At 29.7% G+C, this 57,671-nt stretch carries 55 protein-coding genes and 2 pseudogenes (1 of these 57 running past the window's edge); 37 read left to right on the top strand and 20 right to left on the bottom strand.

The window, feature by feature from the left end:
* The 3 genes in view from thiD to CQA69_RS01520 are tightly spaced (each overlapping or abutting the next) and all read left to right on the top strand, a layout consistent with a single transcriptional unit that may run on beyond the window.
* On the top strand, positions 1–235 hold the final stretch of the coding sequence (thiD, locus tag CQA69_RS01530; RefSeq protein WP_137620086.1) for a bifunctional hydroxymethylpyrimidine kinase/phosphomethylpyrimidine kinase. It extends 578 nt beyond the left edge of the window; only the last 235 of its 813 coding nucleotides appear in the window; its start codon lies beyond the left edge, outside the window; its stop codon occupies positions 233–235.
* Positions 225–857 (top strand): thiamine phosphate synthase, encoded by a 633-nt coding sequence (gene thiE / locus CQA69_RS01525; protein ID WP_137620085.1) that lies wholly within the window; start codon positions 225–227, stop codon positions 855–857. Before thiD ends, thiE begins: the two co-directional genes overlap by 11 nt.
* Positions 835–1,479, top strand: coding sequence for a uroporphyrinogen-III synthase (locus CQA69_RS01520; RefSeq protein WP_137620084.1), 645 nt, complete (start codon positions 835–837; stop codon positions 1,477–1,479). The genes thiE and CQA69_RS01520 overlap by 23 nt, the downstream gene beginning before the upstream one ends.
* Here the strand turns inward: CQA69_RS01520 and CQA69_RS01515 are convergent.
* From CQA69_RS01515 to fliW, 5 genes are all read right to left on the bottom strand, one after another.
* Complete coding sequence (locus CQA69_RS01515) at positions 1,456–2,757, bottom strand: MATE family efflux transporter (RefSeq protein ID WP_137620083.1); 1,302 nt, start codon at positions 2,755–2,757, stop codon at positions 1,456–1,458. The two genes, CQA69_RS01520 and CQA69_RS01515, sit on opposite strands and share 24 nt — an antisense overlap.
* Positions 2,758–2,946: 189 nt before the next feature.
* Positions 2,947–3,396 (bottom strand): hypothetical protein, encoded by a 450-nt coding sequence (locus CQA69_RS01510; protein ID WP_137620082.1) that lies wholly within the window; start codon positions 3,394–3,396, stop codon positions 2,947–2,949.
* The gene (locus tag CQA69_RS01505; RefSeq protein ID WP_137620081.1) at positions 3,393–4,061 is read right to left on the bottom strand and encodes a hypothetical protein; all 669 of its coding nucleotides are present in this window, start codon (positions 4,059–4,061) and stop codon (positions 3,393–3,395) included. Before CQA69_RS01505 ends, CQA69_RS01510 begins: the two co-directional genes overlap by 4 nt.
* A complete protein-coding gene (locus CQA69_RS01500; protein WP_137620080.1) occupies positions 4,045–4,356 on the bottom strand; it encodes a prepilin-type N-terminal cleavage/methylation domain-containing protein in 312 nt (103 codons plus the stop codon). Before CQA69_RS01500 ends, CQA69_RS01505 begins: the two co-directional genes overlap by 17 nt.
* Before the next feature lie 117 nt (positions 4,357–4,473).
* Positions 4,474–4,872, bottom strand: coding sequence for a flagellar assembly protein FliW (gene fliW / locus CQA69_RS01495; protein WP_137620079.1), 399 nt, complete (start codon positions 4,870–4,872; stop codon positions 4,474–4,476).
* A 150-nt stretch (positions 4,873–5,022) separates the two neighbouring features.
* Here fliW and bamD point away from each other — a divergent pair, with 150 nt between their 5' ends.
* Positions 5,023–5,670: an outer membrane protein assembly factor BamD gene (bamD, locus tag CQA69_RS01490; RefSeq protein WP_137620078.1), complete on the top strand. Its 648-nt coding sequence runs from the start codon at positions 5,023–5,025 to the stop codon at positions 5,668–5,670.
* 15 nt (positions 5,671–5,685) lie between these two features.
* Positions 5,686–8,064: an endopeptidase La gene (gene lon, locus CQA69_RS01485; protein ID WP_137620077.1), complete on the top strand. Its 2,379-nt coding sequence runs from the start codon at positions 5,686–5,688 to the stop codon at positions 8,062–8,064.
* Between the two features lie 39 nt (positions 8,065–8,103).
* Here the strand turns inward: lon and rpsR are convergent, their stop codons facing one another.
* The 3 genes from rpsR to rpsF are packed head-to-tail and all read right to left on the bottom strand — an operon-like array spanning position 8,104 to position 9,268.
* The gene (gene rpsR, locus CQA69_RS01480) at positions 8,104–8,364 is read right to left on the bottom strand and encodes a 30S ribosomal protein S18 (protein WP_002853032.1); all 261 of its coding nucleotides are present in this window, start codon (positions 8,362–8,364) and stop codon (positions 8,104–8,106) included.
* An 11-nt stretch (positions 8,365–8,375) separates the two neighbouring features.
* Entirely contained in the window at positions 8,376–8,882 is a 507-nt protein-coding gene (locus CQA69_RS01475; RefSeq protein ID WP_137620076.1) for a single-stranded DNA-binding protein, read from the bottom strand.
* 8 nt (positions 8,883–8,890) lie between these two features.
* The gene (rpsF, locus tag CQA69_RS01470; RefSeq protein ID WP_137620075.1) at positions 8,891–9,268 is read right to left on the bottom strand and encodes a 30S ribosomal protein S6; all 378 of its coding nucleotides are present in this window, start codon (positions 9,266–9,268) and stop codon (positions 8,891–8,893) included.
* Positions 9,269–9,525: 257 nt separating this feature from the next.
* On the opposite strand from rpsF, the gene CQA69_RS01465 reads away from it, so the two are divergent.
* Entirely contained in the window at positions 9,526–10,788 is a 1,263-nt protein-coding gene (locus CQA69_RS01465) for an MFS transporter (RefSeq protein ID WP_171000287.1), read from the top strand.
* An 8-nt stretch (positions 10,789–10,796) separates the two neighbouring features.
* The gene (locus CQA69_RS01460; protein WP_137620073.1) at positions 10,797–11,798 is read left to right on the top strand and encodes a sugar phosphate isomerase/epimerase family protein; all 1,002 of its coding nucleotides are present in this window, start codon (positions 10,797–10,799) and stop codon (positions 11,796–11,798) included.
* On the opposite strand, the gene CQA69_RS01455 is transcribed toward CQA69_RS01460, so the two are convergent.
* The 6 genes from CQA69_RS01455 to CQA69_RS01430 form a co-directional block, all read right to left on the bottom strand.
* On the bottom strand, positions 11,781–12,659 hold the full coding sequence (locus tag CQA69_RS01455) for a VirK family antimicrobial peptide resistance protein (protein ID WP_137620072.1): 879 nt from the start codon (positions 12,657–12,659) through the stop codon (positions 11,781–11,783). The two genes, CQA69_RS01460 and CQA69_RS01455, sit on opposite strands and share 18 nt — an antisense overlap.
* Positions 12,656–13,759, bottom strand: a complete 1,104-nt coding sequence (gene rseP / locus CQA69_RS01450) for an RIP metalloprotease RseP (RefSeq protein ID WP_137620071.1) — start codon at positions 13,757–13,759, stop codon at positions 12,656–12,658. The genes CQA69_RS01455 and rseP overlap by 4 nt, the downstream gene beginning before the upstream one ends.
* Entirely contained in the window at positions 13,756–14,292 is a 537-nt protein-coding gene (gene pgsA, locus CQA69_RS01445) for a CDP-diacylglycerol--glycerol-3-phosphate 3-phosphatidyltransferase (RefSeq protein WP_137620070.1), read from the bottom strand. The genes rseP and pgsA overlap by 4 nt, the downstream gene beginning before the upstream one ends.
* A gap of 125 nt (positions 14,293–14,417) precedes the next feature.
* Positions 14,418–15,026, bottom strand: a complete 609-nt coding sequence (locus tag CQA69_RS01440) for an NAD(P)H-dependent oxidoreductase (RefSeq protein ID WP_137620069.1) — start codon at positions 15,024–15,026, stop codon at positions 14,418–14,420.
* Positions 15,023–15,643, bottom strand: coding sequence for an NAD(P)H-dependent oxidoreductase (locus tag CQA69_RS01435; protein ID WP_137620068.1), 621 nt, complete (start codon positions 15,641–15,643; stop codon positions 15,023–15,025). Before CQA69_RS01435 ends, CQA69_RS01440 begins: the two co-directional genes overlap by 4 nt.
* Positions 15,644–15,712: 69 nt before the next feature.
* Positions 15,713–16,801 carry a CinA family protein gene (locus CQA69_RS01430; RefSeq protein ID WP_137620067.1) on the bottom strand — a complete coding sequence of 363 codons (1,089 nt, stop codon included), beginning with the start codon at positions 16,799–16,801 and terminating at the stop codon, positions 15,713–15,715.
* A gap of 85 nt (positions 16,802–16,886) precedes the next feature.
* Between CQA69_RS01430 and ileS the strand changes: the two genes are divergently transcribed.
* The 22 genes and pseudogenes from ileS to CQA69_RS01325 all read left to right on the top strand — a co-directional run bounded on the left by ileS (position 16,887) and on the right by CQA69_RS01325 (position 41,142).
* Positions 16,887–19,643, top strand: coding sequence for an isoleucine--tRNA ligase (gene ileS / locus CQA69_RS01425; protein ID WP_137620066.1), 2,757 nt, complete (start codon positions 16,887–16,889; stop codon positions 19,641–19,643).
* The gene (locus tag CQA69_RS09250; RefSeq protein WP_281275555.1) at positions 19,636–19,758 is read left to right on the top strand and encodes a hypothetical protein; all 123 of its coding nucleotides are present in this window, start codon (positions 19,636–19,638) and stop codon (positions 19,756–19,758) included. The genes ileS and CQA69_RS09250 overlap by 8 nt, the downstream gene beginning before the upstream one ends.
* A complete protein-coding gene (gatA, locus tag CQA69_RS01420) occupies positions 19,755–21,125 on the top strand; it encodes an Asp-tRNA(Asn)/Glu-tRNA(Gln) amidotransferase subunit GatA (protein WP_137620065.1) in 1,371 nt (456 codons plus the stop codon). The genes CQA69_RS09250 and gatA overlap by 4 nt, the downstream gene beginning before the upstream one ends.
* Complete coding sequence (gene guaB, locus CQA69_RS01415; RefSeq protein WP_137620064.1) at positions 21,122–22,576, top strand: IMP dehydrogenase; 1,455 nt, start codon at positions 21,122–21,124, stop codon at positions 22,574–22,576. Before gatA ends, guaB begins: the two co-directional genes overlap by 4 nt.
* A complete protein-coding gene (gene xseB / locus CQA69_RS01410; protein WP_137620063.1) occupies positions 22,573–22,746 on the top strand; it encodes an exodeoxyribonuclease VII small subunit in 174 nt (57 codons plus the stop codon). Before guaB ends, xseB begins: the two co-directional genes overlap by 4 nt.
* On the top strand, positions 22,739–23,521 hold the full coding sequence (locus CQA69_RS01405; protein WP_137620062.1) for a carbon-nitrogen hydrolase family protein: 783 nt from the start codon (positions 22,739–22,741) through the stop codon (positions 23,519–23,521). The genes xseB and CQA69_RS01405 overlap by 8 nt, the downstream gene beginning before the upstream one ends.
* Before the next feature lie 121 nt (positions 23,522–23,642).
* Positions 23,643–25,615, top strand: a pseudogene (locus tag CQA69_RS01400) (LTA synthase family protein).
* 66 nt (positions 25,616–25,681) lie between these two features.
* Positions 25,682–26,977 carry a UDP-N-acetylmuramate--L-alanine ligase gene (murC, locus tag CQA69_RS01395; RefSeq protein ID WP_137620061.1) on the top strand — a complete coding sequence of 432 codons (1,296 nt, stop codon included), beginning with the start codon at positions 25,682–25,684 and terminating at the stop codon, positions 26,975–26,977.
* On the top strand, positions 26,970–27,320 hold the full coding sequence (locus CQA69_RS01390) for a hypothetical protein (protein ID WP_137620060.1): 351 nt from the start codon (positions 26,970–26,972) through the stop codon (positions 27,318–27,320). Before murC ends, CQA69_RS01390 begins: the two co-directional genes overlap by 8 nt.
* Entirely contained in the window at positions 27,313–29,520 is a 2,208-nt protein-coding gene (locus tag CQA69_RS01385; RefSeq protein WP_137620059.1) for an endonuclease MutS2, read from the top strand. The genes CQA69_RS01390 and CQA69_RS01385 overlap by 8 nt, the downstream gene beginning before the upstream one ends.
* A 100-nt stretch (positions 29,521–29,620) precedes the next feature.
* Positions 29,621–30,313, top strand: coding sequence for an SIR2 family NAD-dependent protein deacylase (locus CQA69_RS01380; RefSeq protein WP_137620058.1), 693 nt, complete (start codon positions 29,621–29,623; stop codon positions 30,311–30,313).
* Complete coding sequence (locus tag CQA69_RS01375) at positions 30,313–30,912, top strand: LysE family translocator (RefSeq protein WP_137620057.1); 600 nt, start codon at positions 30,313–30,315, stop codon at positions 30,910–30,912. The genes CQA69_RS01380 and CQA69_RS01375 overlap by 1 nt, the downstream gene beginning before the upstream one ends.
* A 3-nt stretch (positions 30,913–30,915) precedes the next feature.
* On the top strand, positions 30,916–32,013 hold the full coding sequence (gene dapE, locus CQA69_RS01370; protein ID WP_137620056.1) for a succinyl-diaminopimelate desuccinylase: 1,098 nt from the start codon (positions 30,916–30,918) through the stop codon (positions 32,011–32,013).
* A 9-nt stretch (positions 32,014–32,022) separates the two neighbouring features.
* Entirely contained in the window at positions 32,023–34,080 is a 2,058-nt protein-coding gene (locus tag CQA69_RS01365) for an N-6 DNA methylase (protein ID WP_137620055.1), read from the top strand.
* A gap of 115 nt (positions 34,081–34,195) precedes the next feature.
* Positions 34,196–34,960, top strand: coding sequence for a CAAX protease (locus CQA69_RS01360; protein WP_137620054.1), 765 nt, complete (start codon positions 34,196–34,198; stop codon positions 34,958–34,960).
* Positions 34,957–36,399: a restriction endonuclease subunit S gene (locus CQA69_RS01355; RefSeq protein WP_137620053.1), complete on the top strand. Its 1,443-nt coding sequence runs from the start codon at positions 34,957–34,959 to the stop codon at positions 36,397–36,399. Before CQA69_RS01360 ends, CQA69_RS01355 begins: the two co-directional genes overlap by 4 nt.
* Positions 36,400–36,591: a sulfur carrier protein ThiS gene (gene thiS / locus CQA69_RS01350; protein WP_137620052.1), complete on the top strand. Its 192-nt coding sequence runs from the start codon at positions 36,400–36,402 to the stop codon at positions 36,589–36,591.
* Positions 36,588–37,391, top strand: a complete 804-nt coding sequence (thiF, locus tag CQA69_RS01345; protein ID WP_137620051.1) for a thiamine biosynthesis protein ThiF — start codon at positions 36,588–36,590, stop codon at positions 37,389–37,391. The genes thiS and thiF overlap by 4 nt, the downstream gene beginning before the upstream one ends.
* A gap of 3 nt (positions 37,392–37,394) precedes the next feature.
* Positions 37,395–38,156 (top strand): thiazole synthase, encoded by a 762-nt coding sequence (locus tag CQA69_RS01340; RefSeq protein ID WP_137620050.1) that lies wholly within the window; start codon positions 37,395–37,397, stop codon positions 38,154–38,156.
* A gap of 2 nt (positions 38,157–38,158) precedes the next feature.
* Entirely contained in the window at positions 38,159–39,304 is a 1,146-nt protein-coding gene (gene thiH / locus CQA69_RS01335; RefSeq protein ID WP_137620049.1) for a 2-iminoacetate synthase ThiH, read from the top strand.
* Positions 39,294–39,899 carry a thiamine phosphate synthase gene (locus CQA69_RS01330; RefSeq protein ID WP_137620180.1) on the top strand — a complete coding sequence of 202 codons (606 nt, stop codon included), beginning with the start codon at positions 39,294–39,296 and terminating at the stop codon, positions 39,897–39,899. Before thiH ends, CQA69_RS01330 begins: the two co-directional genes overlap by 11 nt.
* A 79-nt stretch (positions 39,900–39,978) precedes the next feature.
* Complete coding sequence (locus CQA69_RS01325; protein WP_137620048.1) at positions 39,979–41,142, top strand: MFS transporter; 1,164 nt, start codon at positions 39,979–39,981, stop codon at positions 41,140–41,142.
* Here the strand turns inward: CQA69_RS01325 and murG are convergent.
* A pseudogene (gene murG, locus CQA69_RS01320) lies at positions 41,113–42,148 on the bottom strand (undecaprenyldiphospho-muramoylpentapeptide beta-N-acetylglucosaminyltransferase). The gene CQA69_RS01325 and the pseudogene murG overlap by 30 nt on opposite strands.
* A complete protein-coding gene (ftsW, locus tag CQA69_RS01315) occupies positions 42,142–43,305 on the bottom strand; it encodes a putative lipid II flippase FtsW (protein ID WP_137620046.1) in 1,164 nt (387 codons plus the stop codon). Before ftsW ends, murG begins: the two are co-directional and overlap by 7 nt.
* A 128-nt stretch (positions 43,306–43,433) precedes the next feature.
* Here ftsW and CQA69_RS01310 point away from each other — a divergent pair, with 128 nt between their 5' ends.
* Genes CQA69_RS01310 through CQA69_RS01295 form a run of 4 tightly spaced genes read left to right on the top strand, consistent with a single transcriptional unit; the run spans position 43,434 to position 46,645 of the window.
* Entirely contained in the window at positions 43,434–44,873 is a 1,440-nt protein-coding gene (locus CQA69_RS01310; RefSeq protein ID WP_137620045.1) for an acetyl-CoA carboxylase subunit A, read from the top strand.
* Positions 44,873–45,118, top strand: a complete 246-nt coding sequence (locus tag CQA69_RS01305) for a hypothetical protein (RefSeq protein WP_137620044.1) — start codon at positions 44,873–44,875, stop codon at positions 45,116–45,118. The genes CQA69_RS01310 and CQA69_RS01305 overlap by 1 nt, the downstream gene beginning before the upstream one ends.
* Positions 45,118–45,876, top strand: coding sequence for an arginyltransferase (locus CQA69_RS01300; protein ID WP_137620043.1), 759 nt, complete (start codon positions 45,118–45,120; stop codon positions 45,874–45,876). Before CQA69_RS01305 ends, CQA69_RS01300 begins: the two co-directional genes overlap by 1 nt.
* Positions 45,839–46,645 (top strand): adenylosuccinate lyase, encoded by an 807-nt coding sequence (locus CQA69_RS01295; RefSeq protein ID WP_137620042.1) that lies wholly within the window; start codon positions 45,839–45,841, stop codon positions 46,643–46,645. The genes CQA69_RS01300 and CQA69_RS01295 overlap by 38 nt, the downstream gene beginning before the upstream one ends.
* A gap of 20 nt (positions 46,646–46,665) precedes the next feature.
* Here CQA69_RS01295 and CQA69_RS01290 read toward each other — a convergent pair whose 3' ends face one another.
* The 4 genes from CQA69_RS01290 to CQA69_RS01275 are packed head-to-tail and all read right to left on the bottom strand — an operon-like array spanning position 46,666 to position 53,778.
* On the bottom strand, positions 46,666–49,683 hold the full coding sequence (locus CQA69_RS01290; protein WP_137620041.1) for an efflux RND transporter permease subunit: 3,018 nt from the start codon (positions 49,681–49,683) through the stop codon (positions 46,666–46,668).
* 3 nt (positions 49,684–49,686) lie between these two features.
* Positions 49,687–50,427: an efflux RND transporter periplasmic adaptor subunit gene (locus tag CQA69_RS01285; protein WP_137620040.1), complete on the bottom strand. Its 741-nt coding sequence runs from the start codon at positions 50,425–50,427 to the stop codon at positions 49,687–49,689.
* Positions 50,424–51,686: a TolC family protein gene (locus CQA69_RS01280; RefSeq protein WP_137620039.1), complete on the bottom strand. Its 1,263-nt coding sequence runs from the start codon at positions 51,684–51,686 to the stop codon at positions 50,424–50,426. The genes CQA69_RS01285 and CQA69_RS01280 overlap by 4 nt, the downstream gene beginning before the upstream one ends.
* A 46-nt stretch (positions 51,687–51,732) precedes the next feature.
* On the bottom strand, positions 51,733–53,778 hold the full coding sequence (locus CQA69_RS01275; protein WP_137620038.1) for a TonB-dependent siderophore receptor: 2,046 nt from the start codon (positions 53,776–53,778) through the stop codon (positions 51,733–51,735).
* Between the two features lie 180 nt (positions 53,779–53,958).
* On the opposite strand from CQA69_RS01275, the gene CQA69_RS01270 reads away from it, so the two are divergent.
* The 4 genes from CQA69_RS01270 to CQA69_RS09060 all read left to right on the top strand — a co-directional run.
* Positions 53,959–54,723, top strand: a complete 765-nt coding sequence (locus CQA69_RS01270; protein WP_137620037.1) for an ABC transporter ATP-binding protein — start codon at positions 53,959–53,961, stop codon at positions 54,721–54,723.
* Between the two features lies 1 nt (position 54,724).
* Positions 54,725–55,549, top strand: a complete 825-nt coding sequence (locus CQA69_RS01265) for an ABC transporter substrate-binding protein (RefSeq protein ID WP_137620036.1) — start codon at positions 54,725–54,727, stop codon at positions 55,547–55,549.
* Positions 55,546–57,453 carry an iron ABC transporter permease gene (locus CQA69_RS01260; RefSeq protein WP_137620035.1) on the top strand — a complete coding sequence of 636 codons (1,908 nt, stop codon included), beginning with the start codon at positions 55,546–55,548 and terminating at the stop codon, positions 57,451–57,453. The genes CQA69_RS01265 and CQA69_RS01260 overlap by 4 nt, the downstream gene beginning before the upstream one ends.
* 74 nt (positions 57,454–57,527) lie before the next feature.
* Positions 57,528–57,671 (top strand): long-chain fatty acid--CoA ligase (locus CQA69_RS09060; RefSeq protein ID WP_137620034.1); only part of this gene is annotated, 144 nt, incomplete at its 3' end.

Here is a 57,671-nt window from a genome sequence, read left to right as displayed (position 1 = left end):
TGATGGTAAAGAAATTCATATTTTAAAAGGTGAGCGTATAGAAACTAAAAATACTCACGGAACGGGTTGCACACTTTCTTCAGCTATTGCAAGTAATTTGGCTAAAGGATATGATTTAGTAAAAGCTGTAAGTGAAGCTAAAGAATATGTTAAAAATGCAATCTATTATTCTTTAAATTTAGGCAAAGGTTGTGGACCAACCAATCATTTTTATAGGTTTTTAAATGAGAAATGATCTTGATTTAAAATTATATCTTGTTGCGAGTAGGGGAAAAAGAAGTGATGAGATATTTTTAAATATACTTGAAGAAGCTATTAAAGGCGGAGTTAGTATAATTCAATTGCGTGAAAAAGAACTAAATTCTCGTGAGTTTTATGAGTTGGGTAAAAAAGTGCAAAAACTTTGTAAAATTTATAAAATACCTTTTTTAATTAATGATAGAATCGATATAGCTTTAGCTTTAGATGCAGATGGTGTGCATTTGGGACAAGAAGACTTAGAAATCAGTATAGCAAGAAGGCTTTTGGGAGAAAAAAAAATCATAGGTTTAAGTTTAAAAACTTTAGAACAACTTGATTTTATAGAAAGTGCTGATTATTTAGGTTGTGGTGCGATTAAGACAACTCCAACCAAAGAAAGCTCTCTTATAAATTTAAAAACCTTGGATCAAATTTGCAAAAAAAGCCCTATACCTGTAGTGGCTATAGGCGGGATTGATAAAGAAGTGATATTTGAGTTAAAATCCATTGATTTGGCCGGAGTTGCTGTTGTTAGAGCGATTATGGATGCTAATAATCCTTATTTAGTCGCAAAAGAACTTAAGGAAGCTTTTTGTGCAAATTTATCTTCTAAATAAAACTCCTTTTGAAGGAGTAAAAAATCTTATTTTGAACGAGATTGTTTTTTTTGATATTGACATTAATTTGCATCAATATAATGCTTTAATTTGCACTTCTAAAAATGCTTTATTGGCTTTAGAAAAAAGTAAAGTTCCTTTAAATTTAGATATAGAAATTTATACTATAGGCGAGAGTGCAGCTTGTTTGGCTAAAAAGCTAGGATTTAAGAATATTAAAATCGCTAAAAAATCTTATGCAAACGAATTTTTTAAAGAATTTAAAGAAGAATTGAAAAACAAAAAATGTCTTTATTTAAGGGCAAAAACTATAGCTTCAACTTTAAATTTGGACTTAAAAAATAGCGGTATTGATTTAGATGAGCTGATCGTTTATGAAAATGTTTTTAAATCAAGCAATGAAAAATTAATTCATCCTTCTATATTTATTTTTACTTCGGCTTTAAGTGTGGAAAATTTTTTAAAAAATTATACTTTGTATGAAGATGATATTGCTATTAGTATTGGAAAAAGCACAGCAAAAAAACTTTTAAATTTTAAAAATCTTTTTGTGTGTGAAAAGCAAAGTATCAAAGAATGTGTTATTTTGGCTAAAAAATTATCTCTTAAAGCAAATTTTTAAAAATTTATAAGCTATAAAAATGCTTAAAAATTCAGCTACTGCAAAACTTACAAAAATCCCATTAAAGCCAAATAACAATGCAAAAATCAATAAACAAAGCATAGGAAATAAAAGACCTTGTATAAGAGTAAAAATTAAAGATCGTTTGACTTGATTTATAGCTGTAAGATAAGTTGCAACTAAAGAATTAAACCAAGCAAAGAGATAATTAAAACTATAAAGCATTAAAGCAAAATAAGCAAGTTGTAAAAATTGTTTTTCTTGATTGAACATTTGCATTAATTCTTTGGCAAAAACTATATTAACTACAAAGATAATCAAACTAAATATGCAGCCATAAAAAGCCATTGTTTTTAGTAAAGCTTTGTTTTTATTTATATTTTTACTTCCAACGTTAAAGCTCAATAAAGGCATAACGCCATCATACATAGCATTTACCAAAGCCATAATGATACTATCAAGATATAAAATTGCTGAAAAAATAGCTACTGCAATTTCTCCTCCGTTTAATAATAAAATATAATTAATAAAAATTCCAAGTATGCTTAAAGATATATTCATAAGACTTTCGGAACTTCCATTCAATAAAATATTTTTAAAAAGTTTAAAATTCATTTTTGGTTTAGTAAAATAAAGGGGTAATTGTTTGCTTAAAAAGGGCAAAATTCCTATAAAACTTCCTAGACTAAAACTTATGCTTGTAGCGAGTGCTGCACCTGTGATACCAAGATCGAAATAAGCTATAAATAGATAATCTAAAATAATATTAACAAGAACTGAACCAATGCCCATATACATAGAATACGCATTTTTTCCACAAGCTCTTAGGTAATTATCCATAGCAAAAGATAAACATAGTAGCGGGGCAAAGAGCATAAAAATTTTTATATATTGACTTGATAAATTAATTAGTTCAATATCATCACTAAAAAAAGAGACGATAAAAGGAGATAAAAAATAACCAAATATACCTATAATAATATATGCTAATAATATAAATATGATACAAAAAGAAAAAAATCCTCTAGCTAAATTTTGTTTTTTTGATCCAAGTTTTAAAGAAATTTGTACAGATGAGCCTATGGCTATTAAATCACTCAAAGTAAAAAGCACAAAGATAAAAGGCATTGCTATACCCATTGCCGCTAAGGATTTTGCACCTAAAAATTGACCTACAAAAATACCATTTATGATAATATAAAGTGAAAAGAATCCAGAACTTATCATATTAGGTAAAGCGTATTTAAAAAATAATTTTGTGATTTTTGATTTAAACATAAATATCCTTATAAAAATTAATTAAGTATTTTTTGAAAATAAATTAAGAAAATTACGTTAAATCAAATGAGTGCAATTTGCATAAAGGGTATATGCCAAGTGAGAAAATTTTGACTAATAGCTTTAAAAGACATTTCTCACTCCTTATATTTTTTATAATTTAAAAAATTTTATCAAACGATGGTAAATTTATTTTTTAAGCCAAAAACTTTCTTTTGCTTGCAGAATAAAAGTTTTGTTGATTAAAATTTCATCATTAACTCCTTTTTGTGAATTTAAAGCTACACTAATATGTACAATAATTACACCATCTTTACTTAAGTTTGCATCTTGATTGATAGATACGAGTTTGAAATTTTGACACTGAGCAATAGGGTAATAATAATCTATTTTTATTTTATCATTTGGATTTGGATAATTTAAAGTGATAGAATTTAAACATTCTTTATTTTCTAATTTAGCTTTGTATAATAAATATTTAGCGAGTTTTTCATCGATGAGTATTTGTGCTTGCAAATAATAATAGCTATCCCTAATAAAACGTGGCGTATAACTTGAAATCGTGGTATTTAAGCTCAACCAAAATCCTAAAAAAGATATTAAAAATACAAGTGTTATTAAAATATAAGCTTTTTTCATAAAAATAGCTTTTTTTCAAGACAATATTCTTGATTTTTTTCTTTGATACATATTTTTAATTTGGAATTTTGCATTTTGAAAAAACTTATATTTTCAGCTAAAATAGCATTTTGTTTTAACTCATCACTAAATCTTGGTTTTATTTCATAATAAAGTTGGTTATTTTTAAATATAAGATTTAATTGAGCGCTTACAGGTATAAAACTTCCTTTAAAAGAACTAGATAAATTATTTTCTGACAAAACAAAAATTTTTTGAATTTGATTATTAACTAAAGCATAAAGAATATTTTTTTCATCTTTATAAAGTGCTTTTCTGTTTTGTAATTGAGCTTGTATATCGCTTTTTGGAGAATACAAAGTATCATTATTTTCCAAAATTAAAGTAGAATTAAGCAAATGTGCTTTTCTGTCATCAAGAGTTAGTAAATCATCTTTTAGAAAACAATTTATTGAGTGGCTTTTTAAATTTATGCTTGTGCAAGATTGAAGCAATTTTTCTATTCTTAAAAGTGTTAAATGAGTTTTAAGTATAAGTTTATTTGTTGTTAAATACTGATGATTAAAATGGTAAAATTCCCATAAAGGTTTAGAAAGTATGGCAAGTATCATTCCAGATAAAATAAGCACAATAATAAATTCAAAAAGACTAAAAGCTTTGTTCATAAAAATATATATTATAACTTTGATCTTGAATATAAAGCTTTTTAAACTCAAATAATCCGTCGCTCACATAAACTTCTTTTATATTTATAGGTTTTAGGAGTTGAGTATAAAGGATTATATCTTTTTCTTTAGGGTGAATGTAGAGTTCATTTTGCAATTGATATAATTGCTTAAAAAGATCGAGATTGTTGTAATTTTTGTAAAAATATAAAAATAGTTTTGAAATACCTATGAAAATAATACCTAAAATGATCATAGAGATAACCAATTCTAAAAGTGAAAAAGCATTTTTCATTGAATATTTACCTTTTAAATTTTTTAGCTTCTTAGTTTTTAGCAAATTCTTTCGATCTAAAATACTACAGAAGCTAATCAGTCTTTCTTAAAGACAAATAAACAATATATTTTTTATTTAATTTCCATTCTTTTTGATATAGTTTGAAATTTGATCAGCTTGAAAAAAATCAGGATAATTTACCGTATCAAGAATAACTTGTACCATAGTATTGTTATCAAGGTTGATTACTACAGGGGCTAAAAAATTAACAGTAGATTCTTCTATACTTTTGGCAATGGCTACTATATTATAAATTTTCATATTAGAATCCGGTGTTAAAGAAAGTAATTCTTGATAATAAGTAGGTATATCAAATTCGTAATCAGGTCTTATAAGATATGGATTAATAAGAACAAAAGAAAAATCTTTTCCATCAAGACTTTTTAATCTTACAAACACTTCATCTATAGTTGAAAATTCCATATTTTTGGTTTCTTCAAAACCTAAAATTGGGCATTTAACAGCTAGGGTCATTTTCTCTCCTCTTAAAATTCTACTATTATTGTATCATAAAATAAGCAATATTAGTTCCAAGTTTTAAATTTATTTATCTAAATTTATTATAATTTATAAAAAATAATCATTTAAGATTAGGATATTAAGTCAAATTAAAGGTAAAAATCTATGAAAAAAAATCTTTTTTTTCTTATTTTATTGGGAATTTTATTAAGCTCTTGTAGTACAAAAAACAACGAGGGATTATATAATCTAACTGCGAGTGAGTGGTATCGACAAATCATTAAAGATTTACAAGATAAAGATTTAGAAAAGGCTGATGAACATTATAATGGTATGGCAAGCGAACATATATCCGATCCTCTTTTAGAGACCACTTTAATTATTTTGGCACAAGCACACATTGATGAAGAAGAATATCAATTGGCTGAATTTTATTTAGATGAGTATAATAAAAAATTTGGCAGCTCTCGCAATGTTGATTATATTCGTTATTTAAAAATTAAGGCCAAATTTGATGCTTTTGGTGTTCCAAATCGTAATCAAGCTTTAATGCTTGAAAGCCAAAAAGAGATCGGTTCATTTTTGCAAGATTATCCTGATACAGAGTATAATCCTTTAGTGCAAACTATGCTGACTAAATTTAACTTAGCGGTTTTTTATCTTAATGATACAATACAAGATTTATATAAGCGAACCGGACGTATGCAGAGTGCAGAAATTTATCAACAAAGATTGCAAGAAAACGAATTTTACAAACAAAGTATTATTAAACCAGAGCTCCCTTGGTATAGAAGTATATTTGAAAAATTTTAATTTTAAAGGAAAATAATGCAAATAGAAGACATACAAAAATATCCAGCTGATTTGCCTGTTTTGGTAGAAGATGAATTATTTTTATATCCTTTTATGATCACGCCTATTTTTATCAATGATTCTGAAAATATGAAAGCCTTAGATCTTGCAATTAAAAAAGACTCTATGCTTTTTGTTGCTCCTTCTAAGTTTGAAAACGGAAGGACTTTTGATGAAATTTATGATTGTGGGGTTGTGGGTACTATTATGAGAAAAGTGCCCTTGCCCGATGGAAGAGTTAAGATATTGTTTCAAGGTTATGCTAAAGCTAGGATTATAAAACCAATTTCAAATAAACCTCTAGAGGCAACTGTAAATTTAATCGAAGAAGAACCTTTGGATAATACTAAAAAAGAAGCCTTGCTTGATGTTTTAAAAGAAAAAATTAAAGTTTTGGCTAATATAAGTCATTATTTTTCTCCTGATTTACTTAGAACTATAGATGAAGGAATGGATGCTTCTAGAATTTGTGATTTGGTTTTAAATATTATACGCATAAAAAAACAAGATGCTTATAATTTTTTTATTTTAACTAGTTTAGAAGAAAAACTTTTAAAATTAATTGATTTGATAGCTCAAGAAATTGAAGCAAATAAAATTCAAAAAGAAATTAAAAATAAAGTTCATTCTCGTATTGATAAAGTTAATAAAGAGTATTTTTTAAAAGAACAACTTAGACAAATTCAAAAAGAATTAGGAAGTGATACTCAAAAAGAAGATGAAATTAAAGATTATTATAAGAAGCTAGAAAGTAAGAAGAAATTTATGCACGAAGATGCTTACAAGGAAATTAAAAAACAAATTGAAAAATTCGATCGTATTCATCAGGATAATTCTGAAGCTTCTATGATACAAACTTATATTGAAACGGCTTTAGATGTTCCATTTGAGAAGGTAGCAAAAAAGAAGCTTGACATTAAAGAAGTTTCTAAATATTTAAATAATGATCATTATGCTTTAAATAAGCCAAAAGAACGCATAGAAGAATATTTTGCAGTGAGAGAACTTTTAGAAAAACGTGCCATCGCAGATAAAGATGGTGCCAAAGTTATACTTTGTCTTTATGGACCTCCAGGAGTAGGAAAAACCTCTTTAGCTAATTCAGTGGCTAAAGCTTTAAAAAGAGAGCTTATACGTATAGCTTTGGGTGGACTTGAAGATGTAAATGAACTTCGTGGCCATCGCCGAACTTATATAGGAGCTATGCCAGGACGTATTACTCAAGGACTTATAGAAGCAAAGCAGATTAATCCTGTAATTGTATTAGATGAAATTGATAAATTAAACAGAAGCTTTAGAGGGGATCCAAGTGCTGTTCTTTTAGAAATTCTTGATCCAGAACAAAATTCTAAATTTAGAGATTATTATCTTAATTTTAATCTTGATCTAAGTAAAATTATTTTCATAGCAACAGCTAATGATATAAGCAATATTCCCGCACCTTTAAGAGATAGGATGGAATTTATAGAGCTTAGTTCTTATACTCCTAATGAAAAATTTCATATTGCTAAAAAATATCTCATTCCAGATGAACTTAAAAAACACGGATTAAAAGCTAGCGAATTAAATATAAATGATGAAACCATAGAGCTTATTATTAGTGAATATACAAGAGAGTCAGGTGTTAGAAATTTAAGAAGAAAAGTTGCTGAAATTTGTCGAAAAAGTGCAAAAAAACTACTTTTAGAAAATATAAAAAAAGTTAATATTAATACCAAAAATTTAGGAGAATTTTTAGATAAAAAAGTTTTTGAGATTGAAAAAAATGATGGAGAAAACCGTATAGGTCAGGTTAATGGCTTAGCTTGGACAAGTGTAGGTGGTGATGTATTAAAAGTTGAAGCAATTAAGATTAAAGGCAAGGGAAATTTAACCCTTACAGGAAGCTTAGGGGATGTAATGAAAGAGTCAGCGAAGATTGCTTTTAGTGTGATTAAAGTCTTAATTGATCAAGGAAAAATAAAAATTCCTAAAAAATTTATTTTAGATCCTAAGGTAAATGTTTATGATAGCTATGATTTACACATTCACGTTCCAGATGGAGCTACACCTAAAGATGGACCAAGTGCAGGTATCACTATAAGCACCGCAATTGCTTCGGTATTTAGTGATAAAAAAGTCTGCGCTGATGTGGCTATGACCGGAGAGATTGATTTGGCTGGAAATGTATTGCCTATAGGTGGGCTAAAGGAAAAGCTTATCGCTGCGTATAAAGCAGATATAAAAATTGCTTTAATTCCAAAGAAAAACTACAAAAGAGATTTAAAAGATATTCCCGATGAAGTGAAAGATAATATGAAAATTATTCCTGTAGAAAGTTTTGATGAAGTTTTAAAATACGCTTTGGTAAAATAAATAATCAAGCAAAGGTTAAGAACAACCTTTGCTTTTTTCTTATAATCCTTCGAAAGGATTATTGATTACTTCTTTTCTATCAACTATATAAGGGATAAGTGCAACGTGTCTAGCACGTTTGATTGCTACCTCTACCATTTCTTGATATTTTTTACTTGTACCTGTTAAACGGCGAGGCATAATTTTAAATCTTTCGGATAAAGCGTGTTTTAACATAGCTGTATCTTTGTAGTCAATGAATTCAACTTTTGCCTCAGTATATTTGCAATATTTGCGTGAGTATTTTCTTTTTTCTGCCATAATTAATCCTTTTAAAATGGTAAATCAGTATCGTCGCTATCATAAGCATCGACATCGATTTCTTTAATTTTTTCTTGATTTTGGTTAGAATTTTGCATTCTTTGTGGAGTTTTTTCGAAATTATTTTGATTTGCATAAGGATCATAACTTTGATTTTCATAATTTGAATTGCCAAAATTTCCACCTTGCGTAGGATTATTCCCTCCTAGCATTTCCATATTTTCAACTTGAACGCTATGTTTAGAACGATTTTGACCATTTTGATCACTCCATTGTTCAAACCTTAAACGTCCTTCTATGAGAACTTTTGATCCTTTTGTAAGATATTGATTAGCAACTTCTGCAGTTCGGCCGTAAAAGCTGATATCAATAAAGCAAGTCTCTTCTCTTTTTTCTCCATTTGTTGTAAAACGTCTCGTTACGGCAATGGCTGAAGCACCTATAGCATTACCATTTTGTCCGTAACGCATTTCTATGTTGCGTGTAAGATTACCAACCAAAACAACTTTGTTAAACATTTTATTCCTTATTGAATTTCAGGGGTATCTAAAGGTTTAATTTCTTTTTTAGATTGCTTGATACCGTGGCTTAGCTTTTCCCAAGCCGCAATTTCTTTTTTATTTTCATATTTTACAATTAAGAATCTAATGACTTCTTCTGTAATTCTTAAAATCCTTTCTAATTCAGCAATGAGTTTAGGAGGAGCTTTAAAATAGATTACAAAATAAGTCCCGCGCTCATATTTTTTGATTTTATAAGCGAGTTTTCTAGTGCCCATTGGAACAACTGTTTCAATTTCTGCACCATTTTTTGTAAGGATTTCTTTTACGAATTCCAACTTAGCATTGACTTCTTCCTCTGTAAGAGTCGGCTTTAAGATAAATAAAACCTCATAATGTTTCATACATTCTCCTTGTGGATATTAAGCCCATTTTACGATGAGCAAGGATTTTGCAAATTTTTATTATTGCAAACTTTAAATTATAGCAAAATATACTTAATTTATACTTGACTTTGTAATTTTATTACCAAAAGTAACATAATATTATTAAATATTTACAAAAGTATTAATTAATGATAAATTTAAATAAAACAAAATATTTTTTATGTTAGGATTACTGCTAAATTTAAAATTTTTAAATAACACAAGAAGGGGTAAAAATTATGGAGAAAAAGCCTATTCGTTGGTTTACTTTCATTATTTTGGTTATAGGAGGGGGGACTGTCTTTAAACTTTCTGGTTTAAAAGATGCTTTTTACGTTCCTATGCAAGATTTTATGGGTCTTAGTAACACCCAAATAGGTCTTGCGCTTTCAGTTTACGGTATCGTTCAAACAATCGGAAATTTCGCTTCAATTTATATAGCAGATAGGTTTTCTAAAAGAATTCTTATCCCACTTTCTTTAATATGTATTGGCTTGATTGGATTTTATATTTCAACTTTTCCATCGTTTTATGGTATTTTAATCGCTTGGGGATTGTTAGCTTTATTTGGTGAGGTAATTTATTGGCCTGTTCTTTTAAAAGCTATTCGTTTGCTTGGAGATTCTACTCAACAAGGAAGACTTTTTGGTTTTTTAGAAGCAGGAAGAGGAGTTGTAGATACTATTGTTGCTTTTAGTGCTTTAGGAATTTTTTTACTTTTAGGATCAGGAGCAGGTGGTTTAAAAGCAGCCATACTTTTTTATAGCATTTGTGTGATAGTAGCAGGTGTTTTGGCTTATTTTTTTCTCGAAGATGACAAAATAAATACAATCAACGAACAAGGAATTGAAATCAGCAAAAATCAAGCAGCTTGGAATGGAGTTATAAGAGCTATAAAAACTCCTGAAATTTGGGTAGTTTCTTTAACTATTTTTACTATTTATTCTATATATTGCGGTTTAACTTCATTTATCCCCTTTTTAAAAGATATTTATGGTATGCCAGCGGCTTTGGTGGGTGCGTATGGAATTATCAATCAATACACTTTAAAATTAGTCGGCGGTCCTATAGGTGGATATTTGGCAGACAAAAAATTCCAATCATCAACTAGATATTTGAGGTTTGCTTTAATTTTAGCAGCTTTTGCTATTTTAATTTTTATTTTTATGCCTCATGAAAAGCTTAATATTTATTTTGGAATGTGTTTAACTTTAGGTTTTGGAGCCATAGTATTTACTATGCGTGCGACATTTTTTGCTCCTGTGGACGAGATAGAAATTCCTAGAGAGATTAGTGGAGCAGCTATGAGTATTGCTTGTATCTTTGGGTATTCCCCTCAGCTTTTTTGTTTCGCACTTTATGGGTTTATTATCGATTATTTTCATCAGAGTTTAACAGGTTATAGAATTGTTTTTGCATTGATGGGATTTTTTGCAATTTGTGGAGTTATAGTAACGACTATTTTATTAAAAATGATAGCTAAGAAAAAAAATAATTAGGAGAAGAAATGAAAATTGGTTTAGAAACAGAAAGTATGCATTTATGGTTTCAAAATGGCAGAATGGATATATTTTCTTATATAGATTTTGCAAAAGAACTAGGCTGTGATGGAGTGATGATTAATATCATTAAAGATTTTGGTTTGGATGAAGAATGGGGATGTTTAGGAAGCAATGACGAGCATCATCTTAAAAAAATTAAAGCAAAACTTGATGAATATAATATGTATTGTGAAATTGATGCTAAGGGTTTTGATAAAAATAAATTTGAAAAAATTGCTAAAGTGGCACAAACCTTAAATGCCAAAATCATAAGATCTTATGTTCCTTTAACCGATAAAAATAAAAAAGTTAAAAATGCGAGTGATGGCAGTTTTGATGATTCTAAAATAACAGCAGTCTTTAATAAAGAAGATTTTTTAAATTCACATAATGAAATTAAGGCTTTAATCGAGATTTTAGAAAAATATGATTTAAAACTTGCTATAGAAAATCATGAATATCAAACTTCAGGCGATTTGCTTGAATTATTAGCTCTAATCAATCATCCTAGAATAGGATTTTTGTATGATTTTGGAAATTCGATGATGGCTTATGAAGATCCTATTAAAGCTTGTAAAGATATGGCGAAATATACTTTTAGCACTCATTGTAAAGATCATATTATTTTTAATGAAGATGGAGTAGATTATGTTTGCGGTGTGCCTTTGGGAGAAGGAAATATTGATATTAAAGCTTGTGTAGAAATTTTAAAAAATGAAGGTTTGGATCGTATCAATATAGAGCAATGTTTTCCTTATTGTGCAACTTTTAAAAGAGAAAAAGGAACTGGTGGGGTTAGTGAGCTTGGAGAAGGAGCATTTAAGTTAGAAAAACCTTTGTTTGAAGGCTTAAAAGCTATGCAGTATTATTATCCTCAAGAAGTTTCCAATGAGCTATTAGAAAAGCTTTTGCAACTTCAGAAAGAGGGTTGCGAAAAGAGCGTTAGGTATCTAAGAAGCATTATTTAGAAAAATTTGATTTAAGTTTGTTTCAATTTCATTAAGTATTGCAAAACGCTTTTTATACATAGAGCGTTTTTGGCTTGGAATTTCTTCCATTTTTTTTCGAGAGTGTGAGAGTTTATAATATTTGTATTTACTAATTTTTATAAGTTTTCCGCCATTTTCGAGCCAAATTTTTTGATAATTTACATAATAACCTTTACTTTGTCCTTTTTTAGATCGAATTTGATTTTTTTCATAAACACCAAGTGTGGCATTGCAATTTAAAACTTTAGTTAAAATTTTAATGCATTCTATGATTAAATCTGCAGGTCTTAGTCCAAAAAATTTTTTGGTGCAAATTTTATTGATTTTTAAAGAGTCTAAATTTTCATGTTTATAACCTTGTATACAAGCAATTAAAATGTTATTTTCAAGAGTAAAGCAAAAACTTGCTTGTAAGATGACTTGAGTGTTAAATTTAAGCTTGATAGCCCAAAAACCTTCCTCGCAAACATGATGATTTTGATCAAGAACAATTTCAAAAGTATTTTCTTCATCTTTAAGCGTAAAAATATTTTTCTTTTCTGGAAAAAAAGTAAATGTTTTCAATCCTTTATCGACATCATAAAGCAAAGTTTTAACCCTATCATTGGCGCTAAAACTTTTATCGCAAAATCTCCTGATAACATTATAACAAGCATAAGATCTTTCTTGAAAAAAGTATTTTAAATGATTATTTTTTTCTTCATTGAGTGTTTTAATGAAAAAATTTATTTGAGAAAAATACAAGAGTTTTCTAGCCCAAAAACGTGAATAACGCCAAAAAGTAACACTCTTTTTTGAATCTGAAAAATTGGGTAAAGGATAGGTGAAATTTTGACTCATTGTAAAGCTCTTAAGATATCATTAAAAGTAGCAAAAAGCATTAAGCTTAAAAGTATAGCCATTCCTCCATAGCTTAGATATTCAAAAGCTTTTTGTGGAACTTTACGTCTGAAAATAATTTCATAAATATTAAACAATATATGTCCTCCATCAAGCATAGGAATAGGCAAGAGATTTAAAATTCCTAGATTGATAGAAATTAAAGCGGCAATAAGTAAAAGAAGTGTAAAACTCGTTTGTGCCGCTTTTGAGGTGATATTAGCCATAGTAATAATACCACCTAAATTTTTAGCTTCTACTTCTCCATTTGCAAGTTTTACTATACCTTTAATGATAAGCGTCGAGGCTTTGATACTTTCATGTAAGGCATAATTTAAACTTTGCAAACCACTATGAAAAACCAATACACTAGTGCCTTTCGGACTTACTCCAAGTTGTGCTTTTGGAATCAATTGACCAAAATCATTATAACCTTGTCCTATTTTTGGAGTAAGATTAAGTTCTAACTTTTCTCCATTTCTATCTATAAGAAGTTTTAAAGGTTTCAATTTTAAATGTTCAGAAATTTCATCAAAACTTTTAATTTTAACTCCATCGATAGCTAAAATTGTATCATCAGGCTTTATACCTGCTATTTGTGCAGCTGAATTTGGCATAATAGAACCTATTTGCGTTGATAATTTTTGTATTCCCAAATTTCCTATAATTATATAAAGTATAAAAGCTAAAAGAAGATTAAAAAAAGGTCCTGCAAAAAGAATATAAATTTTTTTAAAAGGATTTAAAACACTATAACTATCTGGATCAAAATTTTCAAAACCTGGACGCATATCGTCTTGTCCTTTAAGTTTAACATAGCCACCAAAAGGTAAAGCGCTTAAACGATAAATGGTGTTTTTAAATTTATATTCTAAAAGACTTTTTCCAAAACCTATACTAAAAACTTCGACTTTCACTCCTAAAGATTTTGCTGCTAAAAAATGTCCCAATTCATGGAAAAAAATCAAAAAAGAAATGACTAAAATTGTTGCTAAAAATTCTATAGAATAAAATTTAAATCCAAGTATGAGTATTAAAATTAAAAAAAATAAAGATTTCATTGAAGTTTTCCTTTATTTTGTTTTATATAGCTTAAAACGTATTCTAAGCCAGAATAAAGAGTTAAAAAGAAGGCGATATAAAGCAGAATTTCTCCTCCTATCCACTCCATTGTTAAAAATCCTATAGCTATCATTTGAAAAGTCGTTTTAAGCTTTCCTGTAAATGAGGCATTGACATTTAAATTTTCGCTAACCATTACAACGCGAAATCCAGTGATAAAAAATTCACGAACGAGTATAAGATAAACAATCCATTCATTTGCTCTTCCTATCATCAATAAGCCTAAAAAAGCTGCTAAAATAAGCATTTTATCAGCTAAAGGATCTAAAATCCCTCCTAACTTTGTTGTTTGATTCCAAGTTCTTGCAATATAACCATCAAAAAAATCGCTGATTGCTGCTAAAGAAAAAGTTAAAGCTGCAAAATAATTGATCCAGCTTTGATGTATTTCTTTAAAAGAGTGTGTTAATAAAAAAAACAATAAAGGCGCTAAAATAATCCTTAAAAACGCCAAAATATTTGGAAAATTCATTTATAGCCTTATAAAAATTATAAAGTTTTGGAAATTATATAAAATTGTAGTAAAGTCTTGGTAAAGATCAATCCTTACCAAGTAAATATTTTTATTTATAAAAATTCAGTTTATTTTAGAAAAAACTATAAAAATTGAACCACTTCATCAAACTTAAAACGATTTTTTTGAGGAATTTTTTCATCATTGGAATAGCCTAAAGCTACTACTAAAGTAGTTCCTTCAATTTCAGCATTAAGAGATAAGTAAGAGTCAAGCCTTTCTTTGTTAAAGCCACCTATAGGACAACTCGCTATATTTAAAGCATTGGCACTATAAAGTATACCTGCAAGCGCTATGTGAGCTTGTTCTCTCGCATAGGCAATTTTTTGTTCATTATTAAGAGATTTTAAAAAGGGCATATAAGTGTTTAAACGTTTTTGAATTTCTTCTTCGCTCATATCTCTTTTTCTAAGTTTTTCTTCAAAATAATTTAAAAAATCAAATCTTGAAACAATGATAATTAAAGTAGAGCAATCTTTAACATGATTTTGATGATTGCAAATTTCTACTAATTCTTCTTTTTTATTTTGATCTTGTACTACTAAAAATCTCCAAGGTTCTAAGCCTAAAGAACTAGGACTAAGACGGGCAATTTCTAATATAGTTTGTAAAGTTTGTAGATCTAATTTTTCATTTTTTTTAAAATTCCTACAAGAATATCTATTGTAAAAAATTTCAAGTTCTTTCATTATTTTTCCTTGTAAAATTCAACTACTTCATCAAAATTTAGACGTTTGGTTGTATGTTTTGGTTCTTGTGCTCTATATCCAAGCGATAAGACAACAGCTGTTTCAAAAGGGTGGTTTAATTTTAAAAAATGATCTATTTTATCTTTGTCAAATCCGCCTATCATGCAAGAATCTATCCCTAAACTAATTGCTGCTAAAGACATTTGCATCATCGCAAGATAGCATTGAAGTTGGGCATAATGATAAAGTTCTCTATCATTCATAGTATCGGTTTTTTGGGTATAAATTTGTAGAATTTTTTGGAATTTTTCTTCATTGCAATCAGAGAATCGACGCACTTGCTTTTGAATAAAAGCATCTTTGCTTTGCAAATCTTTTCTAGCTAAAATAACGATATTATGACTTGCACTTGCGACATTTTGTTGATTAAAACACAATTTAGAAAGTTCTAAATTATCTTCTTGCTTTTCAAAAACAATGAATTTCCAAGGTTCAAGGCCGTAAGAACTTGGAGTTAAAATTCCGCTTTCTAGGATAAAATTTAAGTCATTTTCATTGATCTTTTTATCACTAAATAATTTACAAGCATGGCGTTTTAAAATAAGATCTTTAAAATTCATAAATTAACTCCTTTAATGTAATTTAAGCTAAATTAATTATAGGCTATAGAAGTTTAATCATTTATAAAATTAAAATTCAAAAATTTCTGGCTTGAGTTTTAATAATAAACAAAAAGTTGCCATCGCAGCTTGTTTTTGCATGAATTCCCTATCTCCATCTAAATGAAGAATTTCTTGTACAAATGTTCCATCTTTAAACATCGCTCCTATATAAACAGTACCTGATTTTATCGCGCCTTCATCATTTTCTCCGGTTACTCCACTGATAGCTAAGGCAAAATCAGGTTTTGCTGTTTTAAAAATTCCTTTCAACATAAAGTACACACAACGTTCACTATATTCTCTTTTGTTTTGCAAATTTTCTTCCGCAATACCTAGCCATTCATGTTTTAAGCGATTAGAATAGCTTACAATCGATCCTTCAAAAATTTGACTCACCCCATTAAATTTAGTAAGCATGCTAGCACAAAGCCCACCTGTGCAGCTTTCAGCAAAGGAAATTTTTAAGTTTTTTTCTAGAAGTTTTGAAATAATAAAATCCAAAGGATTTTTTCCTAAAAATACTTTTTGCCCAAAAAGATTTTTAATACTGATTAGAAATCCATCTAATTTTCCAAAATTAGGACAAGTGGCTTTAATAAGTGTGAGATTATCTAGTATTTTACTTGTTTTGATTTTAACTTCATAAGATTTTGTTAAGGCATCTAGAAGTACTACAGCACTTTCATCATCTATACCAAAAAGGCAAAAATAGGTAAAATTTGGTTTTATGTCTCCAAGAATTTCAGGAAGTTTTTGTCCTATAGTAGCTTTTATAACATTGATTTTTGAATGGATAAAATCACATACAAAGCTATCTTTAGAAAAATAAGCTTTATCAGGAACTAAATTATTCTCTTTTAAAACCAAAGCATCTTCATTGAGTGTTGCAAGAATTTTAGCTATGGTTGCATAATGATTAGATGTGGTAAAAAGGGTTATAAAATCATATTCTGTTAAAAGTTTTTCTAGTAAAAAAGGTAATTCTTTATCGGTTTTATTTTGAAAACGAATTTCGCAAATTTCTTTAAATTTTTTTTTATAGCAACGGTAGATATAATCTCTAAAATCATCATTCATTTCTAGTTCATCGCCAATAAGAAAAAGTAAATGTTTCATAAAATTTCCCTTTTTTGTGTAATTATAGCTAAATTTTAAACTAATTTTAGTAAAATTTGGGATTATAAAAAATTTAGGTGGAAAAATGGATTACAAAGATACCTTACTTTTGCCCAATACTACTTTTTCTATGCGTGCAAATTTGGCCGAGTTTGAACCTCAAAGATTTGAAAAATGGTTTAATCAAAATTATGCTTATGAGAAAATGAAACAAAAGCGTAAAGATACTTGCGATACCTTTACTCTACACGATGGTCCTCCTTATGCAAATGGCCATATTCATATCGGTCATGCTTTAAATAAAATTTTAAAAGAAACGATTATCAAATTGCATTATTTTAATGGAGAAAAAATTCGTTTTACCCCAGGTTGGGATTGTCACGGCTTGCCTATAGAGCAGCAAGTTGAAATTAAGCTTGGTGAGAAGAAAAAAAACCTAAGCAAAAAAGAAATCCGAGAATTTTGTAGAAAACATGCTAGTGAATTTGTTGATGTCCAAAGAGAAGAATTTAAAAAACTTGGCATTATAGCAGATTGGGACAAGCCTTATCTTACAATGAAATTTGAATTTGAGGCGGCTATTTATAGAACTTTGTGTGAGATTACTAAAAAAGGGTTATTATGCGAACGTTCCAAACCTGTTTTTTGGAGCTGGGCAGCAAAATCAGCTTTGGCTGAAGCTGAAGTAGAATACGAAGATAAAGAAGATTATTCTATCTTTGTAGCCTTTGATTTAGATGAAAATGCTTGTAAAAAAATAGGAGTTTTAAAAGCTAGTGCGGTTATTTGGACAACTACACCTTGGACTTTAGTAGCAAATCAAGCCATTGCTTTAAACCCTAATGAAAATTATGTGATCACCAAAGAAGGCTTTATTTTTGCAAGTGCTTTGCTTAAAAGTATGGTAGAAAAAGGTTTAACAAAAGGAGAGGTGCAAAAAGAGCTTAATGCAAAAGAATTTGAAAGATTAGAAGCGATTAATCCTTTAAATTTTAGAAAATCCACTTTGATTATGGGTGATCATGTTTTGATGGATGGTGGAAGCGGACTCGTGCATACTGCTCCAGGTCATGGTGAGGATGATTATTATGCTTGTTTGAAATATAATATTGAAGTTTTAATGCCTGTGGATGATGGAGGGTGTTATGATGAAACTTTAAGGACTAAAAAACTTTTGCCAGAAAATTTGCTAAATGAATTTATAGGACTTCATATTTTTAAGGCTAATGAAAGAATTTTAGAACTTTTGGGTGATTCTTTATTGCATTCTTCCAAATTTATACACTCTTATCCGTTTTGCTGGAGAACTCATAAACCTGTCATTTATAGGGCAACTAAACAATGGTTTATTTTAATGGATGAAGCACTTTTAGAAAGTAAAACTTTAAGAGAATGCGCAAAAGAACAAATTCTAAAAACAAAATTCTATCCGCAAAGCGGCATAAAAAGAATTGGATCTATGGTTGAAAATCGTCCTGATTGGTGTATTTCACGCCAAAGAGATTGGGGAACACCTATAGCCTTTTTTAGAGATAAAAATACTAAAGAAGTGATTTTAGATTCTGAACTTTTTGATTTTGTGGCCAATATTTTTGAAAAACATGGAGCTGATGCGTGGTGGGAATTTGAAATTAAAGATTTAATTCCTAAAAATTCAAAATATAATCCAGAAAATTTAGAAAAAGTTTATGATATTTTAGATGTTTGGTTTGATAGCGGAAGCACTTGGAATGCGGTTTTAAATAGTGGAATTTATGACGCTGGAGAAAAAAGAGCGAATATGTATTTAGAAGGAAGCGATCAGCATAGAGGTTGGTTTCAAAGTTCTTTGCTTATAGGAACTGCAATTAACAAAATAGCTCCTTATGAAAACATTTTAACCCATGGATTTACCACAGATGAAAAAGGGCAAAAAATGTCCAAATCCAAAGGTAATGTGATAGCACCTGAATATGTAGCTAAAACTTACGGGGTTGAAATTTTAAGACTTTGGATACTCTTAAGTGATTATTCAAGTGATTTAAAAATTTCTGATAATATCTTAAAGCAAGTAAGTGAGCAATACCGAAAAATAAGAAATACTATAAGATTTTTACTTGCAAACATTAATGATTTACAAAATTTACAAATTAATGAATTTAGTTTTATAGATAAATGGATACTCACACGCGCAACCCGTGTGTTTAAAAATGTTAAAGAAAATTTCCTAGCTTATGAATTTGCCAAAGGCTTTAACATGCTTTTAAATTTTTTAAGTGCGGATTTAAGTGGAATATATCTTGATATCAGTAAAGATAGATTGTACTGTGATGCTAAAAATGGCGATCGTAGAAAATCAGCTCAAGTGGCAATGGCTCTAATAACTAAAGAGCTTTTAAATTTACTTGCTCCAACTTTAACTTATAGTGTTGATGAAGCTTTAGAACACGCTAATGTTTTAATTAAAGATGATATAGTTGATGTTTTTGATCTTAGCTTGAAAGAGAAATTTGAATATGATTTTGGCATAGATGATAAATTTTTACTCAATGTGCGTGAGAAATTTTTTGAAAAAATTGATGTACTTAAAAAAGATAAATTGATAAAATCAACTTTAGAACTAAATCTTATCACAGATTCTAAGTGTTTTAATTTTATACCAAAAGATGAGTTAAATGATTGGTTTATGGTAAGTGATGCCAAAGATGGCTTTGGTGAAATTTTGTGCGAATTTGAAATTGAAGGTGAAAAATTTAAAGTTGCTAAAGCTATATCACATAAATGCCCTAGATGTTGGAAACTAGAAAGCCAGAAAGAAAACGAACCTTGTGTGCGTTGTAGTGAGGTTTTGAAAAATGTTTGAACATCCTATGTCAAATAGTGTAGTGATTGCAACTATTTTTGTGATCGCTTTTTTTTGTGGTGTATCGATTGTTTTGATTAAAAAATATGCAAAAAAATACAAGGAAGGAAAATGATAACTTTAAAAGAAGCCTTGAAATTATCTCAAGAAGAAATTCAAAATTTAAAAAAAGAATTAAACGAAAGAGCTAAAAAAGAAAGTAAATTAGGAGCTTATATAGAGCAGTTTTTAGGTAGAGATTTAAGCCAAAGTTGTGAAGGAATTCCTATTGCTATTAAAGATAATATTAGTGTTAAGGGGTGGGAATTAACTTGTGCCAGTAAAATTTTACAAGGTTATATAGCGCCTTATGATGCTACTGCTATTGTTAATTTGAAAAAAAATGGTTTCGCTCCTTATGGACGAACTAATATGGATGAGTTTGCTATGGGAAGTTCAACAGCAACTTCTTATTATGGAAAAACTTTAAATCCTTTAAATTTAAATAAAGTTCCAGGAGGATCAAGTGGCGGTAGTGCTGCGGCTGTAGCAAGCGGTTTAGCTTTGGCAAGTTTAGGAAGTGATACAGGAGGATCGGTACGTCAACCTGCTGCTTTTTGCGGTTGCGTTGGTTTTAAACCAAGTTATGGCAGGGTTAGTCGTTATGGCCTAGCTTCTTATTCTTCAAGTCTTGATCAAATAGGTGTTTTAACACAAAATGTCGAAGATGCTGCGATTTTATATGATGCTATTGCAGGATATGATAAAATGGATAGTACGAGTGCAAATATCGAGTTTATCAAAACAGCACCTAATTTAAATGCAGATAAAAAATTAAAAATTGCAGTGATTGAAAACTATATCAATGATGCAAGTGAAGAGGTTAAAAAAGCACTTTTAAAAACTATAGATATGTTAAAATCACACGGACACGAAATCATTTATAAACAAATGCTTGATTGCAAGTATGATATAGCGGCGTATTATATTATCGCAACGGCTGAAGCCAGTGCGAATTTAAGTCGTTATGATGGTGTGCGCTATGGAAGGCGTTCTGAAAATATAGAAAATCTTAAAGATATGTATATCAATACTCGTAGTGAAGGTTTTGGAGAAGAAGTAAAAAGAAGGATTTTACTTGGAACTTTTGTGCTAAGCAGTGGTTATTATGATGCGTATTATATTAAAGCACAAAAGGCTAGAGCTTTTATAAAAGCCAAATACGAAGAAATTTTAAAAGATTGTGATTTGATTTTTATGCCTGTAACTCCAACAACTGCTTTTGATTTTAACGCCAAAAAAAGTCCTATGGAGGTTTATTTAGAAGATATTTATACTATTTCTTTAAATTTAGCCGGTCTTGGAGGTATTAGCGTGCCTGTAGGTAAAGATAAAGATGGACTTAATATTTCAGCCCAGCTTGTTTGCAAAGCATTTGAAGAGCAAACTTTACTTGATGGAGCTTTGAGTCTTGAAAAAATTATAAATAGGGGAAATAAATGAATATAGTCAAACGTGCTTTAACCTTCGAAGATGTGCTCTTACGCCCTTGTTATTCTGAGATACTCCCAAAACAAGTTCAAATTCATACTCAACTTACAAAAAATATTTTCTTAAACATGCCCTTAATTTCTGCTGCAATGGATACAGTAACTGAACATAGAGCCGCCATTATGATGGCAAGACTTGGTGGACTTGGGGTTATTCATAAAAATATGGATATCGCTTCTCAAGTAAGAGAGGTTAAAAGGGTAAAAAAAAGTGAAAGTGGGGTGATTATAGATCCTATTTTTATCAGTCCAAAATCAAGCATAGCTCAAGCTTTAGAAATAATGGCAGAATATAGAATTTCAGGCATTCCTGTGGTTGATGATAGTAAAAAACTTATTGGAATTTTAACCAATCGCGATTTAAGATTTGAAAGTGATTATTCTAATTTAGTTGAAAATGTTATGACAAAAACTCCTTTAATTACTGCTCCAAAAGGTTGTACCTTAGATGATGCCGAAAAAATTTTTAGTAAAAATAAAGTTGAAAAATTGCCTATTGTAGATGATGAAGGCCACTTAGAGGGATTGATAACAATTAAAGATCTTAAAAAACGTAAAGAATATCCCGATGCTAATAAAGACAGCTTTGGAAGACTTCGCGTTGGTGCTGCTATAGGCGTAGGGCAAATGGAACGAGTTGATGCTTTGGTAGAAGCTGGGGTTGATGTTGTAGTGCTTGATTCTGCACACGGGCATTCTAAAGGTATTATTGATACTATAAAAGCTATAAAACAAAAGTATCCAAATTTAGATTTGATCGCGGGCAATATTGCTACCGCAGCAGCTGCAAAGGCTCTTTGCGAAGCAGGTGCTGATGCTGTAAAAGTGGGAATAGGGCCAGGAAGTATTTGCACTACTCGTATAGTTTCTGGCGTAGGCGTTCCTCAAATTTCAGCCATAGATGAGTGCGCTATCGAAGCTAAAAAATACGGAATTCCGGTGATCGCTGATGGTGGGATTAAATATTCAGGTGATATAGCTAAGGCTTTAGCAGCGGGTGCTAGCTCTGTTATGATAGGATCTCTTTTGGCAGGAACTGATGAAAGCCCAGGAGAGCTTTTTACTTATCAGGGAAGACAATACAAATCTTACCGCGGAATGGGATCGCTTGGAGCGATGCAAAAGGGCAGCTCTGATCGTTATTTTCAAGAAGGAACAGCTCAAGATAAATTAGTTCCAGAAGGTATAGAAGGGCGTGTACCTTACGTGGGTAGCATTAAAAGTGTAGTGCATCAACTTTTAGGAGGTCTTCGTTCTTCTATGGGTTATGTAGGTGCTAAAGATATACAAGATTTTCAAGCTAGAGCTGAATTTGTGGAAATCACAAGTGCAGGTCTTAAAGAAAGTCACGTTCATGATGTAACCATAACTCATGAAGCGCCAAATTATAAGGTAAATCAATGAGTTTTGAGGAAAAATTAAAAAAGGCTAATGAGGCTTTAGATAAGCTAAATAATGATGAATTAACATTAAATGAAAGTGTAAAAATTTATAAAGCTGGCTTAGAAAATATCAAAAAAGCTAGAGAAGAATTAGAAAAGGCAAAATTAGAAGTGGAGAATATAGATGAGTAAAATTTCAGCCTTACAATTTCCTACTTTAGCTTTAAGCGAGTCAAGGTTGGATTATTACTTAAAGGCTTCAAAAGATAGCGGAGCAGATCTTGTTGTTTTAGGTGAATATGTCGTTAATAGTTTTTTTATTGAATTGCTTTCGATGCCAAAATCTATGATAAAAGAGCAAAGTGAAGTAAAAAAAGAGAGTCTTATACGTCTTTCAAAAAAATATGAATTGGAAATTATAGCTCCATTTGTTAGTGTAGAAAATAAAGGTTATAAAAAACTTTGTTTAAAAGTTTCTCCAAATGGAATAAAAAGTTATGAACAGCAAATTTTAATGCCTTATAATCACTGGAATGAAAAAAGCTTTTTTAGTAATAAGTGCGATAAATATAAACTTTTCACTTTTTCTTATGCTGGGTTAAAATGTGCTTTGCTTTTTGGTTTTGAGGTGCATTTTGATGGCTTTTGGAAAATGATTATGCAAAAAAAGATTGATTTGGTTATTATTCCTACAGCTTCAACTTTTGAAAGTCAAAAAAGATGGGAAGAGCTTTTAAAAATGAGAGCTTTTTTAAATTCTACGAGTATATTAAGAGTTAATCGTATAGGAAAACTAAAAGAAGAATGGAATTTTTACGGCGATACTATGTTTATCGATGCTTTTGGAGAAATTCAAGAAAGACTGGGCAGTGAAGAAGAAATGTTGATAGTAGAGCCTAAAAAAGCCGATGAAGCAAGGAAACTCTGGTGTTTTGAAAAAATGATAAAGGGTTTTGATAATCAATAGAGTTTGATAAAAAATCTAAAAGATTTTCATCTTACCGCAAAAAAGAAGATTTTGCAAAATTAATAGAACTTGGTTAAAAATTTGATGTTTTTATAAATATTTACTCCATGAAAGGATTTAAATGAGAAAGGTTTTGCTACAAATTGTTGTTTTTAGCGTATTGTTTATGGTCGTTTTTACTATTAATAGAGCACTAATGCAAGTTAATTTTATCCCTAGTGATTTAGTAAGCGATAAAAGCGAGTTTGTTAAGATGTATCTTTTGGGAGCTTATCACGATATAAGATTTTTAAGTGTTGCATTTTTACCTTTTTTGCTTTGTGGTTTTATAGTGTTGTTTTTTTCTAAAAAAAAACGAAATTTAGCAATTGGGGGGGGGTATTAAAGGCTTACCGTATTGCTTCTAGTTTCTACATAGCTTTTATTTCTTTTCTTTGTATAGGTTTTTCTTATTTAAAATATTATTATTATGAAATTTATAAAAGTAAAATTGATATTTTTATATTTGGTTTAAAAGATGATAATACTCAAGCGATTTTAAATATCGTTTATAGTGATTATCCTGTTTTAAAAATTCTTATTTTAATGCTCGTTTTTGGAATTTTTTGCGTTTTTGTTAATTTGAAAATTTTAAGATTAGAGCTAAAGCCAATTAGTTTAAAATTTCCTGTATCTGTATTATTAATTTTCATATTGATTGGAAGTTATATTATAGCCTTAAGAGGTCCTTTTAAGCATGTAGCTATCAATGTTCAAAATTATTCTTTTAGCGAATTTAGTGTTTTAAATGATACTATGTTAAATCCTATAATGGCTTTTTCTTGGGCTTTTAAACAATATCGCCAAGAAGAAAATTTTAAAACCATCACTTCTTCACAAGCACAAGAGCTTAAGAGCAAACTTTTTGATGATTTATATACTAGTCCTAAAAATATACAAGCTGAAAAAATTCATCCTAGTGTTTTTGTGAATTTAATGGAAAGTTTTGGACTTAACTTAGAAGATTTTTCAAATAAAGAGCATAATTTCTTAGGTGCTTTACAACCACATTTTGAAAAAGATTTTGTTTTTAAAAGGTTTTTAAGTACTCACAATGGCACGATACCAAGTTTTGCTAATTTATTTTTTATAAGCCCATTTCAAAATATTTCTACGAGTAAATTTCAAAAAACCTATTTAGATTTAACTCCTATTGCAGTTTATAAAAAAGCTGGATATAAGATTATTTTTGTAAGTGCTGGAAATGGTTCATGGCAAAATGTTAAAAATTATTTAAGTGTTTTAGGTGTTGATGAAATTATAGATGAAAATGTTTTAATGCAAACATATAGTGAAGCTAAAAAAAGTGAAAATGGTTACGGAATCGCTGATGAGTTTTTATATAAAAAAGTTTATGAGTTATTGCAAGAAAATCCACACAATACTTTAATCATAGGTTTAACAATTTCCAATCATCCTCCTTATAAAATCCCACAAGAAGGTTTACCTAAGCTTGAAAATATCCCAAAAGCTTTGTTTGATTTACTTCCTTATAAAAAGAGCAAACAAGATGATATCATCAAAGCTTACACCTACGCTAATAACGAATTTGGAAAATTTTTAGACAAAGTCAAACAAAGCTCATTTAAAGATAGCGTTATTATAGCAGCTACTGGAGATCATAGGGTTCGTGAAATGGAGATTGATTTAAAATCTCAAAAAGCTTTTGCTTATAGTGTGCCTTTTTATCTTTACATCCCTAAAGTTTTACAAAATGATATTTATTACGATAAAAATCGCTTGGGTTCTCATAAAGATATTTTTCCTACTCTTTATGCTTTAAGTCTAAGTAATGTTCGTTATTTAAGTGTTGGCGGAAGAAATATGTTAGCAAAACCCACCGATGAAAAATTAGAATTTGCTTTTAATGACGTGGTATGGGCGGATAAAAATGGAATTTACATAGGAGATAAAGGATATTTTTTTGAAAACAATGACACTTTAAAAGATACCAATAAAGCTTTTGATCTCGATGAATACCATAAAAATTTCGCTAAATTTTATAATGAGTTAAATTTTTATCAACTCGGACAACGTTTAGGGGTAGTGAAGTAAAGTTTTTATATTTTCTTTTTAGTAAATAAGTGTTAAAATTTAGCCTTTAAAATAAAGGCTAAAAATATGCAAAAGATTCATTTTATTGGTATAGGTGGTATAGGAATTTCTGCACTAGCAAGATTTTTAAAAGAAAAGGGCTATGAGATTAGCGGGAGTGATCTTAAAGAAAGTAAGATTACTAAAGAGCTTGAAAAAGAGGGAGTTAGTATTACTATTCCCCATCATAAGGACAATGTTTTAAATAAAGACTTGGTGATTTATTCAGCTGCGATTAAAGAAGAAAACCCTGAATTTAAATACGCTAAAGAACTAGGTATGAAATGCCTTTCAAGAAAAGAAGCCCTGCCGCTTATCTTGCAAGATAAGCGAGTTTTTGCGGTTGCTGGAGCACACGGAAAAAGCACAACTTCTAGTATTTTAGCATCTTTGATAAATGATAGCTCGGTTATTATTGGTGCGATTTTAAAAGAATTTGGCTCTAATATGATTTATAAAGAAAGTGAAAATCTTATTTTTGAAGCAGATGAAAGCGATAGTTCTTTTTTAAATTCCAATCCTTACTTAGCCATTGTTACCAATGCGGAAGCAGAGCATTTAGATCATTATGAAAATCAGGTTTTAAAATTGCATCAAGCCTATACTCAATTTTTAGACATTGCTAAAATTCGCGTAATTAACGTAGAAGATGATTTTTTGAAAGATTATAAAAATAATGCGGTTAAATTTTATCCTAGTAAAGATATTAAAAATTGCACCATGAAAGTTGAGAATTTTAAACCTTTTACAAGTTTCGAATTGAAAGATTTAGGAAAATTTAGTGTTTTTGGTATGGGGTATCATTTGGCCATTGATGCTTCTTTGGCGATTTTAGCAGCTCTAAATTTTTTAGATATAGAGACTATAAGAACTAGGTTAAAAAACTATCAAGGCATTAAAAAAAGATTTGATATTTTACACGCAGATGAGAGTTTGGCTTTAATTGATGATTATGGTCATCATCCAACAGAGATCAAAGCAACTTTAAAGGCTGCTAAAGAGTATGCCAAGCTAAGCGGTTATCCTAAGATTACGGCTATTTTTGAACCACACCGTTATACACGTTTGTTAGCAAATTTGCAAGAATTTATCCAAGCTTTTGATGGAGTAGATGAGCTTGTAATTTTGCCTATTTATGCAGCTGGAGAAGAAAAAGTTGAAATTGATTTAAAACAATATTTCCCAAATGCTTTATTTGTAGAAGATATCAAAAGAGAAGGTAAATTTTTAGTAAGCGATAAAGGAAGAGTTTTTGATAAAGGACTTATTATAGGATTTGGGGCAGGAGATATTAGCAATAAACTAAGGCAAAATAATGAGTAGAATTTTATTTTACATTCTTGTTATTTTTATTTTAGCTTTAATAGTTTATTTTCTACGTGAAAAATTGGGAAATAAAACAAAGCCTTTTTTTGGTTTTTTACTTGTATTTTTTATCGCTTTATCTGTATTTTTTGAATTTAAAAATACTCAAAAAAGTTATTTAAGAAATGATATTATCGTGGCCTTTAATCAAGGTAAAAATATCTTATGTAAAGATATCAATGTTTCTAACACTTATTTTAATTATGAATTTGGCACAGAAAGCTTTATTTCAAAAGATAATAATGAAAGTTTAAAGTCTTTGATTATAGATATCAAAGATTGCAGGTTAAACGATGAATGATTTAAAAGATGAATTAGTTTCAAAACTTGATCTTAATAATTATTTAACTGAATTAAAAGCACTTTTTTCAAGAGATAAGGATATATTTTTGCAAGGGGATTCTCACCTTCATTTTAAACGAATTTGTGAGCTTTGCGAAGTAGAATTTCCTACTATACCGGCATTAATTAACCTAGATAAAGCTTTGACGCATTTAAGCAAACAAGGAATTTTACATTTAGAAGAAATTTATGAATTTGTTAAAATTTTTCTTTATTTTGATAAAGTAAAAAAAATAAATTTTGGATCCAATCTAAACTCTTGGCTTGAAAAAATCGAATTTCCAAATGGAATTTTAGAGCTTTGCGAAAAATTTGATGATAAGGGTGAGTTAAAAGAAAGCCTAGATGAAAGATTGATTAATCTTAATACAGCATTTAAAATGAAAAATGAAGCTATACAAGCTGAATTTAAAAAACACTGCTATAGCAAATCCTTAACTCCTTATCTTATAGATACGCAAATTCATCTTATTAATAATTTAGAATCTTTACTTGTTAGAGGAGGTTTTAATCACGCCATAAAAGCAAAGATTATAGGGAGAAGCACCGGAGGTGGTTTTTATATCGTTCCTGAAAGTGTTGAAAAATTGCAAAATGATTTAGAAAAATTGCAAAATCAAAAAGAAGAAATTTATTATGAGTATGCTAAAAATTTTTCCACTTTTCTAGCTAAAAATTTATTGTTTTTAAAATTTATCAATAGTGCTTTTGATCTGTTTGATCATTATAGTGCTAGGGTTTTGATGGCTAAAAAGAAGGATTATGAATTTGTTTTATGCGAGAATTCAGATGAGATTGTTTTAAAAAATTTTGCTCATCCGGCTTTAAAAAATCCTAAAAGCGTTTCACTTGAATTTAAAAAGCAAGTTTTAATCATCACTGGGGTAAATGCTGGTGGAAAATCGATGCTTTTAAAAAGCATTTTAAGTGCTTGTTTTTTAGCCAAGCATCTTTTACCGATGCACATTAAAGCTGATGAAAGTAAAATAGGAGCTTTTAAAGAATTTGATGCGATCATTGAAGATCCTCAAAATGTAAAAAATGATATTTCTACTTTTGCTGGAAGAATGCTTCACTTTTCTAAGCTTTTTACAAAGAAAAATTTACTTTTAGGTATAGATGAAATAGAGCTTGGAACGGATTTTGAAGAAGCGGCTTGCTTGTATAGCACTTTGATCTCTCATTTAATTTTTAATAAATTAAAAATTATCATCACCACGCACCATAAACGCCTTGCTATGCTTTTAGCTGAAAATGAACAAGTTGAATTGATAGCGGCTTTATATGATGAGGAATTTTCAAGACCAAAATACGAGTTTTTAAAAGGCACCATAGGAAAATCTTATGCTTTTGAAACGGCTTTGCGTTATCAAATTCCGCCAAATTTAGTTAAAAAAGCCAAAGAACTTTATGGAGAAGATAAGCAAAATTTAGAAGAAATGGTGAGTAAAAATATCAATCTTGAGCTTGATTTAAAGCTAAAATTAAATGAAGTGGATAAAAAAGAACAAAAGATTGATGAAATCTTACTTTCTTTAAAAGATCAAAAAGAAAAAAATGAAAATGAATTTCGTCAAAAACTTAGAGATTTAGAACTTAAATTTTATCAAGCCATAGAAGAAGCTAAAAAAACCATACGTTTAAAAGACACTAAGGAAAAACAAAGAAGTTTAAACAAGGCCAATGAGCTTAAGAAAAATATCGTTTTGCCGAGTATGGAGCAAAATGAAGAGTTAAGGGTTGGGGATTTTGTAAAATATGAAAAGATTAAAGGTAAAATTGTAGGCATTTCTAAAAATGATGCTTTAGTGGAAAGTGAAGGGATAAAACTTCGTGTGCCCTTAAAACTTCTTAAAAAAAGCGGTGCCATCCCTAAACCTAGCCCAAAAACAAGTATAAATATTACAAAACCTAGTAATTTGGGCGTGAGTTTGGATTTGCACGGGCTTAGAAGCGATGAAGCGATTTCAAGGCTAGATAAATTCATTTCAGATGCTTTGATAGCTGGTTTTGATGAGGTGATTGTTTATCATGGTATAGGCACAGGAAAACTCGCTTTTGCAGTAAGAGAGTTTTTAAAAACTCACAAAAGCGTAAAAAGCTTTAGTGATGCTCCGATCAATCAAGGCGGCTTTGGCGCTAAGGTTGTAAGATTATAATTATCGGTAAAATATTTCTAAGAAAAAGAAAAAATCTTGCAAAAATATTTATTTTCTTAAAGTATTTTGTGCTAGACTTTGAAAAATTCAAGGTTTAGTGATGAAAAATGTAATGATATTAAGCGGAGCGGGTTTATCCGCTCCAAGCGGACTTAAAACTTTTAGAGACAATGATGGGCTGTGGGAAGAATACGATGTGATGGAGATTTGCTCCGCGACAGGTTTTAGGAAAAATCCTAAAAAAGTGCTTGATTTTTACGATGAAAGAAGAGAACAGCTTAAAAACGTAGAGCCAAATCACGCCCATAAAAAAATAGCAGAACTTAAGCAAAAATGGGGTAAAAATCTTTTCGTTATCACACAAAATGTCGATGATTTGCTCGAGCGTGCAACGTGTAAAGATGTGATCCATTTGCATGGCTTTTTACCTGAACTTCGTTGTCTAAAATGCGGTGAAATTTTTAGCATAGGCTATGAAAAAATGGCAGGTAAAATTTGCCCAAAATGCAAAAGTGAAAATTTAAGACACAATATTGTGATGTTTGAAGAGGCGGCGCCTATGTATGCCACTCTTTATTCTTTACTTGAGCAAACTTCGCTTTTTATTAGCATAGGCACAAGTGGAGCGGTTTTACCAGTGGGGCAATACGCTAGTATGTGTGAAAAAAGTATTTTAAATATTTACGATAAAGATGAGGATTTGGAAAAATATTTTGATAAAATTTACATTGAAGATGTAGTAAGTGCGATTGATAAAATTGCATTAGATATTGAAAAATTTATGGAGAGTTAATGTTTGATTCTTTGTTAAATGGCTTAGCTTTAGGTTTTGGAGTCAGTGTTCCTTTTGGCCCTGTAAATATTTTGGTTTTAGCTTATGCTTTAAGATCTTTTAAAAATTCATTAGCAGTTGGTTTTGGAGCTTTTAGCGTCGATATGCTTTATCTTTTTTTACTTCAATTTGGACTTTTGAGTTTTTTAAATAATGATATTTTTAAATATATCTTAGCTATTTTTGGTTTTTGTTTCTTAAGCTATATGGCTTTTTTGATGGTTAGAAAAAAAAGCGAGGCTTTAGATGTGCAAAATCAAGAATTTAAAGAAAGTCTTTTAAAAAGCTATATCAAAGGGTGTTTTTTAAATGGTTCTAATCCTTTCGTTATAGGTTTTTGGCTAAGTACCGCAGGCATGATCGTCGGCGATATACATCCTTATGTTATGACTTTAGGACTTATTGTTTCTATTATTGCTTGGGTTTTTGCGTTGTCTTTTTTTGTTGCAAGATATAAGCATTTTTTTAATGCAAAAGTTGTTAAAATCGTTAATATCGTTTCGGCTTTAATCATAGAATATTTTGCTATTAGTTTATTATATAGAACTTTTATAGGATAAAAAATGAATGCCAAGGAATTTTTAATCGAGCTTTTAAAATTTAAATCTATAACGCCAAAAGATGATGGAATTTTAAATTTTATTGCCTTAGAACTTAGCGATTTTGAAGCTTTTTTTGTAGAAAAAGAAGGTGTAAAAAATTTATTATTGACAAAAAAATTTCAAGATGAAGGGGAACACTTAGCATTTTGTGGCCATATAGATGTTGTTCCTGCTGGCGAGGGTTGGCAAAGTGATCCCTTTAAGCCTGTTGAAAAAGAAGGGTTTATCTATGCAAGGGGTGCACAAGATATGAAAAGCGGCGTGGCTGCTTTTATCGATGCTGTTAAAAATGTAAATTTTAAAGGCTCTAGACTTTCTTTAATGTTAACAAGTGATGAAGAAGGGGAAGCAAAATACGGAACTTTAGAGCTTCTTAAATTTATGCAAGAAAAAAATATTTTACCCGATTTTGCCATAGTAGGAGAGCCAACTTGTGATAAGTTTTTAGGAGATAGTATTAAAATAGGACGTAGGGGCTCGATCAATGGCAAAATTCTCATACGCGGAAAACAAGGACACGCAGCTTACCCTGAAAAGTGTATCAATCCTATCCATGATTTTGCGCATGCTTTGAAATTTTTAGCGGGTTTTGATCTTGATCCTGGTAGTGCTGATTTTAGTCCGTCTAAATTAGTGATTACTGATATTAGAGCGGGGCTGGAAGTATGCAATGTTACGCCTAATGACTTAAAATTAATGTTTAATGTTAGAAATTCTCCTGATACGACTTTAGATGATGTGAAAAATTATATAGAAAAAGTTTGCCATGGTTTAAATTATGAATTAGAAATCAAGCAAAACTCAAAACCTTTTTTAACACATCACGATAATAAAGTGGTGCAAAAATTAAATGAGAGTATCCAAAAGATCATAAAACGCGTCCCTAGTTTCAATACCAAAGGCGGCACAAGTGATGCGAGATTTTTAGCAGAATTTGGCATCGGTGTGTGTGAATTTGGGGTTTGTAACGATAGAATTCACGCTATCGATGAAAGGGTAAGCGTGGAAGATTTTGAAAAACTTTGTGAAATTTATAAAGATTTTATAGAAAATTTTTAGAGGTTAGTAATGATTGAAGAAATTTTAAAAGATACTGCTTATAAACTAGATTTATTTTCTAAAGAAGCTATTGAAAAATTAGAAAAAGCAATTTTTACAAAAGAAATAAAAAATGGAAAAAATTATTATGTCCAATGTCTCATTAGAAATAAAGATATCAAGCTAACTCCGGAAGAAATAGTACGTCAGCTTTACATTGACAAACTTTTAAATGAATACGATTATCCTAAAGATAGAATTAAGGTTGAATTTGGCGTGCATTTTGGTAGAGAGATTAAAAGAGCTGATATTGTGGTAATGGATAAAATTCAAATTACAACCCCTTATATCATCGTAGAAGTAAAAAAACCAAAACTAAAAGATGGCAAAGAACAGCTTAAAAGTTATTGTAATGCTACGGGTGCAACCATGGCTGTATGGTGTAATGGCAAGGAAATTAGTTATTATCACAGAAAAGATCCAAATTATTTTGAATCGATTCCAAATATCCCCAAATCAAATCAGACTTTGCCTGAAATTTTAAGAGTAGATTTTACTTTTAAAGATTTAATCGAAAAAGATATTTTAAAACAGCAAACAAGAAGCTTAAAAAGTTTAGTTTTAGAGCTGGAAGAAGAAGTTTTTGCAAATGCAGGAGTGGATGTATTTGAAGAATGTTTTAAGCTAATCTTTATAAAGCTTTATGATGAGCTTGAAGGGGCTAGAGATAAAACAAAGAATTTAGAATTTAGAAAATATGGGGAATCAGATTCCGAGCTTAAACAAAAAATTGAAATTCTTTTTGATAAAGCGAAAAAAAAGTGGCAGGGAATATTTAGCACTGATGAAAAAATCAAACTTTCTCCATCTCATTTGGTTATATGCATATCATTGTTGCAAGATGTAAAATTATTTAATTCCAATCTAGAAGTCATTGATGATGCTTTTGAATATCTGGTTAATAAATCTTCCAAAGGAGAAAAAGGGCAGTATTTTACTCCGCGTTATGTAATCGATATGTGCGTAAAAATGTTAAATCCTAAAAAAGATGAAAGTATGATAGATACGGCAAGCGGAAGTTGTGGCTTTCCTATACATACTTGTTTTTATGTGTGGCGTTCAATTTATAAAGAAAGAGGTATAGAGGCTAGTCATTTATTTACAGCTGAAGAAAAAATACCAGAATGTCAAGATTATGTAAAAGAAAAAGTATTTGGTATAGATTTTGATGAAAAAAGCGTGCGTGTGTCTAAAATGCTCAATCTTATCGCAGGTGATGGACATACCAATGTTTTATATCTTAATTCTATCGATTTTGAAAGATGGAATGAATGGGTAAAAGAAGATGAGGATTGGCTAAGTGTGTATTTTGAAGGCTTTAATCGTTTGAAAAATTTAAGAGCTACAAAAAATCAAAATAGGGATTTTGATTTTGATATTTTAATGGCAAATCCTCCTTTTGCTGGCGATATAAAAGAAAGTAGGATTCTTGCTAGATATGAGTTATGCAAAAAAGAAAATGGCAAAATCCAAACTAAAATGGGAAGAGATATTTTATTTATCGAAAGAAATTTAGATATGTTAAAGCCAGGTGGTAGAATGGCCATAGTGCTTCCACAAGGACGTTTTAATAATTCAAGCGATAAATTTATAAGAGAATTTATAGCACAAAAAGCTAGAATTTTAGCCGTTATTGGACTTCATGGTAATGTTTTCAAGCCTCATACTGGAACAAAAACAAGTGTTTTAATCTTGCAAAAATGGGATGAGAAATTATGCCCAAAGGTTGAAGATTATAATATTTTCTTTGCTACAATGAATGAACCTAGCAAAGATAACTCAGGAGAGAAAATCTATTATCCACTTTTGGATTCTCATGATCATTTAGTTGTAAAACATGATTTATTTCATCCGCATTTAGAAGGCGATGAGCCGATAAAACAAAAGAATGAAAGCGAAGAAGAATTTGATAAAAGAATGCAAAAATATAAAGACAATTTAGAAAAATACAAAGATTTGCAAAAAGACGGGATAGCTGAAGCTTTTATCGAATTTGCAAAGAGTGAAAATTTGAGTTTTTGGAGATAAAAAAGAATTTAGAGTAGCCTCTCATTTAAGAGTACCCCGTAGCCGTCGACGGGTTAGCCCTCTAAACTGATGTTATTATAGCAGATAAAAAATAAATTTGTAATTAGGAGTGAAAATGGATTTTTCTTTGCAAAGTTTTGAATATGAAAAAATTAAAATTTTGTTTTCCAAATTCCCAAATTTATTAAATGAAGATTTTGAAGCTCGCATGAAAAAAGCAATTGGTGTATTGCATTTTGATTATTTATGGGGTGCTTGCAAGGAGGCAGAAAAAATTTTACCCAAATGCAAACAAAATAATTTATTTGATTTGATTATGAAATTATACACCAAAAAAAGAAAAACTCATCAAGCTAATTTTTTACTTTTGCATTGTTTTGAAAATGCATTGCGTAGCACATTGTGTGTTAAAATTGCAAATTTATATAATACAAGCAATGATGATTCTTGGTTTAAAGCCATAAACTCAAACTCAAATGGACTCAATAATATTTTAAAACTTTTCAACAAGAGAAAAAAACACTTAGGCGGTAAAGAGGCACAAAATTCTTGGGAAGTTTTTGATTGCTTTTATCTTGTGGATTTAGAAGATATTATCAGTTTTCATTGGGGTGAATTTGCGCCCATTTTTAAAAATGAAAAAAGATATAAAGGACAAGATTTGCCAAGTTATGGCACAAAGGATCATTTATTAACTAAACTTAGTCAAATCAGAAAAGCAAGAAATGAGATCTTTCACAATAAACCTACAAAGATAAAATTTCGTAAAGATTTAGAAATTTTGCTTTTGCGTTTAGAATACAATTTAGAAGATGCTATTGAGATTGGCGATATTAAAGAATCTATCGACTTAAGATATAATTACAAGGATGTTGGATGAGTTTAAATCAAAATTTACAGGAAAAATATCCGCATTTAGAGCTTAGTGTATTAAAACTTAGTGAAGTGAAAAAAGATAATGAAAGCTTTAGAATAGATAGTGAATTTTTTAAAAAAGAGTATTTAGAGAACGAAAAAATATTGAAAAAGATATCTTGTGCTTCTGTATATTTAAAAGACTTTATTATAGAAATATCAGGCGGTGCTACTCCGTTTGGTGCAATTTATTTGGAGAGCGGAATACCTTTTTTAAGGGTTCAAAATATTATGCAAAATTACTTTAATTTGACAGATGTTGTTTATATTTCAGAAGAAGATGATAAGGCTTTAAAAAGAAGTCGCTTAAAATTAAATGATGTTTTGCTAACAATAACGGGATCTTATGGAAAATCAGCCGTTGTTGAGAATAACTTAGTAGGAGCAAATATCAATCAACATTCGGTCAGAATTCAAATTAAAAATATTAATCCATATTATCTTTCTACATTTTTAAATTCTAAATTTGGGAAATTACAGGCGGATAAAAAAATTTTAGGGGTAACGAGACCAGCCTTAGATTATCCATCAATTAAAAATTTTCTTATTCCTATTCTTCCTATGTCTTTTCAGCAAGAAATTGAAAAGATGGTGAAAGATTCTCACAAGGCTTTAGAGGAAAGCAAGGCTTTATACAAAAAGGCTGAAGAAACTTTGTATTTGGAATTAGGCCTTGATCCGCTTGATCCACTAAAAAGCATTGAAGCAAAAAATCAAAAAAACTTAAATATCTCTATTTGTTCATTAAAAGAATCTTTTTTAAAAACAGGACGTTTAGATAGCGAATATTATCAAGAAAAATATGAAGAAAATAATGAGATAATAAAGTCAGTAAATTATGGCATTTTAAATGAATTTGTATCAATAAAAAAATCCATAGAACCTGGAAGTGAATTTTACAAAGATACAGGAACTCCATTTGTTAGAGTTTCAAATTTAAGCGAAAATGGATTAAGCGAAAGTGATATTTTTTTAGATGAAAAAGATTTTTGTTCGCAATATTTAAAATCTTTATATCCTAAGAAAGATACTATTTTGTTTAGTAAAGATGGAAGCGTCGGCATTGCATATTGTGTAAAAGAAGATAAGGAAATCATTACCAGTGGTGCCATTTTACATTTACATATAAAGGATAAAAAGAAAATTTTACCAGAATACCTAACATTATTTTTAAATTCTATTTTTGTAAAATTACAAGCTGAAAGAGATTGTGGTGGTTCTATTATATCACATTGGAGAGTAGATGATATAAAAAATATTTTAATTGCCGTCCTTGATTTTAAAATTCAAGAAAAAATTTCAAAATATATCGAAGAAAGTTTTTCTTTAAGGAAAAAATCTAAAGAATTATTAGATAATGCTAAAATAAAAGTAGAGCAAGAAATAGAGAATTTAAGGAATTAAATGATTATCAATGGTGAAAAACTTGATTTAAAAGAATTAAAATTGATGGATTTTTTAAAAGAAAAGGGTTATAAAATCGAACTCATCGCCTTAGAATTAAACGGAGAAATTATCCCAAAGGATCGTTTTGAAAGTTTGATTTTAAAAGAAAACGACAAAGCTGAGATTGTAAGCTTTGTAGGGGGTGGTTGATGAAGATAAAATTCAATGGCAAAGATCTTGAAAGTTCTTTTAAAAGCACTTCGGAATTTTTTAAAAGCGTGAGTAAAAATGAAAATGATGTTTGGATAGTCAATGGCTTTGCGACAAAAGAGGATCTAAATTTAAATGAAAATGATGAGCTTTTTTGTATACAAAAAAATACTTTGCCTCCAAAAGATGCTCTTGATGCGATGATGAGAGCAAGACACACTCCAAAACTTCACGATAAGTTAAAAAATTCAAGCGTTGCGGTGTGTGGCTTAGGTGGCCTTGGCTCTCACATAGCCATCATGTTAGCAAGAAGTGGAATAGGAGCTTTAAAACTCATTGATTTTGATGTGGTAGAGCCTAGCAATCTTAACCGTCAAGCTTATCGTGTGTGTGATTTGGGTAAATTTAAAACCGAGGCTTTAAGAGAGCAAATCAAAGAAATCAATCCTTACACGCAGGTTGAAATCGAAACTTTAAAGATAGATGAGCAAAATTTGGCAGATTTGTTTAAAAGTATAGATATAGTTTGTGAAGCCTTTGATACGCCTTTGGCAAAAGCTATGATCGCACAAAATTTTCATAAGTTTTATCCTGATATAACTTTAATCTGTGCTTCAGGACTTGCAGGTTATGGCGATAGCAATAGCATACAAACGAGAAAAATTGCAAAAAATTTCTATGTTTGTGGGGATTTAGTCAATGCAGCACAAGTGGGAAATGGACTGATGGCGCCACGAGTTAATATTTGTGCGGGACATCAAGCCAATTTGGTTTTAGAACTTTTGGCTAGCAAGGAGTAAAAAATGGATGATAAATTAAAAATTGGAAAATATGAATTTAACTCACGTTTTATTTTAGGATCGGGTAAATTTTCACTTGAGTTGATCAAATCAGCCATCGAAGAAGCAGGAGCACAGATCATCACTCTAGCCTTGCGTCGTGCTTATACAGGAGAGGTTGAAAATATCTTAGATTATATTCCAAAAAATATCACTCTTTTACCTAACACTTCAGGGGCAAGAAATGCCCAAGAAGCTTTACGTATAGCAAGACTTTCAAGGGAGCTTGGGTGCGGAGAGCTTATAAAGATCGAAGTGATTAGTGATAGTAAGTATTTGTTACCGGATAATTACGAAACGATCAAAGCTTGCGAACTTTTAGCAAAAGATGGTTTCACGCCTTTGCCTTATATGTATGCCGATCTTTACGCGGCTAGAGCGATGAGAGATGCTGGAGCGGCGGCCATTATGCCTTTGGCCGCACCTATAGGCAGCAATAAAGGTTTGTGTGCTAAAGAATTTATACAAATTTTACTCAATGAAATCGATCTTCCTATTATCGTAGATGCGGGTATTGGTAGTCCGTCTCAAGCTTGTGAAGCGATGCAAATGGGAGTGAGTGCGGTTATGGCAAATACAGCTATAGCTGAAGCAAAAAATATCGCTTTAATGGCTAAGGCTTTTTCTTTAGCGATAGAAGCAGGAAGAGCAGGTTATTTAGCTGGTTTAGCAAGTGTGAGTGAAGCAAAAGCTAGCTCTCCTTTAACAGGATTTTTAAGGGACTAGTTATGCAAGATTTTATGCAATATTTGCCTCACATGCAAGAAATAAAAAGTGATATTTTAGATAAAGTTTTGTTTGAAATTCAAGATTATGATGAGGCTAAATTTAGCGCTAAAGATGTTGAAGAAGCTTTAAATTCTACGCATTTAAGCATAGAAAATTTAAAAGCTTTACTTTCAAGTGCGGCTGAAGAATTTATCGAAGAATTGGCTTTTAAATCATCAAAGATAAAATTAAAATATTTTGGAAATTCCATATCGCTTTTTACTCCGCTTTATTTGTCAAATTATTGTAATTCTAAGTGTGTATATTGCGGTTTTCAAAAGGGTAATAAAATCGCAAGAGCAAAGCTTAATGAAGATGAAATTCATCAAGAAATGAAAGCGATTGCAAAAACAGGTTTGCAAGAAATCTTAATGCTAACAGGCGAAGGAAGAGAATTTGCAAATGTAGAATACATTGCAAAAGCTTGTGCTATCGCAAAAGAGTATTTTAAAGTTATAGGGGTTGAAATTTATCCTATGAATGAAGATGAATATAAGATCTTGCATGAAAATGGCTGTGATTATGTGACTATTTTTCAAGAAACTTATAATCCTTTAAAATATTCTAAAATTCATCTTGGCGGTGAAAAACGCATTTTTCCTTATCGTTTTAACGCCCAAGAAAGAGCTTTAAAAGCGGGTATGAGAGGGGTTGCTTTTGCTGCACTTTTGGGCATAGATGATTTTAGAAAAGATGCTTTAGCTACGGCTTTACACGCGTATTTTTTACAGCAAAAATATCCTCATGCTGAAATTTCTCTTTCTGTGCCGCGTTTAAGGCCTATCATTAACAATGCTAAGATTCATCCTAAAGATGTGAGCGAAAAGCGTCTTTTGCAAGTGCTTTGTGCGTATAGACTTTTTTTACCTTTTGCAGGAATTACCATATCAAGCCGTGAGAGAATAGGTTTTAGAGATGAGGTGATTAAGCTTGGAGCGACTAAAATGAGTGCAGGGGTTAGTGTAGGGATTGGTGAACATAGCGGTGAAAAAAAAGGCGATGATCAGTTTGAAATTTCAGACGAAAGAAGCGTAGAAGAAATTTTAACTATGCTTAAAAATGCAAATTTGCAAGCTGTGATGAGTGATAGCATCTATGTGGGATAAAAAGATCATTGCTATAAGCGATAGAAAAATCGTTGAAGGGAATTTTTTAACTCAAGTTGAGAAAATTGCTAAATCAGGTGTAGATGCTTTTGTGCTTAGGGAAAAAGATTTGAGTGAGTTTGAGTATTATGATTTAGCAAAAGAGGTTTTGCAAATTTGTTCTAAGCAAAAAGTTACTTGTATTTTGCATTTTTTTGATACACAATGCTTGAAACTAGGCCATAAATATTTTCATGCACCACTCGATCTCTTAAGAAAGGAACCTAGATTGGCTCGGTATTTTCATTTACTTGGAACCTCTATCCATAGCAAAGAAGAACTTTTAGAAGCTATGAATTACAAGGTTAATTACGCCTTTGCTGGACATATTTTTGAGAGTTCTTGTAAGAAAGATTTAGAGCCTAGAGGGATTGAGTTTTTAAATTCTTTACTCTCTTTTAGCAAAATTCCACTTTATGCTATAGGGGGGATTAGTTTAGACAATATTGAAAAGCTTAAAAATTTAAATATAGCTGGAGTTTGTATGAGAGAAGCTTTAATGTGCGAGAAAAAATTAAAAGTTTATTTAAATGAATGTAGAAAAAAATGTGAATAAGGTTAATTTAGTGTTTTATAAATTTCTAAGAAGCTAATAGATAAAATGTTTTTATCGGATTTTGAAAATTAGGGATTTTATGCTTTCTTTTAAAAAAATTTTTTGGCTTAATGTTTTTATTGTTATCATTATAGCTTTTAATCTTAGAGCTCCTATTACCGCTATAGGACCAATGGTTGATACTATCAAAAATGAATACGGTTTAAATTCCACCCTTGTGGGAATTTTGACAAGCTTGCCTTTGATGGCTTTTGGAAGTATTTCTTTTATTGTGGGTTATTTTTCTCCTATTCGTGCAGTGATCGTAGGAATTTTTTTAATCTTTATCGGAGAACTTTTACGTTCTTATGTTGGGGTTTATGGTTTATTTATAGGAATGCTTGCAATAGGTTGTGGGATAGCAATTGCTAATGTGGTTTTGCCAAGTTTTATTAAAGAAAAATTTCCTAAACAAATGACAAGTATTATGGGAGTATATAGCTTGATTTTAAGTGTTTCTTCTATAGTAGGCATTGCTTTAGCTACACCCTTACTTCATATTTTTGATTTAGCTACCGCGATGGCATTTTGGATACTATTTGCTTTTATAGCTTTAGCAGTTTATTTTCCTCAAGTAAAAAATGGAAGGTTTTTTCGGACTAAAAAATTAACTTCTAAGCAAGTGAATATCTTTAAACATCCTACTACATGGAAGATCACTCTTTTTATGGGTTTTCAAAGTTTTTTGGCTTATTCTTTATTTTTTTGGTATGTTCAAATTGTTATGGAAAAAGGCTTTAGTAAAGATTTTGCTACTGATATGATTTTATTAGGACAATTAATCGCTATGCCAGTTTCACTTTTTGGCCCTTTACTTTTAGGAAAATTAAAAAAGAATTATCATACTCCTTATATAGCGACTTTGTGTTCTTTGTATGCGATATCTTTTGGTATTTTATTTTTTTGTAATAATCAATTAATGATTATTTTAGGTGCTTGTATTATGGGTTTTCCTTGGGGTGGGGTTTTTGGCATAGTTTTACTTTTTATAGCTCAAAAAAGCTACAATGCACAAATAGCAGCAAGGCTTTCTGCTTTTGCGCAAGGGTTTGGATATTTAATCGCTGCACAAGGACAATGGATTATAGGTCTTTTACATGATAAATTTGAAAATTTTTCAAGTTCCATTTGTATGCTTTTTGTGGTTGGAATTATAGTTAATATTGTTGGATATTTATCTTATAAAAGTCAAGTTATCAAATAAGCTTGAGTATTTTTTCAAGTAAAATATCCGATCCATTTTTTTGGCTTATATTTTGTAATCTTGTAGAAATATCTTCTAAATTTATTTGCAGAATAGTTTGTAAAATTTCATCTATATCGGTATTGTTTTGCGTGAAAATTTTACATAAATCTTGCTCTTGTAAAAATTTAGCGTTAAAATATTGGTGATTTTTTGCAGCATAGGGATAAGGGATAAAGATCGCAGGTAAAGTATTAGCACAAAGTTCAAAAAGTGTGCTTGCACCTGCTCTTGAGATGGCTAAATCCGCTATGCTCATTTTTTGTTCCAAGTTAGGACTAAAGTCAAATATATCAGCCTCTATATTTAAATTTTTATAAATTTGTTTGTATTTTTCTAGATCATTTTTTCCGCATTGATGGATTATATTGATATTTTTTTCTTTTAATCTTGGAGCTAAATTTATAGCTAGCTCGTTAATAAAACTAGCTCCTTGAGAACCTCCTAGAAAAATAATATTTTTTAATTCTTTGCGAATTCTTGCGTGATCAAAAAATTTATCTGCCACCGGATAGGGTGTAATTTCTTCTTCAAAAGCACTAAAAAATTTTTTACAAAATGGTTTTAAAAGTTTATTTAAAGAGCCACTTTTTGAATTTTGTTCGTGTATAAATAAAGGTATATTAGAAAATAAAGCTCCAAATGAGGCTGGAGCTGCACTATAACCACCTACACTAATAACTGCTTTTACTTTATAATTCTTAAAAATTTGTTTGCATTCTTTGGAAAGTTTTAAAATATGTAAAAAAGAATTGATTTTATTGAATTTGCTTTGATTGACAACTCCGCGAGAGCTTAGAAAAAATTTATCCTTAAAACGTGTTTCTTTTTCAAACCATGCCATATCTTGCCCATTTTGACTCCCTATGTAAATACAAGCTACATTTTTTCTTTGCGCACTTTCCAATAAACATCTTACTATGGCTAGATGCCCGCCTGTGCCACCTCCAGTTAAAACGATCATAATTTAACCTTTTTAGAAATCATCAATACATATCCTATACCTATACAAATTGCCCACATAGAACTTCCACCATAACTTAAAAGTGGAACCGCAACTCCTTTAAGCGGAGTAAGAGAAATGATGCCAAAGGCATTCATAAAAAATGAAAAAAGCAAAAGTAAAGCAATACCAGAGCAAAAGATAAAATGCTCTTTTTTATCGCAGCGTCCTGCTATTCTAAAAATTCTTAAAATCATCCAAAGATAAATAAAACAAATAATTCCAAGTCCAAAAAGTCCTATTTCTTCTGTGATACCAGAGAGAATAAAATCCGTATGTACTTCACTTAAAAATCCCAATTTAAAAGTTCCAAGACCTAATCCTTCTCCAAATATCCCTCCATGTGCTATTGCATTTAAAGAGTGTGAAATTTGATAAGGCTCTGTATTAGTACTTACTCTTAGTGCATTTGCCATCCAATCAGGTAACATAGGTAAAAAAGCATCTTGTATATTTCCCCACCAAGAAGCTATTCTTTGGATACGTCTTTGGTTGCTAAAAATAACCATTATACCAACCATCATAATGATTAAAATTCCGAAAGCAAAAAGTCTTTTACTAGCTCCTGCAAAAAAAGCCAAAGCTAAAATCAAAAAGAAAGAAATAACGCTTTGCCCTAAATCGTTTTGAGTGGTATAAATATATCCTATAACTATAGTTGCAACGATACAATAAGGTAAGAGGATCAAAATTTCATGCTTGATAGCTTTTTTGCTATCATCAATACGTCTTGTATAACTCCAAGCTAAAAAATAAATAAGCCCTATTTTAAAGAATTCAACTGGAGATATAGAAAGAGGCCCTAAACGAATCCATCTTTTAGCACCTCCACTTGCTGTTGCTAGAGCTGAAGGTAAAAAAGGCAAGATAATAATGAAAATAAAAGAAATAATAAGTATTGCTAGAATAATTCTTTCAGAATTTTTATTATCAGGATCGAGTCTTGAAATAAAAAACATAATCAAAATTCCACTAATTCCAAAAAAAAGTTGACGTGCAAAAAAATGAAATTCACTATAATTAAAAAAAAGAACGGTAAAAACCGTAAGAGAATAGGAAAAAACTATTCCTATAGTGATGAGTATACAACTTAAATAAAATAATTTTTTATCAGCAACCATATAAAATTTACTTTTCTTTCAAGACAAAATTTATAAGAACTTATTATAACTAAAATAAATTAATTTTTTTGCTAAGTTTTTATAAGGATAATTTGATAGAATTGTTACAATATTTCTAAGGATATATCGTGGTAAAAATTCATAAAATTCTTATAGCAAATCGTGCTGAAATAGCAGTTAGGATTATCCGTGCTTGTAGGGATTTACATATTAAAAGTGTTGCAATTTATACGAAGCCAGATTGTGAATGTTTGCATGTAAAAATTGCTGATGAAGCTTATCAAATAGGTAGCGATGCGATAAAAGGTTATTTAGATATAGAAAAAATCATAAGTACGGCTAAGGCTTGCGGTGCTGATGCTATCCATCCAGGTTATGGATTTTTAAGTGAAAATTATGAATTTGCTAAGGCTTGCGAAGAGGCAAATATTATTTTTATAGGTCCAAAATCCGAAGTGATTTATAAAATGGGTAATAAAAATATTGCGCGTAAATTGATGGCGCAAAATGGGATTCCTATTGTTCCAGGTACTGAAAAATTAAATTCTTATAGTATGGATGAGATTAAAATCATAGCAGAGAAAATCGGTTATCCTGTGATTTTAAAAGCTTCAGGTGGCGGAGGAGGACGCGGAATTCGCGTTGTTTATAAACAAGAAGAGCTTGAAAATGCTTTTGATTCTTGCAAAAGAGAAGCACTGACTTATTTTAAAAATGATGAAGTGTTTATGGAAAAATTTGTCATAAACCCTCGCCATATAGAATTTCAAATTTTAGGTGATAATTATGGTAATCTTATACACCTTTGTGAAAGAGATTGCTCGATACAAAGAAGACATCAAAAAGTTATTGAAATCGCTCCTTGTCCTAGTATTTCTGATAATCTTAGAAAAACTATGGGAGTTACGGCGGTTGCGGCTGCTAAAGCGGTAGGTTATACCAATGCAGGAACGATAGAGTTTTTGCTTGATGATTATAACCATTTTTATTTTATGGAAATGAACACAAGAATTCAAGTTGAACATCCTATCACTGAAGAAATTACAGGAGTTGATCTTATCGTACGTCAAATTCGCATTGCTGCAGGAGAAATTTTAGATATAGAGCAAAGCGATATTAAACCTAGAGGTTTTGCTATAGAGGCTAGAATCACAGCTGAAAATGTATGGAAAAATTTTACTCCAAGTGTGGGTAAAATCAATGAATATTATCCTGCACTCGGACCTTCTGTAAGGGTGGATAGTCATATTTATAAGGATTATACCATACCTCCTTATTATGATTCTATGCTTGCCAAATTAATCGTTAGGGCAACGAGTTATGATTTAGCAGTTAATAAACTTGAAAGAGCTTTAAAGGAATTTACTTTAGATATTAGAACAACAATTCCTTTTTTAATTGCTATTGCAAAAACGAGAGAATTTAGAAGAGGGTATTTTGATACTTCTTTTATAGAAACTCATTTGCAAGAATTATTAGAAAACACACAAGATTGCCATCAAGAAAATAAAGAAGAGGTAATAGCGGTCATTGCAGCAGCTCTTCAAAAAATCAAAAAAGGAAAATAATGGATTTTTTAGATAGTTTAAAAAATATTAAAAAAGAAATGCAGGCTAATTCTCATAAAGCGAGTAAAAAAACAAGCAAAGATAATACAAGTGCGAATAGGTTAGATAAACCAACTAAAGATATGCAAGCTAAAATGCAAGAAAATACTCTAGATAAAGAAATGCAAGATATTTTTTTAAAGCAAGAAAAATTACAAGATGAATTTTCTGAATTTATTAAAAATTCAGATATTAAGAAAATTTAATGTTTGAAATTGGATTTTGTACTCTTGAAGATCAATGTCCATATTTAGAAACAAAACACTCAAGAATAGAATATAAATATATACAAAATTGCTCTAAAGAAATCAATACGAAACTAATTCAGCGTGGTTGGAGACGTTTTGGAAGATATTTTTCTCGTCCCATTTGTAAAGATTGTCAAGAATGTCTTAGTCTTAGAATTTTAGTTGATGAGTATAAATTTTCTCGTAGCGAAAGAAGGGTTTTTAAAAAAAATATTAATACTAAAATGATACTTAGAAGACCAGCTTTGAGTAACGAACATTTATTTTTATATGATAAATATCATCGCTTTATGGAAGATAAAAGGAATTGGAAAAGGTATGATTTAAATTTCAGACAATATTATAATCTTTATATAGATGGATTTATGGATTTTGGATATGAACTTGCTTTTTATGTTGATAATAAGCTTGTTTGTGTAGATCTTATAGATGAGGTTGAAGATGGGATTTCAAGTATTTATTGTTTTTATGATCCTGATTTTTCCTATCTTTCTTTGGGTAAATTTTCTTTATTAAATGAAATAAAATTTGCTAAAAGTAAAAAATTAAAATATATTTATTTAGGATATTTTGTAAAAAAGTGTCAATCTTTATCGTATAAAGCCGATTATACACCCAATGAAATTCTAAAAGGGACAAGTACTCTTTTGGAAAATGAGATTTTATGGGAGAGAGAAGATGCAAATTGTGCAGACTTTAGAGACGATCAATGTTAATACTGATGATATTAGCGTTTTTCAGTATTTTAAAGACTTAATTACCAAAAATTTCACAAAGGTAATAGGACGTAAGAATAAAATTTTTTCTTTTTTTGAGGAGAGTGAAATTCCGCAACGTCGTTATTTCTTAAAGGTTTTAGACCAAAAATATCGTAAAAATTGTAATGAAAGTATAGAGAATTTAAAAGATGCTCATTTTAAAACCTTTAGATTAAATTTTGAGCAAGGTAATACTTTAAAACCTATGCTTTTTATTAAGACTAATTTTGCTGCAAATCAAATTTTATTGCAATTAAGCTCTAATGAAAAATTATTTGTAACTTACACAAAAAACTATTTTAAAGATCATCATATAGAATATGATGAAATCACTAATATTTTAATGATCAAATATAAAAATGAAAATACTTTAGAGCTTTTTGAAGCTTTTGCAGATGAGAGTGATCATTTGAAATATTGTGTTAATTTTGAAGTAAATCGTGATGAATATAAAAATTTTCGTCAAAATATTAATAATAAAGAAAATTCAAAATGGAAATTTAATGCTTTAGCAAAGCTTTTTAATAATTATTTTATGATTTTAGAATGCACCCCGCAAAATGATCTTAGTGAAATCAGACAAAAATATTTGATGATGGTAAAACTTTACCATCCTGATTTTTATCAAGGTAAGAGTGCTATAGAAAAGGCTTATGCGAGAGAACAATTTGAAAAAATTCAAATTGCTTATGATAATCTTAAAGCCCTTTATAAAAATAACGCTTAAAAAGACTTGACTAAGTCTTTTTAATCTAATTTTTTTCTTTCATATATTTTTCTTAATTTACTATCTAAAGTATAGCAAAATTTAAAAAGTGCTGGAACAACAAGTAGGGTTAAAATTGTAGAGCTTATAAGACCAAAAATAATTGCTATAGCCATAGGGGAATTGGATTCATATCCTGCACCTCTTGAGATAGCAAGTGGAAGCATGGCAAAAATCATTGCAAAAGTAGTCATTAAAATAGCCCTTAAGCGAGATTTTCCAGCAATCAACAAAGCCTCATCAGGTTCTATACCTTCATGACATTTTTTATTGGCTACATCTACTAGCAAAATAGCATTTTTACCCACCATTCCAAAAAGTAAAATAATAGCGATTAAAACAAAAAGTGAGAAATTGTGCCCAGTAATGAAAAGCCCTACAGCAGCTCCTCCAAAAGCCAAAGGCATCGTTATCATAATTATGAGTGGCAAAATAAGGCTTTCATAAAGTGCAGCTAAAACAAGATAAATAAGTACAAAAGCTAGAGCTATAGCCATACTAAAGCCTTGCACGGTTTCACCTAAAAGATTAATAAAACCTGAAAAAGCATAATTAAGATTTGAATTTTTGCCTAAAATATAATTCATATTGTCAAGTAATAATTTTTGAACAGTACCTAAAGAAAGATCATTAACTCCAGCTGTAACTTTTACCGATCGATTTTTATTATAACGATTAATAGTTTTCAAATCTTTACCATAAGAGAAATCCACAACACTTGAAAGCTCTAAATTAACACCTTCGTTGTTCTTTATACTGATGCGTTTTAAAGCTTCTATATCTTTTTTAAAGTTTGGTGAGAAGCTTAAGATAAGATCATCTTTTGAATTTCCTCTATCCATACTACCAACACTAAGTTGCGAAAAAGAATAACTTAGCACTGCGGCTATATATTCTGGATTAACATTTAAAAGCTTAGCTTTTTCTTTGTTTATATGTAAAGCAACTGCATCTTTTTTAGAATTTGCATTGTCGCTTATATCGACAATACGAGAATTGCTTCCTAAAATTTCTTTAGCACGATTGGCTGCTTCTTTTATGGTATTTAAATCATCACCTAAGACTAAAAATTGGACAGGATCGTCAATCCCAGCACCTTCTATTTTTGGAAGCTCTAAGACTTTAATTCTCAAATCATTATCTTGAAATTTTTGGCGATATAGATTTACTATTGCACTTTGTCTTAATTTTCTTTCACCTAAGTTTTTGAGTTTGATATAAATTTTAGCTTTTGTGGCGTCTTTAGCATCATCATATCCTACGATTAAAAATGCATATTTTACATTTTCGTCTGTTTGAATTTTCTCGAGTAAATTAAGACTTTTTTGACGCATGGCTTCAAGACTTAGATCGTTTTTACTTTCGAGCAAGACTTGAATTTCGCTATCATCTTCCATAGGTAAAAAATCAAGCCCAATACGCGTTGCTAAGCCAAAAGATAAAATAACAAAAACAAGACTTGCCAGGATAAATTTGGTTTTGTTTTGTAAAATTTTGTAAAGTATATTTTGATATTTTTGTTCTATATTTTGAAAAAATAATTCACTTTTTTGATAAAACCGACTTTCTTTTGGATTTAAAAATCTTGCACTTAAGCTTGGGATTAAAAATACAGAAACGAAAAAGCTTACAACAATACCACTTGCCACACTAATTCCCAGGGCATTAAAGAAAAGTCCAGGTATAGATTTCATATAAGAAATAGGAATAAAAACGCAAAGCAAAACAATACTGATGCTTAATACACTAAAACCTATTTCACTCACTCCTAAAAAAGCAGCTTGTAAAGGAGGATATTCTTTTAATTTTTTAGCAATATTTTCAATTACAACAATAGCATCATCTATAAAAATTCCTATACTTAAAGTTAAAGCGATAAAGGTAAGTCGGTTTAAATCATAGCCTAGAATATCAATGATGAAAAAAGTTGAAATGATTGAAGTTGGTATCGCAATACAAGCAATAAGAGTAGCACTTAAATTTCTTAAAAATAAAAACACGATAGCAAGGGTTAGAAAAATTCCCAAAATCATATCGAAAATAACTTGAGAAAGGTGCTTATAAATATTTAAACTTTTATCATAAACAATATCTAGTTTTATATCGGCAGGAATTTGTTTTTCTAAGGTGCTTAGAGATTTTTTAACATTTTTTATCATTTCAAGGGTATTATAGTTATTCACCTTTCCAAGTTCTAAAAGTACACCTTCTTTACCTTGATAAACTGCACTTTGCTTTTGATCCTCATAAAGACTTTCTATGTCAGCAATATCACTTAAAAATACACCCGTTTTAATACGTAAGTTTTTTAACTCGTTTAAGTTATCAGCTTCAAAATAACCTTTAATGATGTAATTATCTTTTTGATTATTAAGTTCTCCTAGAGCCTGTTTGAAATTTTGACTTTTAATGATATTAGCTACATCATAGGCATTGAGATTATATTTTCTTAATTGCTCAGGTTTGAGATTGATTCGAATTTGTGGTTTTAAAAAACCTTTAGTATCTATTTTTCCTACTCCATCTACTCTTTGTAAAAAAGGTTTAATTTTATCATTGATATTTTGCATAAGAGAAAGTTTATCGGGTGAGTAAAGAAAAAGTGAAATAGCAGAACCAGAATCAGAACTTATCTTTTCAACTTCTGGTTTTGTTGGAAGGCTTAAGGTGCCTATTTTATCTCGCACATCATTAGCAGCAACCTCTAAATCTTTTCCAAGTTTAAATTCAACTACACTAATACTAAAATTGTCATAAGCAGCAGAAGAAATAGTTTTAACTCCATCTATTTCACTTAAGGTATTTTCTATCTCTTTGGTGATTTTTGATTCTATGAAATTTAAATCCCCATTGGCCTTACTTGTAATTTTAATAAGAGGTATAGAAACATTAGGAAATAAATTAACACTCATGCTAAAAGCGGAAATAAATCCAAAAATAATGAGTGCTAAAAAAAACATCAATACAGTAATAGGTCTATTAATAGCTAATTTAAACATATTTTAATCTTTTGTAATGATTTTACCTTCTCCAAAAAGCCCAGGTGTAAGCCCTAAAGCTTCAACTTCTGCATAAATTTTCCTCGTTTTAACATCTACACTAGGATAAACAAGAGAGATTTTGCCTTTTATTTGTTTATCACTTTGATCTATTTTATAGATGAATTCATCTCCAACTTTTACTTTATCTTTATATTTTTCATCAAAACTTAAAACAAGCTTGCTTTGTGGATAAGAAAAAACTTCTATTAAAGGTTGTGCTACTCCTCCAACTCCTTCTCCAATCTGTATAAATTTATTTGCAATGATTGCATCATAAGGGGCCCTTAGTTCTTTTTTGTCAAGTATATTTTTATAATAATCTATATTGATTTTAGCCTTGGTTAGATTTAAATTAGCGACATTTAGTTGAGTTTTCATATCTTCATAACTTTGCTTATCAATAACATCTTGGACTGATTGAATTTTTTTCATTTTGCTTTTAGTGTTTTCGTATTGAGCTAAGGCTAAATTATATGAATTTTTAGCATTTTCTAGTGCTATTTTTTCGCTAGTTTGATCAAGGGCGAGTAAAAGATCTCCTTTTTTAACTTTTTGTCCGATTTTGATTGGAATTTGTGAAACTATTCCTATACTCTCAAGAGCTAACCTACTTTGCCCTGAAGCTTCTACGTTGAAACTAGCATAAATTTCTTCCGCAAAAACTATATTAAAAGAAAGTATTAAAAATAAAAACATTTTCATTGTTTTACCTTTGAAATAATTTGTATTCCAGCATTGAAATAATAATTTGCTTTTGTAATTTCAAATTCGTTTTGTGCGAGTTCTAAATCGCTCTGTGCTTTAAATTTTGCTTCTAAAGCTTGTAAGTATTCTACATAAGAAACAAGTCCGGAGTTATATTTTTTGTTTATGCTTTCAAAAGCTATATCAGCTGCTTTAAGAGCCGATTTTAATGCGCTAATTTGTTCTTTTAAAACTTCTATATTTTTTAATAAAAATAATAATTCCTCTCGGTTTTTTCGCTCCTGCAATCTTGCATTTGCATTAGCAATTTGCATATTCAAACGCTCTTTTTCAACCTCTTTAGCTCTTGAGTTAAAATCAAAAATTTTCCATTCTACACCCAAAATAATTTGGTTGTTTTGAGAATATTTCTGTAAAAAAATATCTGTAATGTTAGTGTAGGGAGCCGGAATTTTTGGATTGTAATTGTTTTTATAAAATCCAAAATTATCTTGTATGTAAAATTTAGGATAGTATTGAGATTTAGCTAAATTAACACCTTCTTTAGCTAAATTTATATTTTCTCTAGCTATAAGCACATCGTAATTATTTAACACCTTATCAAAAAAAGGTTTTTCTAGTGTAGCTTGCTCTTCTGGATTGAAATTTTGCCCTGTTAAAATTCTTATTTCTTTTTGGATATTTTCAAGTTTCAATTCATTTTGGTGTAAAGCTAAAACACTTAAATGAAATTTAGCCTCTATGCTTTCTAATTCATCTTTAGAACTAAGTCCAGCAGAATAAAATTTTTTTAATCTTTGCAAAGTAGAATCTAAAAATTTAACCTTTTGTTGATCTGAAAGAATAATTTTTTTAAGACTTAGGAAATTAAAATAAAGAGTGGTTGCATTCAAAGCTAAATAATTTCTCGTTTGTTCTTTGCTAAGCAGACTGATTTTTTCTTGTTCTTTTAAAGCTCTTAAATTTGCTTCTCTAGCTCCACCGTCAAAAATTAAAAGATTTAAAGAAAATTTAGCAAACAAACTCTCTTGTGGATCAACAATAAAACGATCTTTGTTATTGGCTACATAAGCTGAACTTAGGCTAAGGCTTGGCAAATAGCTTCTAAAGGCTTCACTACTTTTTAATTTTGCTTGTTCATTTTGCATTTGTTTAATAAAATATTGCTCATTGTTTTGACTTAGGGCTATTAATTCGCGTAAATTCGATCCAAACAATACTAAAGGCAAAAACAAGCTAATAATAAAAAGTCTCATAAGCTAAAGTATATCACACTAAAGCTTAAGAGTATTTGCGTTTATTTTAGTATTTATAAGAAATGGATAAAATTCCTCTAATACCTTCACCATAATAACAAGAATAATAACATCCGCTAACATATTTTTTATCAAAAATATTATCTATATTTAATCGAGCTTGCCATTTGTCATAGTTATATCCAAAGGCAAGATCATAAAGTATATAAGAAGGAACCTTGATACCAATATTTCCAGCTTCATCGGTACTACTTCCCACATAACGTATTCCAAACATGCTTTCAAAACTTTGTTTTTGATCAATTTTAAAAGTATGTGAAATTTTTGTAGCTAAAACATTTTTTGGCATCATTGGTGTTCTTATCGTTTTTAAGGTGTCTAAAGAGGTGTGAGTTTGAAAATAATGAGTATAAGCTAAAGAATAGTTAATGCTTTCACTTAAGGCTATACTTGATCCTAATTCAATTCCTTTAGCGTTTTGTTTTCCAGCTTGTATAGATACAGGTATAGACGCACTTGGATCAGCATTTACAAGAGCATTTTTTTCTTGTATATCAAAATAAGAAAAATTAATTTCTCCATCAGTAAAATAGGGAAGATATTTAATTCCAACTTCATATTGTCTGCTTTCATAAGGCTTATAATCCTTACCTTGTCCATCGTTTCCAGCGATAGGTCTAAAGGCTCCAGAATAACTTACAAAAGGCATCAGTCCTAGATCTTCAAATACATACATCAAACCACTTTGAAAAGTTGTATGATTTATATTATAATCACTTTTACTTCCAAAACTTTTTGCATCGCTTTGAGCCTTATCAAAACGCATACCAAGATCTAAAATCCATTGATCATATAACTTAGCTCTATTTTGGACATATAGTCCTAGTTGAGATTGCTTAACTAAGTAAGTAGGAACCTTAGTTTTGGTTTGCGGACTGCGATCAGGATCAAAGATATTAACATTACTTGCACTCCCATAGCCATATTTTCCATTTACATAAATATATTGATAATCTATCCCACTTGTAAGAGTATTTTCAAGCTCTTTATAAGTATTTTTTAAGATTAGCCTATTGTCTAAAGTATGACTTCTTGCTATACCATCTAAAATAATAGAACTTCTTGTAGCCATATTGGGATTACTAGAGTCTAAAGCCGAAAAGCTAACAGCAAATTGTTCTTTGTCTTCCATATTGTAGCGATAATTTTGCACAAAAGAAAGCTGATCGTTAAAATGATGAATAAATTCATATCCTAAAGAATATTGTTTTCTTTTTAAATAATCACTCAAAGGAGAACCTAAATTTGTACTCGGCTTAATTGTTCCTTGTGGCGTATCAATAAGAGTTCCATAAACAGGGAAAAATCCAGTTGTAGGTACTCCTTGATCATATTGAAAGCTTGCAAGAAGTGTTAAAAAGGTATCATCGCTCACATCTATAGCTAGACTTGGTGCAAAATAGTAATGTTCTTGCCAAGTTCCATCAAGTTGCCCATCTTGTCTAAAATAATTTCCAACAATTCTAAAATTGCTTTTTGTGCTAAAAACTTTATCTCCAACATCAAAAAATAAGCCATTTTGAGACGAATTTCCTATTTTGGCTCCAATTTCTGCTATAGGAGTTTTTTTGGGTCTTTTACTAACCAAATTAATCACACCTCCGCTTTGTGAAGATCCATAACTTAAAGAATCAGCTCCTTTGATAATTTCTATTTTTTCTAAACCATATAAATCAGGAGACCACCCAAAATATCCACCCTTATAAATAGCCGTTCCGTCTAAAACCAAACTCGCATCAAATCCTCTTAATTTAAGCCAGTCTGTTGTATCTAAATCTGCTCCATAAATTTGAGAAACAAATCCGCTCTCATAACGAGTGATTTCATCAAGTTGTTCTACGCCTTGTTCTTTGATCTGTTTAGAGTCGATCACAGAAACGCTTTTTGGACTGAGATATTCTACTTTGTCATTTCCTTTTTCAATGGAACCTACAACATTAATAGCATTAAGTTCATAAGATGATTCTTTTGCTAAAGCTAAGCTTGCGCTTATTGAGATTAGTAAAAAAGGAATTGAATATTTTTTATCCATTAAAATCTCCTATCATTTTGTAAAATAATAAAGTATTTTTTAATTATAATAATGAAATTAACTTTCAAAAACTTGGAATTATATAATTTTAAATTTTAAAGAAAAATTATTTTTATTTATTTTTATTTTTCTTTATGTTATAATCCAAATTTAAGTTTTTCAAATAGGATTAATTTGATAATGGGATTGATACAAACTTATAATGTAAATTTTAAAAATCAAAATCAATATATTATTTATCCTGCAAATTTATGTTTTCAAAATGATAAAATTTATGCCCTTATGGGTCATAATGGTTCTGGAAAATCTACTTTGCTGAAAATTTTAGCAAGACAATTAAAACCAAGCTCTGGAAAAGTTTGCTTTAATGATCAAGATATAGCCAAATTCTCTTCAAAAAAATTGGCTCAAAAAATAGCTTATTTGCCACAGCACTTACCTAATGTAGGATATTTAAGCGTAAGAGAGCTTGTGAAAATGGGGCGTTATTCTTATGAAAAATTGTTTTTTAAAAATGAAGATGAAGATCTAATTGATGAAGTAATGAGAATAACCAATACCTTGAATTTATCAAATAGAGAAATCCATACTCTTTCTGGAGGAGAGAAAACAAGAGCTTTTTTGGCTATGCTTTTGGCGCAAAAAAGTGAATTTTTGTTTTTAGATGAGCCTTTAGCTGCTTTAGATATAGTATATCAATTTGAATTGATGGAATTAATATCAAAATTAAATAAAGAATTTAAAGTAGGAATAGTCTTGATTTTACACGATATTAATCTAGCGGCATTATATTGTGATGAAATCATTGCTTTAAAAGAAGGTAAGGTTATTTTTAATGCGAATAAACAAGAATTTATGCAAGAATCAAGATTAAAAGATATATTTAATATTGATGCTAACATTATAGAGCATCCTAAGAGAAAATCTCCTATTGCGCTTTTTTGATATGAAAAAAATTGCCGTTTTATTTTTAATTTTATTTGAATTTATACAAGCTAAAGAATTAAAAATCATTGCTTTGGATTGGACTATGGCTGAAACTATGATGATGTTAAATTATCAACCCTTAGCGGTAGGAGATAAAAGAATATACAATGTCTGGGTTAAAGAGCCTGTTTTACCTAAAGATGTAAAAGATGTCGGTCTTAGAGTGCAACCTAATATAGAATATATGATCAATTTAAAACCTGATTTAATCATCACTTCATCTTTATTTAGCATTGATAATTATCTTTTAAAAAATAAAATAAAAATTATTGATTTTTATCAAAATAAAAAAGATGTGTATTCTAGCATCAACGAAGGTGTTTTGCAGATTGGAATAATCTTAAATAAAAAGCAAGAAGCCTTAAATCTTATAGATGATACAAGAAGCTTTTTTGAAAATTCTAAAAATAAATTACGTTATACTAAACCTATTGCTATAGTTCAATTTATAGATAAAAAACATTTAAGAATTTATACTAAACATAGTCTTTTTGGTGCGGTTTTGGAGCAGTTAGGTTTAAAAAATGCTTATGATAAAAATATAAATAATGCTTGGGGTGTTGATACTATAAGTTTTTTAGATCTTATAAAATTTCCAAAGGAAACAAAATTTATAGTAATTAAGCCAACTCCATTTGTGCTTAGTGAAGAGTTAAGACAAAATCCTTTTTATCAAAAAATGAATATTTTTCAAGATTATAATGAATTAGAGCCTATTTGGAGTGCAGGTTCTTTGATGAGCATGAGACGTTTTGCTGAAGATCTTTTAAGGGTGATTGAGTGAAAAAAAATATTTTTTTATGCATCTTTATATTGATTGTTTTACTTTGTGTTTTTATTTTTTTAGAATTTGATTTTTTAAAAAAATATGATCAAGAAAATTTATTTTCTTTTGTTTTTATAAATTATAATTTAAGCCGTTTTTTTATGTGTTTATTGTGCGGTTTTTTACTTGCTTTTTCTTCTCTAATTTTGCGTATAGTGATGCAAAATCCTTTAGCCAGTGATACAACCTTAGGTGTGGCTCCTAGTGCTAGTTTTGCTATTTTGATTGCTACTTTATTTTTTCCTGATTTTTTAAATATTTCAAAAGTATTGATAGGTTTTGTAGGATCTTTTTTAATTTTGTTTTTGATTCTTGTTTTTATGCTTAAAAAGCATTTAAATTCTACAAGTGTAATTCTCTTAGGTCTTATAAGCGGAATGATTTTTGGTGCTTTAAGTTCTTTGTTGATGCTTTTTTATCCAGAAGAAAGTAAGGCTTTTTTACTTTTTAATAGCGGTTATTTTACTCAAAATGGTTTTAAAGATGTTATAGAGCTTTTTTGTTATTCTAGTATAGCACTTATTAGTTTGTATTTTTTTATCCCTTATTTGAAAATTTTAAATTTAGGAGATGAACTTGCAAGCAGCGTTGGACAAAATATCTTTTATGTTAAATTTTTTGCTTTGTGTTTAAGTGCTTATTTTATCACTTTAGTGGTTTCTTTTGTAGGAATGATTAGTTTTTTGGGCTTATTTGCGAGTGTTTTTGTGGAATTTTTTAAGATAAAAAATTTAAGAAAAGAATTTTTAGTTTGTGGTTTTTTAGGCTTTTTTTTATTATTTGGAGTGGATTTATTTTTGCAAATTTTACAAATTATAAAAGGGATTGACTTACCTACAGGTAGGGTTTTAGCATTACTTGGTTCCCCGCTACTTATTTTTGCTGTTTTTAAGATGTTAAAAGAAACGTTTAGTGATGATTATATTTACATATCTCATTGTTTTAAAGAAAAATATATCATTTTGGGTTTGTTTGTGCTTGTTTTGGTACTTTTTTTTCTTAATTTGTATTTTGATTTTTCAACTTTGAGTTTTAAAGAAATGCTAAATGAAATTTTAGCATTAAGATTAAATAAACTCGTTATTTTATTTTTATGCGGTGTTTTATTGGCTTTGGTTGGGTTTATCTTGCAAAGATTGAGCTTTAACCCTATGGCATCACCCGAGATGTTAGGGATAAATTCTGGAGCAAGTTTGGGTGTGCTGCTTGCTTTGTATTTTTTTTCGAAACATATTCAAATTTTTGCTATTATAGGAGCTTTATTAGTTTTATGCTTTTTGTTTTTTTTAAGTATTAAATTTAATATAAATATGCAAAAAATTATTCTTATAGGTATAGCTATAATGTTTTTTGTTGATGCTTTGGGTAAAATTTTTCTAGCTAGCGGGGATTTTAAAGCTTATACTTTTTTAGCTTATACTCAAGCAGGACTTATCAATATAGATAAAAATTTAAGTTTGTCTTTGTTGATTTATACAGGTATTTTTTTATGTTGTTTATACATTTTATATCCTAGCTTAAAGATTTTTTCTTTAGGGGAAAATTGTGCTTTAAGTGTAGGATTAAATATAACAAAAGTTAGAATCGTTTTTCTCATTTTAAGCGCCTTTGCTTGTGCCTTAAGTGCTTTATGCATCGGTCCTTTTAGTTTTGTGGGTTTATTGGCTCCTCATATTATGAGATTGTTAGGTATTAAAAAGCTTTATAATCAACTTTTATCAACAGCTCTAATCGGAATTTGTTTAATGTTTTTAGCTTATTTTATATCTAAAATTGCATTATTTGCTTATGAAATTCCTTTGGGTATTGTGGCAACTTTATTAGGGAGTATTTATTTTATTTTTGCAATAAAAAAGCATTAAAATTTTTTATTAAGTTTATATTAATTGGGGGGGGGTATAATCTCCTTTTTAATTCTACAATAAAAAGGATTTTTTTGCTCACCCACATCTATAACTTCTTAGAAAAAAGTGTTGAAGACTTTAGTGAAAAAATAGCCTTTGTTGAACCTTTTGCTAAAAAAGAAATCACCTATAAAGAATTTGATCTTTATTCTAAAAAAGTTGCTAGTGAAATTCTA

Origin of the sequence: Campylobacter estrildidarum, from assembly GCF_005406205.1 — a bacterium.
GTDB lineage: Bacteria > Campylobacterota > Campylobacteria > Campylobacterales > Campylobacteraceae > Campylobacter_D > Campylobacter_D estrildidarum.
This window is presented reverse-complemented; position numbering and strand designations above follow the sequence as displayed.

Excerpts from the sequence above, each read along its gene's own strand:
- thiE (WP_137620085.1), top strand. The coding sequence starts at position 225 with ATGAGAAATGATCTTGATTTAAAATTATATCTTGTTGCGAGTAGGGGA.
- CQA69_RS01515 (WP_137620083.1), bottom strand. The coding sequence starts at position 2,757 with ATGTTTAAATCAAAAATCACAAAATTATTTTTTAAATACGCTTTACCT.
- CQA69_RS01510 (WP_137620082.1), bottom strand. The coding sequence starts at position 3,396 with ATGAAAAAAGCTTATATTTTAATAACACTTGTATTTTTAATATCTTTT.
- CQA69_RS01505 (WP_137620081.1), bottom strand. The coding sequence starts at position 4,061 with ATGAACAAAGCTTTTAGTCTTTTTGAATTTATTATTGTGCTTATTTTA.
- CQA69_RS01500 (WP_137620080.1), bottom strand. The coding sequence starts at position 4,356 with ATGAAAAATGCTTTTTCACTTTTAGAATTGGTTATCTCTATGATCATT.
- fliW (WP_137620079.1), bottom strand. The coding sequence starts at position 4,872 with ATGACCCTAGCTGTTAAATGCCCAATTTTAGGTTTTGAAGAAACCAAA.
- bamD (WP_137620078.1), top strand. The coding sequence starts at position 5,023 with ATGAAAAAAAATCTTTTTTTTCTTATTTTATTGGGAATTTTATTAAGC.
- lon (WP_137620077.1), top strand. The coding sequence starts at position 5,686 with ATGCAAATAGAAGACATACAAAAATATCCAGCTGATTTGCCTGTTTTG.
- rpsR (WP_002853032.1), bottom strand. The coding sequence starts at position 8,364 with ATGGCAGAAAAAAGAAAATACTCACGCAAATATTGCAAATATACTGAG.
- CQA69_RS01475 (WP_137620076.1), bottom strand. The coding sequence starts at position 8,882 with ATGTTTAACAAAGTTGTTTTGGTTGGTAATCTTACACGCAACATAGAA.
- rpsF (WP_137620075.1), bottom strand. The coding sequence starts at position 9,268 with ATGAAACATTATGAGGTTTTATTTATCTTAAAGCCGACTCTTACAGAG.
- CQA69_RS01460 (WP_137620073.1), top strand. The coding sequence starts at position 10,797 with ATGAAAATTGGTTTAGAAACAGAAAGTATGCATTTATGGTTTCAAAAT.
- CQA69_RS01455 (WP_137620072.1), bottom strand. The coding sequence starts at position 12,659 with ATGAGTCAAAATTTCACCTATCCTTTACCCAATTTTTCAGATTCAAAA.
- rseP (WP_137620071.1), bottom strand. The coding sequence starts at position 13,759 with ATGAAATCTTTATTTTTTTTAATTTTAATACTCATACTTGGATTTAAA.
- pgsA (WP_137620070.1), bottom strand. The coding sequence starts at position 14,292 with ATGAATTTTCCAAATATTTTGGCGTTTTTAAGGATTATTTTAGCGCCT.
- CQA69_RS01435 (WP_137620068.1), bottom strand. The coding sequence starts at position 15,643 with ATGAATTTTAAAGATCTTATTTTAAAACGCCATGCTTGTAAATTATTT.
- CQA69_RS01430 (WP_137620067.1), bottom strand. The coding sequence starts at position 16,801 with ATGAAACATTTACTTTTTCTTATTGGCGATGAACTAGAAATGAATGAT.
- ileS (WP_137620066.1), top strand. The coding sequence starts at position 16,887 with ATGGATTACAAAGATACCTTACTTTTGCCCAATACTACTTTTTCTATG.
- CQA69_RS09250 (WP_281275555.1), top strand. The coding sequence starts at position 19,636 with ATGTTTGAACATCCTATGTCAAATAGTGTAGTGATTGCAACTATTTTT.
- gatA (WP_137620065.1), top strand. The coding sequence starts at position 19,755 with ATGATAACTTTAAAAGAAGCCTTGAAATTATCTCAAGAAGAAATTCAA.
- guaB (WP_137620064.1), top strand. The coding sequence starts at position 21,122 with ATGAATATAGTCAAACGTGCTTTAACCTTCGAAGATGTGCTCTTACGC.
- xseB (WP_137620063.1), top strand. The coding sequence starts at position 22,573 with ATGAGTTTTGAGGAAAAATTAAAAAAGGCTAATGAGGCTTTAGATAAG.
- CQA69_RS01405 (WP_137620062.1), top strand. The coding sequence starts at position 22,739 with ATGAGTAAAATTTCAGCCTTACAATTTCCTACTTTAGCTTTAAGCGAG.
- murC (WP_137620061.1), top strand. The coding sequence starts at position 25,682 with ATGCAAAAGATTCATTTTATTGGTATAGGTGGTATAGGAATTTCTGCA.
- CQA69_RS01390 (WP_137620060.1), top strand. The coding sequence starts at position 26,970 with ATGAGTAGAATTTTATTTTACATTCTTGTTATTTTTATTTTAGCTTTA.
- CQA69_RS01385 (WP_137620059.1), top strand. The coding sequence starts at position 27,313 with ATGAATGATTTAAAAGATGAATTAGTTTCAAAACTTGATCTTAATAAT.
- CQA69_RS01380 (WP_137620058.1), top strand. The coding sequence starts at position 29,621 with ATGAAAAATGTAATGATATTAAGCGGAGCGGGTTTATCCGCTCCAAGC.
- CQA69_RS01375 (WP_137620057.1), top strand. The coding sequence starts at position 30,313 with ATGTTTGATTCTTTGTTAAATGGCTTAGCTTTAGGTTTTGGAGTCAGT.
- dapE (WP_137620056.1), top strand. The coding sequence starts at position 30,916 with ATGAATGCCAAGGAATTTTTAATCGAGCTTTTAAAATTTAAATCTATA.
- CQA69_RS01365 (WP_137620055.1), top strand. The coding sequence starts at position 32,023 with ATGATTGAAGAAATTTTAAAAGATACTGCTTATAAACTAGATTTATTT.
- CQA69_RS01360 (WP_137620054.1), top strand. The coding sequence starts at position 34,196 with ATGGATTTTTCTTTGCAAAGTTTTGAATATGAAAAAATTAAAATTTTG.
- CQA69_RS01355 (WP_137620053.1), top strand. The coding sequence starts at position 34,957 with ATGAGTTTAAATCAAAATTTACAGGAAAAATATCCGCATTTAGAGCTT.
- thiS (WP_137620052.1), top strand. The coding sequence starts at position 36,400 with ATGATTATCAATGGTGAAAAACTTGATTTAAAAGAATTAAAATTGATG.
- CQA69_RS01340 (WP_137620050.1), top strand. The coding sequence starts at position 37,395 with ATGGATGATAAATTAAAAATTGGAAAATATGAATTTAACTCACGTTTT.
- thiH (WP_137620049.1), top strand. The coding sequence starts at position 38,159 with ATGCAAGATTTTATGCAATATTTGCCTCACATGCAAGAAATAAAAAGT.
- CQA69_RS01330 (WP_137620180.1), top strand. The coding sequence starts at position 39,294 with ATGTGGGATAAAAAGATCATTGCTATAAGCGATAGAAAAATCGTTGAA.
- CQA69_RS01325 (WP_137620048.1), top strand. The coding sequence starts at position 39,979 with ATGCTTTCTTTTAAAAAAATTTTTTGGCTTAATGTTTTTATTGTTATC.
- ftsW (WP_137620046.1), bottom strand. The coding sequence starts at position 43,305 with ATGGTTGCTGATAAAAAATTATTTTATTTAAGTTGTATACTCATCACT.
- CQA69_RS01305 (WP_137620044.1), top strand. The coding sequence starts at position 44,873 with ATGGATTTTTTAGATAGTTTAAAAAATATTAAAAAAGAAATGCAGGCT.
- CQA69_RS01300 (WP_137620043.1), top strand. The coding sequence starts at position 45,118 with ATGTTTGAAATTGGATTTTGTACTCTTGAAGATCAATGTCCATATTTA.
- CQA69_RS01295 (WP_137620042.1), top strand. The coding sequence starts at position 45,839 with ATGCAAATTGTGCAGACTTTAGAGACGATCAATGTTAATACTGATGAT.
- CQA69_RS01290 (WP_137620041.1), bottom strand. The coding sequence starts at position 49,683 with ATGTTTAAATTAGCTATTAATAGACCTATTACTGTATTGATGTTTTTT.
- CQA69_RS01285 (WP_137620040.1), bottom strand. The coding sequence starts at position 50,427 with ATGAAAATGTTTTTATTTTTAATACTTTCTTTTAATATAGTTTTTGCG.
- CQA69_RS01280 (WP_137620039.1), bottom strand. The coding sequence starts at position 51,686 with ATGAGACTTTTTATTATTAGCTTGTTTTTGCCTTTAGTATTGTTTGGA.
- CQA69_RS01275 (WP_137620038.1), bottom strand. The coding sequence starts at position 53,778 with ATGGATAAAAAATATTCAATTCCTTTTTTACTAATCTCAATAAGCGCA.
- CQA69_RS01270 (WP_137620037.1), top strand. The coding sequence starts at position 53,959 with ATGGGATTGATACAAACTTATAATGTAAATTTTAAAAATCAAAATCAA.
- CQA69_RS01265 (WP_137620036.1), top strand. The coding sequence starts at position 54,725 with ATGAAAAAAATTGCCGTTTTATTTTTAATTTTATTTGAATTTATACAA.